Below are 57443 nucleotides of genomic sequence, written 5' to 3' on the forward strand. Positions count from 1 at the left end.
TATCAATCGAACAGATACCGATACTCGCCATATCCCTCGGCATCCAGATACTCAATCGGGATGAAGCGCAGCGACGCGGAATTGATGCAGTAGCGCAATCCGCCGCGATCTTGCGGGCCATCGGGGAAGACATGACCAAGGTGGCTGTCGCCGTGTTTGGAGCGTACTTCGATCCGGCGCATGCCGTGCGTGTTGTCTTCCTTGGCGACGATATGGTCGGTTTCGACCGGCTTTACAAAGCTTGGCCAGCCACAGCCGCTATCGAACTTCTCGCGTGAGGTAAAAAGCGGTTCGCCCGAGACGATATCAACATAAAGCCCGTCTTCCTTGTGATCCCAGAAATCATTGCGAAACGGCGGTTCGGTGCCGCTTTCCTGTGTCACATGATACTGTTCGGGCGACAATTCGCGGATGGCATCCGGGTTTTTTTGATATTTGCTCATATTTCGTCACTCCGCTTATCTGGTCTTCTGTCCGGCAATTTCTTGTCCCCAAAGATGGTCGGATTATCGTACTTGTCCAGTGGCTTCACATCGAAGTGACTTTGGATGTGGGCGTGATCACCCCTGACACCAAGGCTGGCGTTTGGTTTTGCCGTCATAGGGGCGGGCAAGGCCGTTTGCTATCAGCTCAAGATCAAGCGGACTGCCGTCAATCTTGACAGACGCCACCACACGCCCGCCATAACGGCCCCATTCCGGTTCGCAGAATTGCACGGATGTCGCGGCCTTCAGACGTTGGCGGGCATAGTCGCGGGCCTTATGCGCAAGTTGCTTTTCGCTTTCGCATTTGCCGCGCACTTCGGGCGTATCGACCCCGCGTACCCGCACCGACATATTGGCGATTTCTTCGGGCAGGCCGGGGATGGCGACATAGATTGTGTCGCCGTCATAGGCATAATTGCCGCGATATTCGCGCAGCGGCCAATCATAGCAGACGGCAACGGCCGGGAGGCTGATCTGCAGTATTACGGCGGCCGTGCATGCCATGAGGGCACGTTTGGAAAAGCGGGATGAGGGATGGTTCGACGTCATCATGGGGCTGTTTCTTAGAGTTTGAGACGGGCAAGGATCTGGGCCGCGCGCTGTTCGACCGGGCCTTTGCGAATTTCGACCAGCTCATAACCGCATTCGCGATAAGTCTGGCACAGCACGACATATGTTCTGACGGCTTCGGAGAAGCTTTGTGTTCGCGCCGCATCGTTTTTGTAGATTTCCGACCAGGGCGGCAGGACAAACGCGATCTTGTGGTAGCGATAGGTTCTGATGGCGCGCATTAGATCGGGGTTTTCGGAAAGGCCGCTTAGCCTGCGATGGGCGAGCGTGTCGGGCAGGCCGCGATCACAGAAAACCGTGCGCGGATGGTTTTGAATGCCTTCCTGCCAGGCGCGAATGGACCGGCGATACATCAGACCGGCATAGGCATCATTATCCGCCCATGGCAGGGCGGTACCGCCGCGTTCCATCTGTTCTTCGATGATGGCACGCGCCACCTCGGGGCTGGTGTCAAAGCCCCGGTCATCAAGATAATTGATCATTGTGGTTTTGCCCGTACCGGGGCCGCCGGTCAGGACAACAAGGTTGGACGTTATGGGTGTTTGCATTCGTGTTCGTGTCTCCGCAAGCACGCCGTTCTGGTCGGGCTTTGCGGCAAGGGGATGGCAATATTGTTGTTGGTTTTGGGTAGGGGCGCGATCCGCGCGAGTGGCGCTTTTTAACGGCTTCACCCGGCAAGTCAACGGCAAACGCGACGGATGTCTGAATGGCGTTAACTTGCCGGTTTTTCGATACGTGCGAGGATATGATCCGACACCAGTTGCGCCGATGGCGAAAGCCGATGGCCGCGCGCGGTAATCAGGCTATAGGGTTTGATTTCAATCGCGCCATCAAAGGGCAGTTCGGTAATCAGCCCGCCACTGGTCAGAAGGGTTGTGACTTCCTCGGCCATGGGGGCGATGGCGTTGGTGTCTGCAAGGGTTGCCAGCGTCACCAGAAGGGATGCCGAATTCAAACTGGAATGGGGCAGGGGCAGATGACGCGAAATAAATACATCCTCGATCGTGCGGCGCATCAGGTTGCCTGGCGGCGGTAAAATCCATTCGAACTGTGCCAGCCTTGCCAGTGTGATCGGCGTGTTGCCCTCCAACAGTGGATGGCCGGTGCGCACCATCAGGCGGATTCTCTCGCTTCGGATTTCGCGGATGTTAAAAAGGCGGGGATCCATATCCTCGGGCACGCGGCCAATGACAAAGTCATGGTCGCCAGCCAGCAGATCCTTGATCAGCAAATGCGACGGCCCGACCCCGACATGCGCTTCGAGCAACGAGTTCACGGCCTGAACGCTTCGGATCGCGGGTACCACCAGGTCAACTGCCGCAGCCGTCACCGCGCCCACAAAAACAGTGCCGCCGCCATGTTTGATATCCTCGATCTCGCGTTCGGCTTCGCGGATTTCAATCAACATGCTACGTGCACGCCGGGCAAGGGCGCGGCCGGCATTGGTCATCTCGATCCCGCGCGGGCTGCGCACGCATAATCTGGCCTCAAGGATGTTTTCCATCTCAGACAATAGTCTAGAGGCGGCTGGTTGCGATGTCTTGAGCATGTCAGCGGCCAGACTGATCTGACCGGTCTCTTCCATCGCGACAATCATGCGCAGGTGGCTAAGCTTAAGCCCCCTCTGAAATAGGTTTCCAGAGCGGAAAAGCAGGGATTTTGCCGAGCTGAGTGGTAGTGGATTGGATGTCTTGGCCATCTGGATGTCCTCTGGTATGGCGCGATTTTATTATATCATTTTTGATATGCAAGTTTCGAAATTGTTTATTTGATTGTTATGTAACCCGTCGGAATAATGGCGCCGTGTCCTTTGGGAAAGGGGATACAACATCAATTGAAAACAAAGACACGACGCATGCAGGCCACACATGCCTGTAAAAGTCGGGCTTAAAGAAAAATGGCTGGTATGCCGTGTCTTTTAGGGAGGATAGCTATGAAACGTCTCAGTGCCGTAATGGCAGGGGTCGCCTTTGGCGCGGCCGCAATGATGAGCCCGATGCTTTCGGGTGGTTACGCTCATGCCGCCGACAAAGGCTATGTCGGGATCGCAATGCCGACCAAATCTTCGTCGCGTTGGATTTCCGATGGTAATTCCATGGTCGAGCAGTTCGAAGCTGCGGGTTATGAAACCGACCTTCAATATGCCGAAGACGATATTCCGAACCAGCTGTCCCAGATCGAGAACATGATCGTTAAAGGCGTCGATGTTCTGGTGATCGCAGCGATTGACGGTACGACGCTTTCGAATGCGCTGGAAAACGCAGCCGCAGCAGGCATCAAGGTGTTTGCCTATGACCGCCTGATCGTCGAAAGCCCGAATGTCGATTACTATTCCACCTTTGATAACTTCAAGGTTGGCGTACAGCAGGCAACCTCGCTGGTTGATGGCCTTATTGCATCGGGTGAGCCGCCCTATAACGTCGAACTTTTTGGCGGGTCGCCGGACGATAACAACGCGTATTTCTTCTATAATGGCGCAATGTCGATCCTGCAGCCGCTGATCGACGAAGGAACTATCGTGATCAAATCCGGCCAGATGGGCATGGACACCGTTGGGACGCTTCGTTGGGATGGTGCGGTTGCACAGGCGCGTATGGATAACCTTCTCTCAGCACATTACACCGACGAAGAAGTTGATGGTGTCCTTTCGCCGTATGATGGTCTGTCGATTGGTATCCTGTCTTCGCTTAAGGGTGTCGGCTATGGCTCCGGCGACATGAAAATGCCGGTTGTGACTGGTCAGGATGCTGAGCTGCCGTCGGTCAAGTCGATCCTTGCTGACGAACAGTATTCCACCATCTTCAAGGACACCCGCGAACTGGCCCGTGTCACCGTTTCGATGGTTGACAGCGTTCTTGCAGGCGAAAAGCCGACCATTAACGACACCAGCACCTATAACAACGGTGTCAAAGTTGTTCCTTCCTATCTGCTTGAGCCGATCATGGTCGACAAATCCAATTGGGAAGAAATCCTGGTCGGGTCCGGCTATTACAGCAAAGACGACGTGCAGTAAGCACCACGGCGTATGCGGCCCCGGCGATATGCCGGGGCCGTGTTTCCGAACGGCTTTCGGGAAAACAAAGACCAAAGCAGATCAAGGCGCGGCTGGCTTGCCAGCGGCAGTGGGAGGACCGGATGGATACCATCCTGGAAATGAAGAACATCACCAAGACCTTTCCGGGTGTGAAGGCGCTGGATGATGTCAGCCTGAAAGTGGAACGTGGTGAAATCCATGCACTTTGTGGCGAAAACGGTGCCGGAAAATCCACGCTGATGAAGGTGTTAAGCGGGGTTTACCCGCATGGAACCTATGACGGTGACATCCTTTATGACGGCGGGGTACAGGAATTCAAGGATATCCGCGACAGCGAAGATCGCGGGATCATTATCATTCATCAGGAGCTGGCGCTTGTGCCGCTTCTCTCGATTGCCGAGAACATCTTTCTGGGCAACGAAGTCAGTGAAAACGGGGTTGTGAACTGGCCGGCGACCTTTGCGCGCACCGGTGAGTTGCTTCAAAAAGTCGGTTTGAAAGAAAACCCGGCGACGCTTGTCACCAATATCGGGGTTGGCAAACAGCAGCTTGTCGAGATTGCCAAGGCGCTTTCGAAAAAGGTGAAGCTTCTGATCCTTGATGAGCCGACAGCAAGTCTTCAGGAAAATGACAGTCAGAAACTGCTCGACCTGTTGCTGGAATTCAAGGCGCAGGGCATTACCTCGATCCTGATTTCACACAAGCTTAATGAGATCAACCGGGTTGCGGACCGCATCACCATCATTCGCGATGGTCAGGCGATTTCAACCCTGGATGCCCGTGGCGGCACGATTACCGAAGACGACATCGTAAAGGATATGGTCGGGCGCGATATGGCGCACCGCTATCCGGATCGTACGCCCAATATCGGTGCCGAAAAGCTGATGGAAGTCCGCAATTGGTCGGCCACCCACCCGCTGCATCCCGAACGCAAGGTCGTCGATAACGTCAATATCGACGTTGCCGCCGGCGAGGTTGTCGGCATTGCCGGGTTGATGGGCGCGGGGCGCACCGAACTTGCCATGAGCATCTTTGGTCAGTCCTATGGCACCGATATTTCCGGCGAGGTGTTGCTGCGCGGTCAGCCGATTGATGTGTCGACCGTGGAAAAGGCGATTGCATCGGGGCTGGCCTATGTCACCGAAGACCGCAAGGAAATGGGTCTGATCCTTGAAGAAAGTATCACGACCAACATCACGCTCGCCAATCTGGGCGGGGTTGCGGAAAACGGTGTTCTGAACGAAGGGGCAGAGCGATCTGTTGCCGAGGAATACCGCAGCAAAATCAATATTCGCACCCCCAATGTCGCGCAAAAGGTCATGAACCTTTCGGGTGGCAATCAGCAGAAAGTCGTTTTGTCGAAATGGCTGTTTGCCGCCCCCGAAGTTCTCATCCTTGATGAGCCGACGCGCGGCATCGATGTCGGGGCAAAATACGAGATTTATACGATTATCAACCAACTGGCAGCCGACGGTAAGGGGGTCATCATGATCTCGTCGGAAATGCCGGAGCTTCTGGGCATGTGCGATCGCATCTACGTCATGAACGAGGGCGAGATCAAAGGGCAGCTTGCGGCAAAGGACGCAAGCCAGGAAGCAATCATGCGCATGATCCTGAAGGCGTGAGGAACGGACAATGACGGATACTGATACCAAATCAATCGGCTACTATCTGCGCACCCATATCCGGGAATACGGCATGGTTGTTGCGCTGGTCGCCATTCTGGCCTTCTTCCAGGTCCTGACCGACGGCATCATGCTCAAGCCGGTCAACCTGACCAACCTGTTCCTGCAAAACAGCTATATCATCATCATGGCGGTTGGCATGCTGCTGGTGATTGTTGGCGGCAATATCGACCTGTCGGTTGGCTCTGTCGTTGGCTTTATCGGCGCTTTGGCCGCGGTGATGATTGTGAATTGGGATTTGCCGACAGCGCTTGTTATCCCGGTCTGCCTGATTGCCGGTGCGATCATTGGTGCGGCCCAAGGATACTGGGTGGCCTATTGGCGCATTCCATCCTTTATCGTGACGCTGGCCGGCATGCTGGTCTTTAAGGGCCTGACGCTCGCCCTTCTGGGCGGGGCGTCGGTCGGGCCGTTCCCGGATGGCTTCCAGGCGATGTCATCGGGCTTTATCCCGGACTTCTTTGGCGGCTTGATCGAGGGGCGCTTTAACCTGTTTTCCATGTCGCTGGGTGTGGCCCTGGCCGCGATCCTGCCGATCCTGGGTCTGCGCGCGCGCGCCAAACAGGCGAAGTTCGCCGCCGTCGAAGAACCGATGGCAGTGTTTGTGACCAAACATGCGGTGGCTGGTCTTGCGATCCTGTTTGTGACCTATCTGCTGTCGACCTATCGCGGCTTGCCAAACATCCTGGTGATCATGGCGCTTCTGATCGCGATCTTTACCTTTATCACCAACTCAACGACGCTGGGGCGCCGTATTTATGCGCTGGGCGGTAACGAGAAAGCCGCAAAGCTTTCGGGCATCAATACCAAACGCCTGACCTTCCTGACATTTGCCAATATGGGCATGCTGGCCGCCTTGGCCGGGCTGGTGTTTGCTGCGCGTTTGAATACGGCAACGCCCAAGGCCGGTCTTGCGTTCGAGCTTGATGTGATTGCCGCAGTCTTCATCGGTGGTGCATCGATGTCGGGCGGGGTTGGCAAGGTGATCGGTGCTGTGGTTGGTGCGCTCATCATGGGTGTCATGAATAACGGGATGTCGATTATCGGTGTCGGTATTGACTGGCAACAGGTGATCAAGGGCCTTGTGCTTTTGGCCGCCGTGATCTTCGACGTCTACAACAAAAACAAGGCGTAACAACATGTTGACGCGGAGCGACATGCACCGGGCTGAAAACATCCGGTTTGACCTTACCGGGTTTTCCGGGCTGGTTGCTGGTGCGTGTCGTTCAATGTCCTGTGTGTGGCTGTCCCAACCGCACATGACCGGATCCGTCACGATAATAAGTCAAAAAGGAAAACGGGCATGACGAAGTTCAAACCGGCACCCTGGCCGCGCACCCTGCGGTCACAAGAAGGTTGGTTCGGCGGAACCAGCAAGGACAATATCTATCACCGCAGCTGGATGAAGAACCAGGGTTTGCCATCGGATCTGTTTGACGGACGTCCGGTGATTGGCATTTGTAATACCTGGTCGGAACTGACGCCCTGCAATGCCCATCTGCGTGATCTGGCCGAACGGGTCAAACACGGCATTTACGAAGCCGGTGGCCTGCCGCTTGAATTCCCGGTGTTTTCGACCGGTGAAAGTACGCTCCGCCCGACCGCAATGATGTTCCGTAACCTTGCCTCGATGGATGTTGAGGAAATGCTGCGCGGGACACCGCTGGATGGCGTTGTCCTGATGGTGGGGTGCGATAAAACCACGCCATCACTTTTGATGGGGGCGGCCAGCGTTGATATCCCGGCCATCGTCGTCACCGGCGGTCCGATGCTTAATGGCAAGTGGCGCGGTGAGGATATCGGATCGGGTACCTCGCTCTGGCAATTGGCTGAGGCGCGCAAGGCTGGCAAGATCAGCACCGAAGATTTCCTTGAAGCCGAAATCGCCATGTCACGCTCGCCTGGATCATGCAACACCATGGGTACGGCATCGACCATGGCCAGCATGGCCGAGGCGCTTGGCATGGCGCTTTCGGGTAATGCCGCCATTCCCGCCGTTGACAGCCGCCGTCGTGTGATGGCGCATGTCACGGGGCGGCGTATCGTTCAGATGGTCAAGGATGACCTTAAGCCCTCTGACGTCATGACCAAGGAAGCGTTTGAAAACGCCATCCGTGTCAATGGTGCGATTGGTGGCTCGACCAATGCGGTGATCCACCTTCTGGCGATTGCCGGGCGTGTGGGCATCGACCTGTCGCTTGATGACTGGGACCGCTTGGGCAAGGACATTCCAACGATTGTGAACCTGCAGCCATCTGGTGACTACCTGATGGAGGAATTCTTCTATTCCGGTGGTTTGCCTGTGGTGATCAAGGCATTGGGCGAGGCGGGCAAGCTTCATAACGATGCCCTGACCGTGTCGGGCGACACCATGTGGGATCAGGTCAAGGATGTCCGGAACTGGAACGAAGACGTCATTCGCCCGTTCGAAAAGGCCCTGACCGCCAGTGGCGGCATCGCGGTGGTCAAAGGCAACTTGGCACCCAATGGGGCGGTCATCAAGCCGTCCGCAGCAACGCCGGAGCTGCTCACCCATCGTGGCCGGGCGGTGGTGTTTGAAGACATCGATGATTACAAGGCCAAGATCTATGACGATAACCTTGATATCGATGAAACCTGCATCATGGTTCTGAAGAACTGCGGTCCGAAAGGTTATCCGGGCATGGCAGAAGTCGGCAATATGGGCCTGCCGCCCAAGGTGCTGCGCAAGGGTATCACCGATATGGTCCGCATTTCAGATGCCCGCATGAGCGGCACGGCATACGGCACAGTCGTCCTGCATACCTCGCCCGAAGCCGCCGCAGGTGGCCCATTGGCGGTGGTGCAGAATGGCGACATGATCGAACTGGATGTGCCCAACCGTCGCCTGCATCTCGATATCAGCGACGCAGAACTTGCTCAGCGCCTGGCAGATTGGAAAACCACCGTTCCGGTCCCCACTAGCGGTTATGCCTCGCTCTATTACAAGTCGGTCATCGGAGCCGATCGCGGAGCCGACTTCGACTTCCTCGTCGGCCATCGCGGCAAGGAAATCCCGAAGGATAGCCACTAGGATCAAGGGCGAAATACTGAGAGCAAACAAAAACCGGCTGATGCAGATGTGCCAGCCGGTTTCTTCGTTCCTGAGGCTTTGGGATTATTCGGCAATCTGCCGGATCGCTGCTGGCATATCATGATAGGCGGTCACAACCGCATCCGCGCCAAGCGACTTGGCGCGCGTATCGTCGACTTCCATGGCAACGGCAATTGCGCGGATGCCGGCTGCGCGGGCGGCATTCACATCATTGGCGTGATCGCCGACCATGATGGCGGTGTCGGTTGATTTATCAAAGCCAAGCTGGTTCAGGACAAAGTCAAGGAAGCGACCATCGGGTTTCTTGACCTCAAAGCTATTGCCGCCGGCGATGACGCCAAACAGATCCGCGACCCCGAGATTGGTGAGGATGGCCTTGCAGGGGGCTTCGGGCTTGTTCGAAGCCAGTGCAATCGTCCAACCGTCTGCCTTTAGTTCGCGTAAGACGGTTTCGGCATTTTCAAACAGGCGGGTATAGGCGTAGTCGGTTTCGACGTAGCGGGTGTTGAAGTCGACATTGAGCTCATCAAGCATCGCATCAGTTGGTGTTTCTCCGCGCGCAGCGAAGGCGCGTTTGGTCAGCATCCAGGTGCCATCGCCCAGCATCGCCTCGATATCATGGCGCACCAGCGGTTCGTGCCCGTGGGCGGCCAGCAAATCATTCATCGCAAACAGGATGTCATCGACCCCGTCAATCAGGGTGCCATCAAGGTCGAACAGGATGAATTTGGCCATCGGGTGGAGCTCCTTGCACGGGCTTGATTGTTGTTATTACGGGCTTGGCATCCTTTATAGGAACTTAACCGATATCGTGCCATTAACAATCGGTAACATCTGCTAACAGCCGGTAACAAAACGTGATTCTTTATGGGGTTTTGCTTGAAAAGAATATGTTCTAAGACTTGCTGCGAATTGGATTATTTGCATCACACATCGTCGTGATGACACTTTCAAAGGGGATGCTGCGCAATCGCAGCCATCAGGGTAATAAATGTCGCTTGAGCTAAGTGTTGTTGTTTTGGCCGCCGGGATGGGCACACGCATGAAAAGTGCACTGCCCAAAGTCATGCACAAGGTCGCCGGCAAGCCGATGGTCAGTCATGTCATTGACACAGCAGCCCACCTGAATGCGACAAAAACCATGGTCGTTGTCGGTCCGGATATGCCCGATCTGATCAAGACCGTTTCCCCGCATCCGACTTTTGAGCAAACCGATCGCCTTGGCACAGCCCATGCCGTTTTGGCCGCGCGTGACGGCCTTTCGGGGCTTCGCGGCAATGTGTTGGTGCTGTATGCCGACAGTCCGCTTTTCACCTCTGAAACGCTGGCGCGCCTTGTTGCAGCACGCGAGGAAAATGATCATGCCGTTGCGGTTCTGGGCTTTCGCCCGGAAGACCCGACCGGATATGGACGCCTTGTGACTGATGCGCAGACAGGTGCCTTGAGCGCAATCGTCGAGGACAAGGAATGTGATGATGCGCAGCGTCAGATCAATTTCTGTAATTCCGGGGTGATGTGTTTCAGGGCCGAAGACATGATTGCAACCCTTGAGGCGATTGATAACGCCAATGCCAAGGATGAGTATTACCTGACCGATGCGGTGGCAGTGGCACAGAAAAATGGCCAAAGCTGTGTTGCGGTCGAGGTCGATGAGGCAGAGACACTTGGTGTCAATTCCCGTACCCAGCTTGCCGTTGCCGAGGCCATCGTTCAAAACCGCCTGCGCGAAGCAGCGATGGCAGAAGGCGCGACCCTGGTTGATCCGGCGTCAGTATTTTTGAGTGCCGATACCAAGCTTGGCCGTGATGTGATTGTTGAACCGAATGTGGTTTTCGGACCGGGTGTCACGGTGGGCGATAATGTCGTGATCAAGGCATTCAGCCATCTTGAAAGCTGTGTGGTTGGTGAGGGTGCCGATATTGGCCCCTACGCCCGTTTGCGCCCTGGGGCAGAAATCGGAGCCGGTGCGCGGGTTGGCAACTTTGTCGAGATCAAGAAAGCCGTCGTCGAGGACGGGGCCAAGGTCAATCATCTGAGCTATATCGGCGATGCACGTGTCGGGGCCAAGGCCAATATCGGCGCAGGCACGATCACGTGCAACTATGACGGTTTCCGCAAGCAGCATACCGATATCGGGGCTGGCGCCTTTATCGGCTCGAACTCATCGCTTGTTGCACCGGTGGAAATTGGCGATGGGGCGATTGTCGGGGCGGGCAGTACCGTGACCGGCAAGGTTGAGGCGGATGCCCTGACCCTGACAAGAGCCGAACGGATTGAGAAAAAGGGCTGGGCTGCCAAGTTTCGCGAAAAAATGCGCGAACTGACCGGCAAGAAATAGCCCGAACCAAAGATTATCAAATGGCCGCCCACATCCGGGTGGCTGGACGACACGCGAAGTAAAGCAGGAAGAAAACCAGCATGTGCGGCATTATCGGGATTATTGGCAAAGACAGCGTCAGCGATCGTATCCTAGAGGGCCTCAAGCGCCTTGAATATCGCGGTTATGACAGTGCCGGGATTGCAACCCTGGTCAATGGCCATATCGAACGTCGCCGCGCAGAAGGCAAGCTGATCAATCTTGCCAATCGCTTGGATGACGCGCCACTTGCAGGCGACGTTGGTATCGGCCACACTCGCTGGGCGACCCATGGTGTGCCGACCGAAAACAACGCCCATCCGCATACCGATGGCAAGGTTGCTGTCGTTCATAACGGCATCATCGAGAACTTCCAGGAAATCAAAGCGGAACTCTCTGCCAAGGGCCGTGAATTTGCCACCGAAACCGATACCGAGGTGGTGGTGCATCTGGTGTCCGATTTTCTGGATCAGGGCAAAAGCCCGCGTGACGCGGTGGCGGCCACCCTGCATCGCATTGAAGGTGCCTTCGCATTGGTTATTATGATTGCCGGTCAGCATGACGTCATCTTTGGCGCGCGTCGTGGCACGCCGCTGGCTGTTGGTCTGGGCGAGGGTGAGATGTATCTCGGCTCGGACGCCATGGCGCTGTCGCATCTGACCAACAAGCTGATTTACCTTGAAGAAGGCGACTGGGTCGAAATGACCCGCGATCATGTTCAGGTGCGCGACGAAAATGACGAGGATGTCACCCGTGAAACCAAGCTGTCAGCCGTTTCGGGTGCCATGATGGGCAAGGGGAACTACAATCACTTCATGCAGAAGGAAATCTTCGAGCAGCCTGCGGTGATTGGCGATACCCTGCATGCCTTCATCAACCCGGCGACCCAGACCATCAAACTGCCCGACATGCCGTTTTCCTTTGCCGATGCAACGCGCCTGACGATTGTGGCTTGCGGCACGTCCTATTACGCCGGTCTGGTGGCAAAGCACTGGGTGGAACGTTATGCTGGTCTTGGTGTTGACGTCGATGTGGCATCCGAATTCCGCTATCGCTGCCCGCCGCTGCCAGAAGGGGGTGTTGCCCTGTTTATTTCGCAGTCGGGCGAGACGCTTGATACCTTGGCAGCCCTTCGTTATGCGAAATCCAAGGGCCAGAAGATCGTTTCCATCGTCAACGTGCCCGAAAGCACGATTGCGCGTGAAAGTGACGTGGTACTTCTGACCTATGCTGGCCCTGAAATCGGGGTCGCTTCGACCAAGGCATTTACCACGCAGTTGACAGTTCTGGCCTGCCTTGCGGTGACCATCGGGCGTGACAACGGCACCCTTGCCAAGGATGAGGAAGCCGCAATCGTAACGGCCCTGACCGAGGTACCCAAACACGCCGCCGAGGTCCTGCATCATGACGATGCACTCAAGCAGCTGGCGCATGATGTCGCCGATGCGCGCGATGTGCTTTACCTTGGCCGTGGTCTTGGTTATCCGATCGCGATGGAAGGGGCGCTCAAGCTCAAGGAAATCTCCTATATCCATGCCGAAGGCTATGCAGCGGGCGAAATGAAGCACGGGCCGATTGCCCTGATTGACCAGTCGGTTCCGATCATCGTCATCGCACCGTCGGATGAGCTGTTTGAAAAAACCGCATCAAACATGCAGGAAGCGGCTGCACGTGGCGGACGCGTCATCTTCATCTCAGATGCGCCGGGGCTTGCCAAACTGGGCGATATCGCATCGGCCACGGTCGAGCTTCCCAAGGTTGCCGATTTTGTCGCACCGATCCTTTACACCATTCCGGTGCAGATGTTGGCTTATCACGTTGCTGTCCATAAGGGCACCGACGTCGACCAGCCGCGTAACCTTGCGAAATCAGTAACTGTCGAATAATCGTCGCGATTATTCAAAAGTATCAAAAAATGGCCGGATGCAATTGCATTCGGCTTTTTTGTTTGCGGATTACGGATCTTGGGCGTGAATAACGCGTCCAAATAAGACTTCTTTGCAATAAGTTAACCGAAGGTTCGACAGTATTGGTCGGGCAATGTAACCTTGATGCAGGCAGCGTTGTTCCACGCCATCAACTTTTCGATGAGAGCAGAATGAAAATTATCGTGACGGGCGGTGCAGGGTTTATCGGATCTGCTGTTTGTCGGCATATGACCGGGTTGAAGGGCTATGAGGTCCTCAATATCGACAAGCTGACATATGCTGGCGATCTGCGGACGCTGGCGTCGATTTCCGCGCAAGGCAACTACCATTTCGCCCATCAGGATATCTGCAACCGGGATGCAATTATCGAGCTGTTTGACACGTTTCAGCCCGATGCGGTGATGCATCTGGCCGCTGAAAGCCATGTTGACCGCTCTATCGACGGGCCGGGTGATTTTATTCAGACCAATGTGGTGGGCACGTTCACCTTGCTTGAGGTCGCGCGTGGCTATTTCGATAAGCTGCCAGCCGACAGGAAATCCAAGTTCCGCTTCCATCACATCTCGACAGATGAGGTTTACGGGTCGCTTGGCAGCGACGGGCTGTTTACCGAAGAAACGGCGTACGCGCCGACGTCACCTTATTCGGCAAGCAAGGCGAGCTCCGATCATTTGGTTCTGGCGTGGTATCATACCTACGGGCTACCGGTTGTGATCAGCAATTGCTCGAACAATTACGGCCCGTTCCAGTTCCCCGAAAAGCTTATTCCGCTGATGGTGCTCAATCTGATGCATGGCAAGCCGCTTCCTGTTTACGGCGAGGGGCTGAATACCCGTGATTGGCTGCATGTCGAAGACCATGCCGAGGCCTTGGTGAAAATCCTGACGGAAGGCCGATTGGGCGAGAAATACAATGTCGGGGGCTGTAACGAGCTTACCAATATCGATGTCGTCAAACGGATTTTCGATACGGTGCGTGACATCGTGCCGGACATCTCGTTTAAGAGCTTCGATGACGCGGTGACATATGTGAAAGACCGTCCGGGGCATGACTGGCGATATGCCATCGATCCAACCAAAATGCAGACCGAGTTGGACTGGAAACCAAAATACGATTTCGAGACCGGCCTGCGGCAGACCGTTGCGTGGTATGTGAATAATCGCGCTTGGTGGGAGCCGATCTTGAAAACCAAATATGCCGGTGAACGTCTGGGCAGTGCCAAGGGGCAAGCCGATGCCTAAGATCCTCGTGTTTGGGAAAAATGGTCAGCTCGCCAGTTGCCTTGCCATGTGCGGCGATGAATTTCCCAATGCCGAGCTGGTTTTCGCCGGCAGGGATGAATGTGATCTTGAGGATGTTCGCCAGATAGACCGGGTCATCAACCGCGTACAACCGGATATCGTGGTGAACGCCGCAGCATATACCGCAGTTGATCTGGCCGAGGAACAGGCGGATATCGCATTCAAGGTCAATCGCGATGCTGTGCGTGCGATGGCAGAGGCGCTTGCCAAACGCTCCGTGCCTCTGATCCATGTTTCAACCGATTATGTGTTCGATGGGCGGGCGTCAAAACCCTATACCGAGCAAGATCCGGTTTCGCCGTTGGGCGTGTATGGTACGAGCAAGTTTGCCGGTGAAGAGGCGGTCAGAGAGACACTGGAAAAGCACCTGATAATTCGCACATCTTGGGTTTTCAGTTCGTTCGGGAAAAACTTCGTCAAGACGATGCTCAATCTTATGGCGCAACGAGATGAACTTCGTGTCATCAATGACCAGACCGGATGCCCGACCAGCGCCCATGACCTGGCGCGGGCTATTCTCAAGCTTTGCGAAGAGGCGGTTGCGAGGGATTTTGACAAGTTCGGTACCTATCATCTGTCATCCGATCAGCCGCAAACATGGTTTGAATTTGCCAATCGCATCCACAAAGTGGCTGTGCAGGTTTGGGGGGCTGCTTGGAAAGGCAAGAACTGTCACATCACGCCTGTGCCGTCTTCGGAATATCCGACCGTTGCGACGCGTCCCGAATATTCCGTGATGTCGAGCCAGCGCTTTACCGAGACATTCGCGATACAGTTGCCAACCGTCGAAGAAAGCTTGAACGCGGTTATTGAGAATCTTCCAGGGGAGACGTCAGATGCGTAAGGGGATCATACTGGCAGGCGGTACCGGATCGCGTTTGCACCCATCGACACTGGTTGTCTCCAAGCAGCTGCAGCCTGTCTATGACAAGCCGATGATCTATTATCCGCTAACAACACTGATGCTGGCGGGGGTCAAGGACATTCTGATTATCAGCACACCGCGCGATGTGCCGCTGTTTAAAGACTTGCTAGGTGACGGCTCAAAGTGGGGGATTAATCTTGAATACGCGGTGCAGCCGGAGCCGCGCGGTCTTGCAGATGCATTTATTGTCGGCGCTGATTTTATCGGTAATGACCCCTGCTGTTTGATTTTGGGTGACAATATCTATTTTGGTCATAACCTGACCGATCTGTTGCGAAGCGCCATGGCCCAACCCGATGGCGCAACCGTATTTGCCTATTACGTTCAGGATCCCGAACGATACGGGGTGGTTGAGTTTGACCGGGATGGCGTGGCGCTCGATATCGAGGAAAAACCCGAACATCCCAAATCGAACTTTGCGGTCACCGGTTTGTATTTCTATGATTCAGACGTGGTCGAAATCGCCAAATCGATCAAGCCGTCAAAGCGCGGTGAGCTTGAGATTACCGATGTGAACAAAGCCTATCTCGCCCGCGGCACGCTTAAGGTCGAAAGAATGGGCCGTGGCTATGCCTGGCTTGATACCGGCACTCATGCCGCGATGCTCGATGCGGCGAATTTCGTTCGTGCCGTGGAAAGTCGTCAAAGCCTCAAGATCGCCTGCCCGGAAGAAATCGCCCTTCGAAAAGGCCTGATTTCGGTCGCGCAGTTTGAAAAGCTCTTGAGCGAATTTGGCGCAAGCTCCTATAGGGCATATCTGCAGACGGTTATACAAACTTATGACATATTGTGAGCCGGCTTAAAATACCGGGTTTTCGCAGTAGCTGGCAAAGCTCATTGCGGTTGCGTCTTTTTCGGAAATAGTGACTTCGGCTTCGCTAAACGGCCAGTCGATAGCCAGATCGGGGTCATTCCACTTGATCGCATTTTCGCTCTCTGGCGCATAGGGTGTTGATACCTTGTAGTTGACTTCGGTATCCGGCTCCAACGTAACGAAACCGTGCGCAAAGCCGGCAGGCACAAACATCTGGTTCCATTTGTCCGCGCTTATCTCTGCAGACACCCATTTTCCAAAGGTGCTAGAGCCAGTGCGAATGTCGACGGCTATATCAAGAATTCGACCTTTTATGACTCTGATTAGCTTGTCTTGAGCAAACGGAGGGCATTGAAAGTGCAGACCCCGGAGGACGCCGGTGTTTCGTGATAGTGAGTGGTTGTCCTGTACAAATGGCATTTCAATACCGTTTTTGGAGAAGTCTGCCATGTTGTAGGTCTCAGAGAAAAAACCGCGATCATCACCAAATTTTTTCGGGTAAATCAACTTAACGTCAGGGATTTCCATGTCTTTAAATTGCATCTGTGCAACCTTATAAAGAGTGAAAGAATTAATATAGCGTACGGATACCAGATGAAACGGTTAATTGCATTTGCGCATTTCGACAAAGACTCTGTTGTCGACGATTATGTCTTGAGGTTGCTAGAAGGCATCAAGCCTCATGCAGATCGTATTGTTTTTGTCTCAGACAGTAAGTTGTCCGAATTTGAGAAAGAGAAGGTTTCAAAATATGCTGAGTGCCTTTTTGCTGAAAACCATGGAATGTACGATTTCGGAAGCTGGAAAATCGCTCTGACTGGAATCTGGGACCAAGTGGCTGATTACGACGAAGTGATCGTGATGAATGATTCTTGCTTTGGTCCAATCAGTGATTTCAACATGGTCTTTAAAAGTATGGACCGAAAAACATGTGATTTCTGGGGGATAACCGGCACGTATCTGCGAAAAAAAAAGCACTTTAGTATAAATAGCTACTTCATCGCATTTCGAAAAGTCATCTTAAATGACCCTGTTTTCCTCCGGTTTTGGCAAGGTGTAGAGAGGCAAGAATCAAAAGATGCCGTGGTTGATAAGTATGAATTTGGTATTTCAGATCTGTTACATGATCACGGCTACCATTCTGATACCTATTGTGGTTGGTTTTTTTCCGACATAACGATCTCAACGGCTTTCTTTCCTGTAGTCTGGAAAAAAAAGCACTGTCCTCTTGTTAAGGTCAAACTGTTTCGGCTGAACCCAAATATGGCACCGAAACTTGATAAATGGCTTGATACACTTAACAACGTATACCCTAGGTTTTTGGTCGATAACCTTATCAGACGCTATCTTGGGACGTCTTCTCCTGCTCATTACAGCTATAGTTATCCGACCTTTAAGACGTATTGGCTGCATGATCGCTTTGTTGCTACTAAAGCGCATTATACGAAGTCAAAAAAATGGTGGCGTTTCTATGTGAAACTACTTGGGATTCCAGTGTTCATGATGGTTTTGCCATCGGGTATAAAAGCCGTTCCGAAGCGATCCTCAGAGTGATTTGCCCATCCAACTCATGTACTATAATGACGCAACACTTACATTCCCTGAAGACGACGAACTTTAGTCAAAACTTCGTGGCCTGATGAAACGCTCAGACATTTCAGTATCTTTAGCGTCAACTTATGACGCTTGAATTTTCTGATTTACTGCTTTGATACTCTGTAAAGAGCGCTGATCTTTGTCTCCGACGGGCCGGGACTTGCCAAACTGGGCGATATGGCTTCTGGCACGGTGGAATAGGTTTCTTGCCATATCACATCAAAAAACCGGATACGTTTGTGTCCTGATTTTCTTGTAGATGGGAAGCAAAACTAGTCTAAGAAGCACCACCTAAATCGTAGCGCCGCGTCCAAACGGATCATGTTTGACCATATACTCAGAAAACCGTTTCATGAACGGTTCGTATTCTGCGCCGAGGAAATGATATAGCGGGTCGATCACGATCGTGTTTTTGCGTTCAGGAATGACGGATTCATTGAAATCGCCGTTTTCGATCGCAGCGAGAACGTTGGTATCGGCTGCAAGAAACTGAGAAATCATACCCTTGTTGTAGTGATTTATCAGGTCACTCATATGCCGGTGGCCGCTCTTGGGGAGGCCGCTTCGCGCCAGATAGTCTTCTTGCCAGGCAATGCCCATCAGAAAGCCGACTGAGTTGTGGGATTGATCTTCTGATCCCGGTTTCACCCAAAGACTTTGGGATACCTCGAACAAGGGCTTCTCTGATCTAATGTGCGCTCGGGTGTAATGGCTGGCGGCCAAAGGTGTTCTGAAAACTTCGCCGTCTATGTTCCCCTTGTTGAAAGCAACATAGCTGCGGCGTGAAAGAAGCTTGACCAGCGTGATGCGGCATCCGAGCTTGGCATAGACATCAACCAGAATTTTGGCGGTTTGTTGCGTCATCTCGTTATTGGCGGTCATCCCAAGCCGTTTCGGGCAGGCATCTGTTGGTTCTGCTGCCTGAACTGTCCGAGACATCCCAACAGACAAAAGTAGCGCCAACATTAGGGTTTTGCATAAGCATTTTCCGAGCATTTGACCGACTTCTGTATCTGGAACTGTTATTTTAGAAGGATTGCATGTGGGGCCTTTCCTGTCACTGCGCAATAGGCCAGCATTGAGAACCAGATGTCTTTGACTTCTTACATCTTGCCGTTTTGCTCAAAAGGTTGGTGCTTGGAAAGATAGTTGGAAAGACGCTCCATGAACGGACTGAATTCCGCCCCGAGGAAGTGGTAAAGCGATCCCACCTTAAGCGTTTCGATCTGGATTGGTTCTTTCCCGGGGGCAAAGGCGCCTTCACGGATGGCGAGACGAATGGTTTCGTCTTCGGCAAGGAAGCGATCAAAGGTTCCAAGATTGTAGTGCGATATGACGTCATCCAAATCGCGATGGCCGCTTGTCGGTTGGGTTGGGTCTTCGGACAAATACTGTTCCTGCCACGCCAGACCGATCACAAATCCGACGGGACCGTCAGAGTGCAATTTGCTGCCAGGGGCTGCCCATAAACTGTTGGAAATCTGAAGCAACGGAACGTATGATTGCACGAAGGATCGCGAATAGCGTTTGGTCGCCAGGGGAAAGCGGAACATTTCCCCGTCAACCTGTCCTTCATTAAAGGCGATAAAGCCCCGGCGCCCCGGCAGGTTTACGACCTGAACCGGGCAGCCCAGCTGCTCATAAATATCAACCATCACTTTGGTGACCTCGCCAGCCAGCCGGTCATTGCTGACGCTGCTCAGCTGTTTGGGGCAGTCATTTGCGTCCTGCGCATGTCCGATGGCAGGCACCAAAAGTACCAACACGAACAGGATCAAGGATATTCGTGGTCCGGGCGTCATTGTCTGCTGCACTACTTTCAGGAGCCAAATCAGATGCTTGTCCCAAAATAGATTGGGACGCAGAGACCTTTGCTCAAGGGTAGAGCAAACGCTTTTTGTCATCTGTTTTTAAATTGGTGATCGGAACTTTGGTCGCGGGCCTGCGTTGAGCAAATTCATGACGGCTTTTGAATTGTTGCCTTTCCCGATCTGGCCTGATCTTGCCACGGGCCTGTGCTGAACCGGCTTTGGTTGTGCCGGGCAGGGTTGGTCCCCACATATCAGAAAGTCTGCAAGCCAGAAGCCAAAATCCCGAAGCCATCCCGTCCATAACGGTGATTTATCTGTCTGGCTCATAAGTACTATTAAAAGAATGCCGTAGCGCGATTAATTTTTTTGGGCAGACTGGAAGCAATCAAAAACACGTCCAAAAACCCGGACGCACATCAGACAGGCCCGAGAGATCGACGGGCGAATGGCACGCCAAAAATCCGGTCCCGTCGCAGAACCGAACTTGGAGAGAGCGCCATGAAACTGACAATCAACAATGAGACCTATGATGTCGACGCAGAGGGCGACACACCGCTGCTATGGGTCATTCGTGATAACCTTGGCATGACCGGCACCAAGTTTGGCTGCGGGCTCGCACAGTGCGGTGCATGCTCTGTGATGGTCGATGGTGTCGTGACCCGTTCCTGTGTCACACCGATTGATGCTGTCGAAGGACAGGAAATTACCACCATTGAGGCCATCGAAAGTGATCCGGTCGGCAAGCGTGTGGTCGAAAAATGGGTCGAACATCAGGTTCCCCAGTGCGGCTACTGCCAGTCCGGTCAGGTGATGGCGGCAACCGCGTTGCTCAAAGAAGTCGAAAACCCGACCGAAGATGACGTTGCTGCGGCGATGGTCAATCTGTGCCGTTGCGGCACCTACAATGCAATCCACGCCGCGGTCAAAGACCTTGCGGAAGGAGATGCGTCATGAAACAGCTGAAACCTTCTGCATCAGAGCAAGAACAATTCCCGACAGGCGAACCGGTCAATATTTCACGCCGTCGCTTCCTGCTTGGTGCCGCCGGCGCGACAACCGGCGCACTTGTTCTTGGTTTCGGTCTGCCCGTGGGTAAGGCCCGCGCCCAAAGTGGTGGCGAGGTGACACCGGGCACCCGTGTGCCGGCCTTCCTTGAAATCCGTCCTGACAATACGGTGCGCTTGCAAAGCCCGTTCGTTGAAGGCGGGCAGGGCATCTTTACCGCCATGGCACAGATTGTTGGCGAAGAACTGGATGCCGATCCCAAAAGCTTTGTTGTCGAAAGTGCGCCGGCCGGTCCCGACTATCTGGTGATCAATAACCAGATGCGTATCACCGGCGGCAGTATGTCGGTGCGTACGAGCTATTCGACCATGCGCAAACTGGGTGCGTCTGCGCGCCAGATGTTGTTGCAGGCGGCGTCCAACCGCATGGGCGTTCCGGTCGCACAGCTGACGACCGAACCGGGGTATGTCCTAAACAGCAATACCGGCAACAAGATCCCATATGGTGATCTGGCCGAAGACGCGCTTGATCTTGCCGTCCCCGATCCCGAGGGCATCGAGCTTCGCGATCCGTCGACTTTCCGCTGGATCGGGAAACCGATGGATCGTCTTGATATCCATGACAAGGCAACGGGCAAGGCCGTCTTTGCCATCGACTGCAAGGTTGATGGCATGGTTCATGCCGCTGTTCAGCACGCACCGCGTTTTGGCCTTGGGGTTGGCAATATCGTCAACGAAGCTGAAGTCAGCGCGATGAAAGGCGTGATGTCGATCCATCGCCTAGCCGGTGCTGTCGCGGTCGTTGCGGAACGTTGGTGGAATGCCAAGGTCGCGGCAGAGGCGCTTCAGGTTGAGTGGGTCACACGCGATGCGGATGGTTCGAAAATCCGCCATATGCCCGAAGATTTCTCGACCGCGGCGTTTTCCGAACGTCTGGCCAATGAAACCGGTGCTGGCAAGGCTGGCGAAGAAGAAGGTGATGTCAGTTCGGCATTGTCGAATGCGACCACCACGGTTGAGGCAACCTATCGCAGCCAATTCGTCCATCATGGGCAGCTTGAGCCGCCATCGACCCTTGCACGGTTTAACGATGACGGAACCCTTGATATCTGGATGCCAAACCAGGCACCGGAACAGTTTCAGTCGCAGATTGCCGGCATTACCGGCCTTGATGCATCCCAGATCAATATCCATTCGCCGATGCTGGGTGGGTTCTTTGGGCGTCACTTCCTGTATCCGGAAGCCAACCCGTATCCCCAGGCCATTCAATTGGCCAAGGAAGTCGGGCGTCCGGTCAAGCTGATCTGGACGCGTGAGGAAGAATTCCTGCGCGATCCGCTGCGTCCGATGGCAGCCGTGAAATTCCGCGGTGGTCTGGATGCGGATGGCATGCCGGTTGGTCTGGAAGCCATCAGTGCGACCGAAGGCCCGACCGAGGGCATTTATGGTCACAATCCGGATTCCATGGATCCGACCGCGCTTGAAGGTCTGACCGGCAAGAAATACGCCATTGCCAACCGCCGGATTGCGCAGGTTTATGTCGAAACGCCGGCGATGCTGGCTTATTGGCGCTCGGTTGGCCATTCAATGAATGATTTCTTCTATGAAACGTTCCTTGATGAAATGGCCGATCAGGGCGGGCAGGATCCTTATGAACTGCGCCTAGCTCTGCTTAAGGACAATGAACGTCTGTCCAACTTGCTTAAGGCGGTTGGCGATTTGTCCGGTGGCTGGAAACGCGGTCCGTTCACCGCAGCAGATGGCAGCCAGCGCGCACGTGGTGTCGGTATGGCATCGCCGTTTGGCAGTGAGTCTGCTGCCATTGCCGAGGTTTCCATGCAAAACGGACAGGTCGTTGTCCATGATGTCTGGGAAGCAATTGATCCGGGCAGCATCGTCAACCCGGCAATCATCGAGGCACAGGTTAATTCCGCAACCGCACTTGGTTTGTCGGAAATTCTGATGGAAGAAGCCATTTACGAGAATGGCGAACCGACCGCGCGGAACTATGATCTGTATCCGATCCTGCGGCCTGATCAGATGCCCAACGTCCATGTTCGTATCGTCGAAAGCGGTGCGCCGATGGGTGGTATTGGCGAGCCGGGGCTTCCGCCGGTTCTGCCGGCAGTTGCCAACGCGGTTTCGACCCTTACGGGGCAGCGCGTGCGGGACATGCCGCTGAGCAACCTGCGCTTTGAAAGCTAGGCCCCTTAACGCAGATACAGCGGCGGTCACAGATTTTCTGTGATCGCCCAACGCCCGCATCGTGCTGATCTGCGTTTGGATTTCGCGTTAAAACCAAACCAAACAAAAACGGGGATTCCGTTGAAAAAGTTGTTTCTGACTGTCTTGGGCGTCGTTGTTGTTGGCGCGGCCGGCACTGCCTGGATCGCGACACATACGCCGTCTTCGCCCTTTGATGATGTAACCGCCTCTGCGCCATCAGAAGACCTGATCGCGCGTGGCGAATATGTTGCCCGCCTTGGGGACTGTGTTGCCTGCCATACCACCCCGGACGGCAAGGCCTTTGCCGGCGGGCTTGAAATGGGCACGCCGCTTGGCTCGATCTTTACCACCAATATTACCCCGGATCCGGAAACCGGTATTGGCAATTACAGCCTTGCCGATTTTGATCGCGCACTGCGCCATGGCGTGGCGGCGGATGGTCATCGTCTGTATCCGGCAATGCCATACCCGTCCTATGAAAAGATGCCCGATGAGGACATCGAGGCGCTTTATGCCTATTTCATGGAAGGTGTCGAACCGGTCAAACAGGCTAACAAGCCGACCGAAATCGAAGAACCGCTCAATATGCGCTGGCCGCTTGCCCTTTGGAATGTTGCATTCACCGAGGGTGAGGTCTATCAGGCCAAGGCATCCGAAGACGATATGTGGAACCGGGGTGCCTATCTGGTGCAGGGACCGGGGCATTGTGGCAGTTGCCATACCCCGCGTGGTCCGGCGATGAACGAAGTCGCGCTTGATGAAAGCAGCCCGGAATATCTGTCTGGTGCATTGCTCGATGGTTGGTACGCGCCAAGCCTGCGTAATGATCCCAATATCGGTCTTGGCCGTTGGAGCGAAGAAGACATTTACGCCTATCTCAAGGATGGCCGTAATGAACATGGCGTCGTGTTCGGATCGATGGTTGAGGCGTTCAACAACTCGACCCAGTTCATGACCGATGATGATCTGATGTCGATTGCCCATTATCTGAAATCGTTGCCGGCGGATCCGGATTATGACGGACCGGTCTGGGCATATGATGAAGCAACCGCAGATGATCTGTCACGCGATGTTGCCGACAAGGTGCCCGGTGCGCGGACCTATGCGACGAACTGCGCGTTTTGTCATGGTCGTGATGGTCTGGGGCAGAATGAATGGATCCCGCCGCTTGCCGGTGTGTCGTCCATGCTCGCCCCCGAGGCGGAGTCTGCGATCAATGTGACGCTGAACGGGTCACCGCGTGTCATCGCGAATGGTGTGCCGGACACTTACCGTATGCCGCCCTATCGTGAGCACCTTTCGGATGCCCAGATGGCCGAGGTGCTGACTTATGTGCGATCAAGCTGGGGCAACCATGGTGATGCTGTCAGTGCGGAAGAAGTGGCTGCCCTTCGTAGCCATACCGACCCGGCCAGCATCGATGTGATCATCTTGCAGATGCGCTGATTGGATATGCCATGCAAAACGCGATCAGCATCATTGTCATGAAGGAAGCCTGATATGAGCCATCAACTCTCTGAGATGCTGGATGTCTGGTGGGACGGTCGTGATCAGACGGAATGGGTTCTGGGTACCGTGTACCGGACCGAAGGTTCCGCCTATCGCAAGGCCGGGGCGATGATGCTGATCGACGGGCATGGCAGCCAACATGGATTGCTGAGCGGCGGCTGTTTGGAAGCAGACATCATCCGCAATGCCCGCCGGGCGATGGTCACGGACAAGGTCGTCATGCTTGAATATGACGGCAACGACGAAGACGACGTGTTCTTCAAGCTGGGTGTCGGCTGTGGGGGCAAGGTATACATCATGCTGCAGCCCCTTACTGCCACGAATGACCTTGGCCTTGGCGATTTGCGCCATGCCCTGAAAGACCGCGAGAGCGGTTATTTCCATCAGAAAATCGGTGCGGCCGAAGCCCGGTTTGACCTTGATCCACGGGTTTTGCCCGGCCAACAGGTCGCCACGATCAAGCCCGATGAGCGTGGCGATGACTGGTTGGTCACACCCATTCGGCCAGAGCCGCATATCCTGATTGTCGGGGGTGGTCTGGATGCCCGTCCGGTTGCCAATATCGCCCGTGAAATGGGCTGGCAGGTCAGCCTTGCCGATCCGCGTCCGGCAAATGCCCGTGCGGACCATTTCCCGAATGTCAGCGCGATTGTGCGCGATATCGCGTCACTGGGCACCTATGCCGATCAGCACCGTGTGGATGCCGCCATCCTTATGGCGCACAGCGTATCGATTGATGGCGATGCCCTGCAGGCACTGGGTACCTCAAACATCCGGCATGTTTCGGCATTGGGGCCGCGTCACCGCTTTGCCAATGTGCTTGATCATGCCGGGCTCAAGGAACACGAATTGCCATTCCCGGTTTCCAGTCCTGCCGGGCTTGATATTGGGGGGCAACTTCCCGAAAGCATTGCTTTGTCGATCCTTTCGGGGATCCATCGGGTTCTTTACAGGGAAAGCAACCTGCATATGGCGAAGGTCGCAGAATGACAAAACTTGCAGGGCTTATTCTGGCTGCCGGGGCCAGCGAGCGGTTCGGCGGGCGCAAGCAACTGGCAGAGATCGCAGGAAAGTCGCTTTTGCGTCATACGGTTGATCTGATTGCAGGAACCTGCGAAAGCGCGCCTTTTGTTGTTCTGGGCGCATATCACGAAGATATCGTCGGCGAGGTCACGGGCCGTGGGCATGTGGTTCGCAATCCGGACTGGGCGCGCGGCATGGGCAATTCGATTGCCGCTGGCATCCGGGCAGTGATGGAGCAGGCGGCTTATTGCGACGGTGTTCTGATTGCGGTTTGTGATCAGGTCCGACTGCATGCAGAAGATTATCAGAAACTGATTGATGCCTTTGACGGCACGGCGATCGTCGCAACACAGTACCCCCATGGCTTGGGCGTGCCGGCCATTTTTCCCAGAAACTGCTGGGAAGAACTCTCAGAACTTGATGGCCCCAAGGGGGCAAAGGAAATGATCAATCGCGAAGGCCAAAATGTCCAAGCGGTGGATTTGCCCGGCGCCCTGATTGATGTCGACACCAAGGACGACCTTGCCGCAGCAGTCGCAATCGCCTGATCGCGCTGATCACTGATCCTGTGCTGTATGAAACGGGTCGGTCTTGGCGACAAGTTCGGAGAACTTCTTCATGAATGGTGCGTATTCCACGCCGAGATAGTGATAGAGCGGCAGGACGGAAATCGTTTCCTCGATCACCGGTGCCGGGGTGTCGCCCAGAATGCCTTTTGCGATCATGTCGTCAATATTTGTATCTGCCGCGAGGAAGCGCGTTACGCGGCCATTTGCATAGGCGTCATGCAGTTCGGTGTTAAACATCATCGGCTTGTTCGGGATACCGGTCTTGGCGGTTTTAGTTTTGGCGAACTTTTCTTGCCAGATCACACCCAGCGTAAAGGCAATCGGCGTTTGCGGATCATGGTCATTCGGATTGCGCCACAGCCGGTTTGATTTCTCGCGCAGGGGCACTGATGAACGGACAAAGGCGCGTGAGTAATTTTTTTCCGCCGGAATGGCACGCAGCAACTCCCCATCCACCAGACCTTCGTTGAAATGTAGCGGGCCACGGCGCCCGGGTAGTTTGACCGCCTGAAGCGGGCAGCCCAGATCGGCATATATTTTTTGCAGGATCACAATCGCCTTTTGCGACATCGGTTCGTTTTCGATATAGGCAATTTTTTCAGGGCACTTGTAGTCCGCCTCATCGGCCAAGGCGCTTGAGCTGATCGCAGGCACGAGGGTGACAAAGGCAAGTGCAAAGCGCGACACATACCGCACTGCTTGATGGCGGCTTTTCATGAAATGCCCAAAAGTCGGGATCGGCGGAGTTTTACGGCACGACATCGTTGCAATCCGGTGATACTTGCGCGGTCATTGGTGTGGGTTGAGCTGCGCTTTCTGTTTGCACCTTAACGGTGAACACGATTCTTTCCTAGGGAATTGAAATCCAGGATGTCGGCGTTTGGGCGGGATGGTCCGGGGTTGCGTTGGGGGCTTTAAAATGTTCTGATCGCGCCGCCTTGAAAACACGGTAAATTTTTGCTGCGCCGCACAGGCGCCAAAGGGCAAAAATCGTGACATTTCCGCGTCTTTTTTGATCTCCCTATTGACTTTGGACAGGCACTCCAATAAATGCTGTTAGCACTCGCCGGGGGTGAGTGCTAATACGGGCTCATCCCGGTTAGTCTTAGTTATTAACGAGCCTTAGCTTAAACACGGAGTTGTCTAAAATGAAGTTCCGTCCGCTGCATGATCGCGTCCTGGTACGTCGTGTCGAATCCGACACCAAGACTGCCGGTGGCATCATTATTCCGGATACCGCCAAAGAAAAACCGCAGGAAGGCGAAGTCGTCGCTGTTGGTTCTGGCGTTCGCAAAGACGATGGCTCGGTTGCAGCCCTCGACGTCAAAGCAGGTGACAAAGTCCTGTTTGGCAAATGGTCGGGCACCGAAGTCAAGGTTGATGGCGAAGAGCTGTTGATCATGAAAGAATCCGACATCATGGGCATCATGGAATAAGCCAGCCCTTTGGGTGACTTAAGTCCACGTTCATCCGTCTCATAGAGAGGAAAGAATATTATGGCTGCTAAAGACGTAAAATTTTCCACCGATGCACGCGCTAAAATGCTGCGTGGCGTCGATATCCTGGCAGATGCTGTCAAGGTAACGCTTGGCCCGAAAGGCCGTAACGTTGTTATCGAAAAATCCTTCGGCGCACCGCGTGTGACCAAGGACGGTGTTTCGGTCGCCAAAGAAATCGAACTGACCGACAAGTTCGAAAACATGGGCGCGCAGATGGTTCGCGAAGTCGCGTCGAAAACCGCCGATCTGGCAGGTGACGGCACCACGACCGCAACCGTTCTGGCACAGGCAATCGTTCGTGAAGGCAACAAGTCCGTTGCTGCCGGCATGAACCCTATGGACCTGAAGCGCGGTATCGACCTCGCAACTTCCAAAGTCATCGAATCGATTTCGAGCCGTGCACGTAAAGTTGCCGGTCGTGACGAGATCGCACAGGTTGGTAACATCTCCGCTAACGGTGACCGTGAAGTCGGCGACATGATCGCTGAAGCCATGGAAAAAGTTGGCAACGAAGGTGTTATCACCGTTGAGGAAGCCAAAGGCCTGCACACCGAACTCGACGTTGTCGAAGGCATGCAGTTCGACCGTGGTTACCTGTCCCCGTACTTCGTAACCAACCCGGAGAAAATGGTCGCAGAAATGGATGCTCCGTACATCCTTCTGTTCGACAAGAAAATCTCCTCGCTTCAGCCGATCCTTCCGCTGCTTGAGTCGGTCGTTCAGTCCGGCAAGCCGCTTCTGATCATTGCTGAAGACATCGAAGGCGAAGCACTGGCAACGCTCGTTGTCAACAAGCTGCGCGGTGGCCTGAAAATCGCTGCTGTTAAAGCACCAGGCTTCGGCGACCGTCGTAAAGCCATGCTCGAAGACATCGCGATCCTTACCGGTGGTCAGGTTGTCTCCGAAGATCTCGGCATCAAGCTGGAAAACGTTACCGTCGACATGCTCGGTACCGCGAAATCGGTTACCATCACCAAAGAAGAAACCACCATCGTTGATGGTGCTGGTGAGAAAGCACAGATCGAAGCACGCGTTGGCCAGATCCGTGCCCAGATCGAAGAAACCTCCTCTGACTACGATCGTGAAAAACTGCAGGAACGTCTCGCGAAACTCGCAGGCGGCGTTGCAGTGATCAAAATCGGTGGCGCTTCGGAAATCGAAGTGAAAGAACGTAAAGACCGCGTTGACGATGCCCTGCACGCGACCCGCGCTGCTGTTGAAGAAGGCATTGTAGCTGGTGGTGGTACGGCTCTGCTGTACTCCGTCAAGGCACTTGAAGGTCTCGAAGGTGAAAACCACGACCAGACCATCGGTGTTGACATCGTTCGCCGTGCCCTGCAGGCACCGGTTCGCCAGATCGCAACCAATGCTGGCGTAGACGGCGCGGTTGTTGCTGGCAAACTGCTTGAGCAGGACGACGTAGAGTTCGGTTACGACGCTCAGAAGGGCGAGTACACCAACCTCGTCAAAGCTGGCATCATCGACCCGGCCAAAGTTGTTCGTACTGCCCTGCAGGACGCAGCATCGGTCGCAGGTCTGCTGATCACCACCGAATGCATGATCGCTGAGAAGCCGGACGATAGCCCGGCTGCTGGCGGCGCGCCTGACATGGGCGGCATGGGTGGTATGGGTGGCATGGGTGGCATGGGCTTCTAAGCCTCACCCAACCGACCAAGCACTACGAGACGGGCTCCGCAATTGCGGAGCCCTTTTTGTTTTTGGGTGTTCGGCTTGCCGAAAGTGCGAAGGGTAAGCGCCTATTCAAGGCAGCTTTGATTGCGACCGTTTTCCTTGGCCTGATAGAGCGCATGGTCGGCACGCACAAGCACGTCCTCGGGGCTCTCGCCGCGCTGATAGCAGGCGATACCCGCACTAACGGTTACCAAGATATCCGTATCGTCGACCGTGGTGGGGGATATTTCGATCCGTTCACGGATGCGTTCGGCGACAAAACGGGCAGCTTCCCCGTCCGTATCGGGCAGCAGGACAACAAATTCCTCACCGCCAAGGCGGAAGAACAGTTTTTCCTCTTCAAACCGCAATGTGTTGGATGCTGTGCTGGTGACATGCTGAAGCACAATGTCACCGGTATTATGGCCATAGGTATCGTTCACATGCTTGAAGTGATCGATATCGATCATCACCAGCGCATATGGCGTGCCGGTGCGGCTGCTTTTGGCATGAATGCGTGCGATACGGTCTTCGAAGGCTGCACGGTTTAACAGACCGGTCAACGGATCGTGGAATGCCTCGAATTCAAGGTTCAGGTTATGCAGCTTCTGATGATGAATGTTCTTGAGCAGGCCGATGACCCGGACCGGGTTGTTGAACCTGTCTCGTTCCGTCACAGACCCCACATGGCTGAACCATTCCCAACGATCGGTGTCACCGATCTGGATGCGCGCATCGACCTCAAAGGAGGGGGTATGCCCGGCAAGATGGGCATTAAGCGCCAGGTTGAACGCATGACGGTCGTCTGAATGGATGCGCTGGCGCAGGTCTTCGACATTGAGCTTGTCATCGTCATTTTCGATATCAAGCAGGCGATAGAAGCTGTCAGAGAAATAGCCGCGCTTTTCGGGAATGTTCCAGTCCAAGAGACCCTGACCCGCCGTGTCGAGGGCAAATTGCAGGCGCTGATCGAGTGCCTGTCTTTTCTGCTCGCTTGTGCGTTTGGCTTGGCGGTCGAGTTTGATCCGCAACAGAAACACAGCCGCGACACCAACAATGACAATCGAGGCAATGATCGCGTTTTGCCGGGTCGAATAATAGGTTTCAAAGAACCGGTCGGTCGATATCTGCAGATAGACCGTCAGCGGCAGGCCGGGCAGGTTGCTGTGAGACAGGACAAGCTTGTCTTCAATCCGTGCCATATCGGCATGGAGCGCCTCCTGGTTATGATAGCTGTACCAGTAGCTGGTTTCGTCCTGAACACTCAGCCAATCGATAACGGTGTTGGCCAGCGCATACTGGTTGGTTAGGATATTTTCGCTATTGGCACCGGCAACGCGAATTCTTGCCTCGGTCAGGAATTTCTCAAGCGGGGTGTTTTCGTAGGGGCTTCCAACCGAAACCAGAACAATAACCACGCCGGCAAAGCTGCCATCGTCACGCCAGACGCCGCGTTCCGTGGCGATTTCACCGGTTTTCAGGCCAAGGTCTCCGGATCGCAGAAAGGCCGGTTCAATCCAGGCATCGCGATGACGGCTCAATATCGCATCGGTTTTTAACATCCGCCGGGAAATGTTCTGAAACACAAAGCTGTCGGATATTTCGCCATGTTCATTGATGTGAATGAAGCCACTGATGTCAGCGTCATCCTGAACAATGGCCGTCATTTGTTTGACAAGCGGCGCGGGCATGGTTTCGGTTTCTGACACTCTGCGGGTTGCAAGCAGGGCAACGCCATCTGCCTTTGTCAGAATGCTCGACAGATTGTCGGCATAGGTCGAAATGCCAAATGCAGCGGTATCAAGCGCCTTTTGAGACGCGATGCGATGTTCTGTCACCGTCTGATGGGCAAGCATGAACAGAACCCCCACCAGCAACCCGATCGACAGGAAGATGCTGAGGAATTCTTCGCCAAGCACCTGGCGCCAGTCATGGTGTTTGCGACGCGCGACGCCCACAGTCAGTCATCCCCGTGTTGCGTAAGAATATCAAAGGTCTGCTCGGAGATGCCGATCTTTTCGGCCATCTCGCGTTGGTGCCCGGCCAGTGCCCGACGTACGCCATCGCGTTCAGCATCGCTTGGTGCTGTGACGACGACACCATTGTCACGCAGCACGTTCATTGATTTTTCCTGATGGCGCACAGCAAGATCGCGCCCCGCCGAAATCATCACGTCCCAGACATTGGTGATGACGCGTCGTTGATCGTCGCCGAGGCGTTTCCAGATGTCACCCGAGATGATCGGGACATAAAACGGATAGTAGGAATGGCTGAGGAACGCATGCCGGATGCCGTATTCCCACAGGGATGCGCTGACAACGGTACTACTTGTTGTCAAAAGGCCGTCAATTTCACCACGATCAAGTGCCTCCGGGACATTGGGCCAGGGGATCAGCACCGGTTCAGCACCCAGGGCTGCAAGACGCAGCGCGTTGGCTTCGCCGCCGGCATAGCGAATGCGAAGTCCCTTGAGGTCTTCAAAGCTGCCAATGCGTTTGTTGCGGGTGAAAATGTGGGCCGGGCCAAGGTCAAGCCATTTGCCAATCACCTTGACGTTCAGCTGTGCTTGCAGGGAATGATCAAGGGCCTGACCAACCGGACCGTCAACCAGTTTCCGGACGTCTTTAGCGCCAAGCCCCATAAAGCTCGGCAGCAGCAGCGCGTTCAGGTCGCTGCTATATTGCCCCAGATGCCAGACGCCGGGGGCGGCAATGGCGACACGGGCGCTGGAAACGGCTTCGGCGACATCGCGGTCACTAAATGCCTGGGCGGAATGAATGACTTCGAAATGATGTCCCGGAATTTCGGCGTTAAGTGCCTCGGCATAGTTCAGCAAAAAGATCGTCTGAAAATGCGACGTCGTGTTTTCCGTCGAAATCTGGATATCCGCAGCCTTGGTCGGCGTGCCCCAAAACAGCAGGGCCGCCAGGACTGTTAAAATCATTCCGGGCATTTTGTGGTAACTCGCCATACGGCGCCAGACCGGGGAGGTCGGGCAGATTTAGAATTATTCTTTCTTGGGGCGAAACTACCTTTGGTGTCAGTGAGGTGCCTTGACGCAAGTCAAAGCACCTATCCTTTTGTCTAGTTTTGCGGTTGGAGGGCCTTAACCCGTTTAACCGAAAAGCTTTTTCAGGTGACGCGGCTGGCACCGCAAGTATTGCGGGGCAGCTTTGACCTCTGCGCCAAGGGTTGCCGCGGCATGCCATGGCCAGCGCGGATCATACAGAATACCACGCGCCAGTGCGATGGCGTCGGCCTGCCCGGTAAAGGTGATGGCCTCGGCCTGTTCGGCCTCGGTGATCAGGCCAACCGCGATGGTCGGCATCGACACCTCCGACTTGATGCGCGCGGCAAAAGGCACCTGATAATTCGGGCCGAGCGGGATTTTCTGGTCGATATGCAGGCCGCCAGAAGACACGTGGATAAAGTCACATCCGCGTTCTTCAAGCAATTTGGCAAGCGCCACGCTTTGGTCCAGATCCCAGCCATCTTCAACCCAGTCGGTTGCGGAAATCCGGATGCCGACCGGATAGTCATCCCCGACGGCCGCCCGGATGGCGTCGTAAACTTCCAGTGCCAGGCGGGTGCGGTTTTCAAACGATCCGCCATACTCATCGTCGCGCTTGTTGGCATGGGGCGACATGAATTGATGCAACAGATAGCCGTGCGCACCATGAATTTCGATGGCGTCAAAGCCAAGACGAACAGAGCGTTTCGCACTTTCACCAAAGGCCGCAACGATTTCGGCAATCCCTGCCTTGGTGAGGCTTTCGGGAACCGGATCGCCTTCCTTGAACGGGATGGCGGATGGGGCCACGACCTGCCAGCCATTTTCATGATCCGGGGACAGGGCATGGGCGCCAAGCCACGGCTTTTCGCACGATGCCTTGCGCCCGGCATGGGCCAATTGGACGGCAACCGGCATGTCGGAATGGCTGCGGACCGCCGAAAGCGTGCCGGCAAGGGCTGCTTCGGTTTCGTCATCCCACAGGCCAACATCGCCATAGGTAATCCGGCCTGCGGGCTCAACAGCGGTTGCTTCGATGATCAGAAGCCCGGCACCGGATTGCGCCAGGTTGCCCAGATGCATGTCATGCCACGGGGCTGTTTTGCCATCCACTGCGGAATACTGACACATCGGGGCGATGACAATGCGGTTGTCGAGTTCAAGCGACCCCAGTTTCAGGGGCGTAAAGAGTGTGCTCATGACATTCGTCCTTTATTCGGGGGGTGCGGCTGTGCGCATGACAATGACATGAAGCTATCGCGCGGGGGCATCCTTCGCCAGTGCGAAACCAAATTATTTCAGTGATTGGAAGGGCTTGGTGGCGGCTTGAGAAAAATTGACGAAAAAATTCAAAAAAATGCTTGGTGATACTTGCGGAATTTTTCACCCGATCTATCTCAAGGTTGGAACGGGGCATGGTGCCCCGATACGCGTCAAGGTTGCAGCCTGGTCTGGACTGATGGCGCAAGATTACTCGTCTGTAATGGAGGGTACTATAATGACTGGTCTTCAGACTCTTAATGGATCCCGTCGTCTGTCTTCGGCACCGACCTATGGTGATCCTTTCACCCTACTTTCCCGTGATGTCGACCGCATGATCGGTTCGATCTTTGGCGACCGTACTGCTGCTTCGGCCAAGGCACCAGCAGAAGGCCCAGATGCAGCCAAGGCTGTGCTGAACCCGAAGATCGATATCTATGACGGTGATGATCACTTTGAACTTTCCGCCGAACTTCCCGGCGTGGATCAGGATGATGTCGATGTCGAAGTGCTCGACGGTGTTCTGACCATCACCGGTGAAAAGAAATTCAGCCGTGAAAGCACCGATGGTGCGCATGTTGTTGAACGCAGCTATGGCAGCTTCAAGCGGTCCTTCCGTCTGAATGATACCATTGATGCCGATAACATTTCCGCATCCTTCAAGAACGGTGTTCTGGTGCTCACTCTCCCGAAGGTAGCAGAACAGAAGCCTGAACCGCGCAAGATTGCGGTTTCCAGCTAAGGATTGTCTCACCTCCCGAAAGAAGATTATCCCCTGATAGACTGACGGGCGGTTTTACCGCCCGTCTTTTTTTGTTTCTGTCAGCGATGTGGCGGGTTTGGTGCTATCGCCCGGTATACCCGCTGCACTGATCAAGGGGCATGTCAAACAGGCCGGTTTCATCAAACCGGTCAAGTGCCGCAGTCCAAGGGGCCAAGTCGATCTTCTGGGCTTTGAGCCAATCGGCATTGTAATAGGTATCGCAATAGCGATCCCCGCCATCACACAGCAAGGTCACGACCGACCCGGTCTGCCCGGCGGTTTTCATTTCCGAGATCAGAGACAGGGTCGCAATCAGGTTGGTGCCGGTCGAACCGCCGCAGCGCCGCCCAAGATGCTTTTCAAGATAATAAAGGGCTGCAAAGCTTGCCGCGTCGGGGATGCGATACATGCGATCAACAACGGTCGGGTTGAAGCTGGGCTCGACGCGGGGGCGGCCAATGCCTTCGACGCGTGACCCCTTGCTGTTGGTGACCGAACAGTCGCCGGTTTCATAGCCATCATAGAAAACCGAGTTTTCCGGATCGGCAACACACAGCTCGCAGCCCTGACCAAGGCTTCGGCCATAACGGATATAGCGCCCGACTGTCGATGACGTGCCCCCGGTCCCGGCACCGACCACGACCCAGCGCGGGATCGGATGAGTTTCGCGTTTGAGCTGGTCAAAGATGCTTTCGGCAATGTTGTTGTTGCCGCGCCAGTCAGTCGCGCGTTCAGCATAGGTGAACTGGTCCATGTAATGGCCGCCCAGTTCACGCGCCAGACGTTGGGATTCGTCATAAATCTGGCCGCCATGATCCACAAGGTGGCTTTCGCCGCCATAAAAGGCGATCTGATCGATTTTCTGCTGCGATGTCGATTTCGGCATCACCGCGATAAAGCGCAATCCCAGAAGTTTGGCAAAATAGGCTTCCGACACAGCGGTCGAGCCACTGGAGGCCTCGATGATCGGGGTGTCCTTGGTGATCCAGCCATTACAAAGCCCATACAAAAACAGCGAGCGCGCCAGACGGTGTTTCAGACTGCCTGACGGATGGGTCGACTCATCTTTCAGATACAGCCCGATATCGCCAAGCTTTGGCAGATCAAGGCGGATCAGATGGGTGTCGGCAGACCGGTTGAAATCGGCTTCGATCGTGCTGATGGCATCGGCCACCCATTGGCGGTCATAGGGCATGAAACATCCTGACTCTGGTTGGATCACTCTGTGGGCATGGTCGGGGCAGGGCGCTGACCCGACCCGGAATTGCGATCTGTTTAGGTTAAAATAATACAAAAAACGACAGTAAAATTGTGTCGATACATTCAGGGCAGCTTGGGTCGGGCCGGTTTGCTTACGTCGATTTTCAACAGATTGGGCTTGCTAACACTTTTTTCAAAGCTAACCTTTACTATACAAGGTTCTCGATTCTTCGATTTGACTGGATGGCTCGCAAATCATGGCTGACGACGATAAGGATCCGTTTAGCGTACGCATGGGTGCCTCGGACATCGGGGCGGCTTATGATGTGCCCGTGCGCGTATCAACGGTGATTGGCAAAAGCCAGATTCAGGTTGCGCAATTGATGCGCCTGACCCGTGGTGCCGTGCTTGAACTGGATCGCCGTGTCGGTGAGCCGGTCGATATCTATGTCAATAACCGGCTGGTCGCCCGTGGTGAACTGGTCGTGGTGGATGAGAACCTTGGTGTGACCATCACCGAAGTCGTCAAAAGCGGTATGGTCATCGAGACCCACCACTAATCTCTCAAAACTTGAAGATCACGAAGCGTTTGCCAGCCTAAAGCAGGCTTTCGGCAGCTAAGCGTTTATCGACGCGTGCGATTTCTTCGGGGCGCAGGCGCGGTTCAAGTGCGGCAATGGCCGCATGTGGATCAAGCGGTTCTTCCTCGCCCGCACCTGTCGGAAAGGTAATGGTGCCGCTTGCTGCACGCCGCAGCCAGTAATAGGCATCGGCGTAATTCTGTTTCACGCCCCAGCCGCGTTCAAGCAAGGCGCCATACATGAACTGCCCGGCATGCATGTTTTCCTTTGCGGCAATTTCAAAGTGATGGGCTGCCTCGACGAAGTTCTGGCGGACGCCACGACCATGAAAATACTGCGTGCCGATCATATAGGCCGCATTGCCATTATGCGGATCGATCTCAAGCGCGCGCATGAAATATTTCGTGGCGCGGAAATGATCATAGGGCAGGCCATAGCCATTGAAATGCAGCAGCCCAAGGTAATAGACCGCCCCACCATGATTGGCCCCTGCGGCCTTGGTGAACCAGTCGGCGGCCATGCCATATTCCGGTTTGCCGAGATCACCGCGAAAATACATCAGACCCAAAGCATACTGGGCATAGGGATCGTCTTCCTTGGCCGCCAGTCGCCAATATGATTGCGCGCGCAGAAAGTCACCGGCCTGATAGGCATAATACCCGGTCTGGTATTCCTTGCTCATGCCAACGGCGTGGCTGTTTGTTGGCAGCAGCACACAGGCAAGCAGGGCAAGGATGAGGAGGGGGCGTCGGCCGGAATGGCGGGCCGAAGGAGGACGCGTCACGTTACGGAACCATCAGGAATTTGATTTAAAGAGCGGCACGACCTTGCGGGCGCGTTTTTCGATGGCTTCAAGCACATTGATGATGTCTGAGCTTTGTTTGATGCGTTCACCACTGTGCAGGGCGACGAACTGTCCGGCGTTTTTATGTTCGCTGCCCAATTTGATGACCGTGAAAAGCGGGGTTTCGTGGGTGGAGCGGAAAATGGAAAACATCGCCATCCCGTCCAGGTGGTCAATGGCATAATCCTTCCAGGCACCGCTGGCAACCTGTCTTGAATAGGTGTTCATGAGTCTCATCAGTTCAGTCCGGTCAAAATGCACAAAGCTCTTGGCTTTGCGGTACTTTGCCAAATCGAACAATGTTCCCATGGGTTACTCCGCCAGCGTGTGTCCATGGTTATCGTTTGGCCCCAAGGCGTGATGACAACCATGTGACACGGTAGCGCGGATTGACCGATGCCTCAAGTTTCAATGGATGAAATGCACAGCAAAGAATAAGCGTGCTTACAGGCTGCGCGACCGGGTCGGGGGCCAGTCAACGGTCTGTGCCCCGGTGTTATAGGGATCGGGCGTGCGATAGCAACTGACTGCCGCGAGCGAACGATAACAGTAAAGCGGGGTTTCCGGGACCGGATCCTTTTTGCAATAGGATTTGCCATCAATCTTGCGGATGGTCGAGCAATCCTGACCGGTCGAAAGCGACACGGCGTGGTCAATCAGGGTCTTGTCGGAATTCACAATGCTGATCACGTCAAAGGCCAGATACCACTCACCACCGGTGAAAATGCTGGTGCCGACAATGTCAGACATCGTCGTACTGCAACCCGAAACGGTCGATCCCATGACGGCAGCAAACAGCCCGGCAAGAATACGCTGTCGGATAATGCGCCGTTTTGAGGCCTTTGTATGTGCAATCTCGCGACGTTTCATTGTGGTCTCCGTCCGCGCACCGGGCAATTATGACCGATGACAAGTTCAAATCTGTTCCCTTGCCAGATGTATAAGCAAGCCCTGTGCCGAACCGAAGGTAAGCCGTGCATAAAAGGCCATATGGCATTCTATCGCCGCGTTTCCAGCCGGTTTTGGCACTATCAATGCCCGCCAGGGTGTTTGTGATGCTGCCCGGCAAAGCTCTCAAAGCGGTTTAAAAACGTCGATCTCAAAGCGCATTTCTGCAACTGGCAGGCAATTCTTTCCCGCCCTGATGTCACTGCCCGAATTGGGTCATATCTGGCTGATAGCAACGACATTTGTGATGTTGTCTGCCCGCTTATGTCAGGGACGGGTGAAAATAATCATAGGAAAGACCCGATTGGTGTCGAGCAGACTTGACCCTGTACCCGCTGGCGCGTTAAATCCTTGCCAGAATTTTTTCAGATAAGCGGGCAGGTTGCCCGCTTTATTGTGACCGGATTGGAGCCGTTTTCGTGGTTGATATTTTCCAGGAAGTCGAAGAAGACCTGAAGCGTGAACGCAGCGAAGAGCTGTGGCGCAAATACGGGAAATACGTGATCGGCGTTGCCGCGGCCATCGTTCTGGGTGTTGCAGGTCGTGAAGGCTGGAAAACCTACGAAACCAGCACCAGCATCGAAAACGGTACCCGTCTTGCCAATGCTGTCGAGCTGGCACAGGACAGCGCAACCGATCAGGACGCCGCACTGGCTGCCCTTGATGCGATCATTGCTGATGGCAATGCCGACTTTGTCGCCCTTGGCCATTTCCAGAAGGCGGCTGTTTATCTGCGCGCTGATGCGGTTCCGTCAGCGGTGAACGAACTCGAAGCCGTTGCCGGTAATTCCGACATTGATCAGGTTTACCGTGATCTTGCCGTGGTTCAGATCGCAATGAACAGCGCGAGTGCCAGTAATGCGCAGGACTTGATTGCGCGTCTGGAGCCGATCGCGGTGCCGGAAAATGCCTGGTACTACTCGGCACGTGAAATGATCGCGCTCCTGCATATCGCCGGTGGCGAGGTCGAAGCCGCCAAGCCGCTTCTGACCGAGATCGCAGACGATAACAGTGCGCCGCAAGGCATGCGCGCAAGGGCAAGTGAAATTCTCAAGGCTGTTGGTGCCTGACATCACCCGGACAGCAATGGAGCGTGATAGCGCTTCATATGACGTGAGTTCATTCAGGGGAAACGGTTTTGACCACACGCGGTATTAAGTCACTTCTGTGCGTAATCGGCATGACAGGCCTTTTGGCAGGGTGTTCAAGCTGGCTTGGCGAGGCAGAAGACCCGCCGCTTCCGGGCGAGCGTATTTCCGTTCTTGCCCTGCAAAGCACGGTTCAGCCCGATGTGGCGCTTAGCGATCAGCGCGTGATCCTGCCCGAACCCGAACCGATGGTCGACTGGCCGCAAAATGGCGGCTATCCGAGCCACGCCCTTCATCACGTTGGTCTTGATAACGAAGTTCTTGAACAGGACTGGTCGATTGATATCGGCGAAGGGTCGATGGATGACAACCTTCTGCTCAATCAGGCGATTGTCGCGCGCGGTGTGATCTTTACCATTGATGCGGCGGCCGAAGTTCGCGCCTATGCTGCAACCTCGGGCAAGGAAATCTGGTCGCTTGAACTGGCCCCTGAGGACGAAGAAGACAGCACCCTTCTGGGCGGTGGCCTGGCCTATGAAGCCGGTGTCATCTATGCCACCACGGGCTTTGCCGAAATCATCGCCATTGATGCGCCGAGTGCCACGGTTCTGTGGCGCCAGCAGGTCAGCGCACCGATGCGCTCCGCACCGACTGTGCGCGGTGGCCGTGTCTTTGCCATTACCATTGATAACCAGACTGTTGCGCTGAACGCGCGCACGGGTGAAAACCTTTGGAACCATCGTGGTGCTGCCGAAGGTGCCTCCTTTATCGGTGGTGCCAGCCCAGCGGTTGATCAGGGTGTGGTCATTTCGGCCTATTCGACGGGCGAGCTTTATGCCCTTCGCGTGGAAAACGGTCAGGTGATCTGGTCGGATGCGCTCGCGGCTGCTGGTCGTACCGATGCGGTGTCGGCAATTGCCGATATTCGTGGCTTGCCGGTGATTGATAATGATCTGGTGATTGCCACAAGTAACTCCGGCCTGACCACGGCGATTGACCTGCGTACCGGTTATCGCGTTTGGGAATTGGAGGCCGGTGGCATTCAGTCGCCATGGGTGGCCGGCGAATACGTATACCTGCTAACCAATACAAATGACTTGATTACCTTGCGTCGGAAGACCGGACAGGTTAAATGGGTCACCGTTCTGCCCCGTTATACCGATCCCGAGGATCAGGAAGGCCCGATTGTCTGGACAGGGCCGGTTCTGGCCGGTGACAGGTTGATCGTTGGTAACGAGCAGGGCGAAGTAATGACTGTTTCCCCTTATAGTGGTGATATCCTCGGTCAGGATGAAGTATCCGGCCCGATCACTTTGCCGCCATCTGTTGCCGGAGACAGCCTTTACTTCCTGACTGCGGATGCCGATCTAATCGCATATCGCTGATCGGTCAGGAACGAACACAGTTTTCGCAAGGTTTCCTTGCAGGTTTTTGCGATGCGCCGTGGGCCCGAATGCCCGCGGCGCATAACGCCTTTTATAACGAGAGTCTGAAAATCAGATGTCGCTGAAAGTTGCCATTATCGGTCGCCCCAATGTCGGGAAGTCGACCCTGTTTAACCGTCTGGTCGGCAAAAAGCTGGCACTTGTGGACGATCAGCCCGGCGTGACCCGTGACCGCCGTTACGGCAAGGCGCGCCTTGGCGATATGTCGTTTGACATTATCGACACCGCCGGTCTGGAAGAAGCGTTTGATAATTCCGTCGAAGGCATGATGCGCCAGCAAAGTGAAATGGCGTTCGAGGAATGCGATGTTGCGCTGTTCCTGATTGATGCCCGTGCCGGTCTGACGCCGCTTGATAACCACTTTGCCGATTGGCTGCGCAAACGCCACAAGCCGGTTTATGTCATTGCCAACAAACATGAAGGCAAGGACCAGGATCCCGGCCTTTATGAGGCATATGGTCTTGGCCTTGGCGATGTTGCGCCGATCTCGGCCGAGCATGGCTTGGGCATCGAGTTGCTCTATGACATGCTGGAGCCGCACTGGAAAGAATGGAAAGACCGCGAACGCGTCGCCAAACAGCATGCCCGTGAGGCCGAAGAAGAAGCCGCCATCGAAGATGATTTCGACGATGAAGACGGTTTTGCCGAGGACGAAGGCGAAGTCTTCCCGTCCTATGAAATCGAATTCAGCGAAGATGACGAAGACGAAGACGGCGAACTGATCGACGAAGGTCCGCGTGACAATTCGAAAATCCAGCTCGCCATCGTTGGGCGTCCGAATGCCGGTAAATCCACGCTTCTCAACCAGCTTTTGGGTGAAAACCGTGTGATGACCGGCCCGCAGGCGGGACTGACCCGTGATTCCATTGCGGTTGACTGGTCTTATGACGGGCGTCCGATCCGTTTGGTCGATACCGCCGGTATGCGCCGCAAGAAGAAGATCGATGACCGCGTTGAAAAGCTTTCGGTTGCCGATACGCTGCGCGTGATCCGCTATGCGCAGGTCGTGGTTCTGATGATCGATGCGACCAATACGCTTGATAAGCAGGACCTGACGATTGCGCGCATGGTACTTGAAGAAGGCCGCGCGCTGATCATTGCGGTTAACAAGTGGGATGCGATCAAGGACAAGGCAGGCGTCATGCAGGAACTGCGTGACAAGCTTGATGTGTCCTTTGCGCAGGCCAAGGGCATTCCGGTCCTGACCTTCTCGGCACTGACCGGGCGGGGCACCGATCGCCTGATGCCGACCGTGCTCGATATCCATGATATCTGGAGCCGGCGTATCTCCACATCGCAGCTCAACCGTTGGCTTGAAGCGACCACCGAGCGCCATCTGCCGCCGGTCATTTCCGGGCGTCGTATTCGCCTGCGCTATATGACCCAGGCGAAATCGCGCCCGCCAAGCTTCTTTATCAACTGCTCCAAGGCGGCTGAACTGCCCGAAAGCTATACGCGCTATCTGATCAATGGTTTGCGCGAAGATTTCGACATGCCGGGCGTTCCGATCCGCATCTATCTGCGCAGCAGCGACAACCCCTTCGCCAACAAGAAAAAGAAACGCTAGTTTCGAACTTCTTGCCAAACAGAACAAAGCCGCCCTTGGAAACGATGGGCGGCTTTTTCGTGCGGTGACTGCGCTTGGCGGGATTTACTTGATCGCGGCAGACGGGCCGTTATCAATGATTTCCTTGATATGCTCAGGCAGGTCGTCTTCGGTGAAGCCTTCCTGAATTTCGCCGTTTTGCACGAAGGCGAAAATATCGGCGATGTCCTGACCGGAAAAATCGATCTGATAGCCCAGATCGGCCTGCTGGAGGGCCAGCATCTGATGCGCGCCGCGCCACATGCGTGCAAAGAACTCAAACGGCTCCCGCGCAATATTCATGTTCGAGGCATCAAGGCTGGTCGCGGTGTTGCTGCCGACATTGTTGACCGAATGACAAATCACACAGCCTCGCTCCGCAAACAGGGTTTTGCCGCGTTCTGCGTCCATTTCCGGCAGGATTACCTTCGAAGCGCTGTTTTCTGATGCTGTGGCGTCTGTGAAGGGTGCGGTGCCGCCAAGGGCCACCAGCATGGCAACGACGCCTAGCGGGCGGATAAATCTGGAAAGACTGGCCGAATTCATAAAATGCCGTGCTCCGATGCCGGTGGCGGGTTGATATTTGACCCATGCTATCGGTCAAACACCAGTTATGGCAATGCCTTGATCTGCTTTTTGTGTCCGATTTGGCAGTTGGCTGGTCGTGCATGAAAAAAGGGCCCGCGTGGGGCCCTTGGATTTTGTGGTGTTCTGTTCGCGATCAGGACGCGTTGACCACTTCACCATGTTTGGTGCAGGACGCTTCTGCCAGATCGACGAAAACATCGGTGATGCTTTCGGGTGTCGGAAGCGTTTCGGGATCTTCGCCCGGATAGGCTTCGGCGCGCATTTTGGTGCGGATACGGCCCGGATTGACGAGGTTCACCTTGACCTTGGTCTCTTCGAGTTCCTGCGCATAGGACAGAACAAGGCTTTCAAGTGCCGCCTTGGTCGAGGCATAGACCCCCCAGAAGGCGCGTCCTTTGGAGGAAGCGTTCGAGGTCACAAAGATCGCCCGACCGGCATCCGAGAGCTGCAGGAGCTTGTCTGTGGTGCGGATCAGGTGGAAGTTTGCCGTGACGTTGGTGGCATAGGTGTTCTGGAAGACCTGTGCATCAATATGGCCCACCGGGGCGATTTCGCCCAGAAGGCCTGCATTACCCACCACGATGTCAAGCTTGCCAAACCGCTCATAGATCGTCGGACCCAGAATGTCGATCTTGTCAAACATGGTGAGATCCAGCGGCAGCAGGGTGATCTTGCCGCCAGCATCAGTGACGTCGTCGCTCAGTTCTTCGAGCGCGCCGACATTACGGCCAACGGCAATCACATGCGCGCCTTCGGCGGCAAAGCGTTTGGCAACTGCACATCCGATGCCATGCGATGCCCCGGTGATCAGGGCGACGCGACCTTCAAGCCGCTTGTTGTCGGTCATGCGGACTGCCTTTCCACCAGCTGAGTGAGCTTGCGGTCCTTGTTTTCGGCATTGTGATCGGTGAGCTTGATCGGGTAGTCGCCGGTAAAGCAGGCATCACAGAATGCCGGATCGTCATTGTCGCGGCCCGGAAGGCCGGTCGCACGATAGAGACCATCAATGGTGACAAAGGCCAGGCTGTCGACGCCAATGATCTTCGCCATGCTTTCAATGTCGTGATTGGCCGCCATCAGCTTGTCTTTGGATGGGGTATCAACACCATAGAAGCAGGGGTTCATGGTCGGCGGGCTGGTGATCCGCATATGCACCTCTGCTGCACCAGCCTGACGGACCAGATCAACGATCTTGGTCGAAGTGGTGCCACGCACGATCGAGTCATCAACCAGAATAACGCGCTTGCCCTTGAGCTTGCCCGGGTTGGCGTTGTGTTTCAGCTTCACGCCAAGGTGGCGGATCTGGTCGGTCGGCTCAATAAAGGTACGCCCGACATAATGGTTGCGGATGATGCCCAGTTCGAAGGGAATTCCACTTTCTTCGGCGTAACCAAGCGCGGACGGCACGCCGGAATCCGGGATCGGCACGACAACGTCGGCATCAACAGCGGATTCAATCGCCAGTTCGCGACCGATATTCTTGCGCACGTCATAGACGCTCGTGCCTTCGACGATGCTGTCGGGGCGGGCGAAATAGACATGCTCGAAAATGCAGAAACGCGATTTTTGCGGCTTGAACGGCTTGATCGAACGCAGGCCATCATCAGTGATCTCAACGATCTCGCCCGGTTCGACGTCGCGGATGAATTCTGCGCCAACGATATCAAGGCCAACCGTTTCCGATGACAGGATATAGGCGTCATTAAGCTTGCCCAGAACCAGCGGACGGACACCCAGCGGGTCACGCACACCAATCAGTTTCTTCTGGGTCATGACGACCAGCGAATAGGCACCTTCAACCTGACGCACTGCATCGATCAGGCGATCGACGATCTTTTCATAAAGGCTGGTTGCGATCAGGTGAATGAAGGTTTCGGTATCCGAGGTCGATTGAAAAATCGAGCCACGCTTGACCAGACGTTCCCGCACGGCAAGCGAGTTGGTCAGGTTGCCGTTATGAGCAATCGCCAGACCCCCGAATTCGAAATCGGCAAATAGCGGCTGCACGTTGCGAAGGCCCTTGCCGCCCGCTGTCGAGTAGCGAACATGGCCAACCGCACGGTGACCGGGCAGGCTTTTGATGACATCCTCGGATCCGAAGATATCGCCAACCTGGCCGGATGCCCGGTGTGCCGGAAAATCTTCGCCGTCATAGGACACAATGCCCGCGGCTTCCTGTCCACGATGTTGCAGGGCATGCAGGCCAAGGGCCGTCAGCGCCGTCGCATCGGGGGAGCCAAATACGCCAAAGACGCCACATTCTTCACGTAGCTTATCGTCGTCAAATGGATTGGTGGTCAGCATGAGTGGGTTCCGCTCTCTCGCCGGTGGCGCACGGAATTCGTCACATTTACGAAACCCACACGCCTCACTCGTTGGTGGTCGCCTCGATCAGACGATCCAAATCATCGCGCGAGGGCCTTGTATACCCGTTTAGGGGCGCGGGTCCAGTCCCTTTTGGCTCCGGGCCAAGAAGTTGGCGATAGGTTCTTTCGTTCTCATCGGCCTCACGCTGAGCGCGCTCAAGCTCTTGGGCGGTGGTATCGAAAATTTCGTCAGGTGCCATGCGCATAATGAGGAAGGCACCTTCTTCGAGAACCGGGCGGGTGCGGGCATCGCGGACCCAGTCGGGTTGCGAATCTGCCGGCAGCAACCAGGACAGGGCCAGAAAACCGATACAAACGATCAACGCCCCGCGCACAAGCCCGAAAACAAAGCCAAGCGTGCTATCAAGGCTATCAAGCCCGGAATTCTGCACCGCCCGGCCAATCCGCCCGCTGATGAACGAGAAAATCAAAAACGAAATCAGAAACAGACCAACACCGGTTGCCAGATCGGCAATCAGTTCGGACGGGATCAGTTCACGGACATAGGGGCGCGTGACCGGATAGCCATAAAGCGCAAAAAGCCCGGCCCCGACCCAGCCCATCATCGAAAGGGTCTCGTGGATAAAACCGCGGAAAAAGGCAAAGATCCCCGAGATCAGCAAAATGCCGACAACAATCAGGTCAAACACATCACGTGCGCCAAGATCGGGAAGGGCGGAGAAATCCATCTATTCGTAAACCTTGTTCGTCAGTCCGGGTGGAGGGCGAGATCGCGTTAAAGGCGCTTAATACATGCCTTCGCGCGGACGCACCTTGTCGCGCACATCGTCGCCGAAGAGGTTTACCAAATCCTGAAGATGGCCGATTTCGGTCTGATTGAGGCCCTTGATCGAAAGCTTCTTCTTGCCCTGCGTGCCGTTCTTGGGGGTATAGGCATTGCCAAAACCAAGTTTGGTGGCTTCTTTCAACCGCGATTCGAGTTGCCCGACCGGGCGGACCTCGCCTGACAGGCCGATTTCACCGACAATCACGGTCTCGTTCGGAACTGGGGCATCGGCAACGGCCGAAATCAGGGCCGCGGCAACCGCCATGTCGGCCGCCGGTTCGCCAACCCGCAAGCCACCGGCAACGTTCAGATACACATCAAACTGACTAAGCGGCAGGCCACAACGGGCATCCAGCACGGCCAAAATCATGTTCATGCGCGCAGAGTCCCAACCGACAACCGCACGACGCGGGGTGGCAAGTGCGGATTGCGCAACAAGCGCCTGAATTTCAACCAGCATCGGGCGCGTGCCTTCAAGCCCGGCAAAGACGGCTGTGCCACTGACGGGCGAGTCACGGTCTGCCAGGAACAGGGCGGATGGGTTGGGCACTTCGACAAGGCCGCCATCGCCCATTTCAAACACGCCGATTTCATCGGTCGCGCCAAAACGGTTTTTAACCGCACGCAGGATACGGAACTGATGGCCGCGTTCGCCTTCGAAATACAGAACCGTGTCGACCATGTGTTCAAGCACGCGCGGACCGGCAATCTGGCCTTCCTTGGTGACGTGACCAACCAGCAGGACGGCAAAGCCCTTGCGCTTGGCAAGCCGGATCAATTCCAGTGCACAGGCGCGGACCTGCGATACGGTGCCGGGCGCGCTATCAAGCGTGTCGGCATACATGGTCTGGATGGAGTCAATCACCACCACGTCATGATTGCTGGCTTCAAGGGTGGTGATGATATCGCGCAGGCTGGTGGCGGCGGCAAAATCGACCTTGGATTTTTCAAGCCCCAGACGACTTGCGCGCATGCGGACCTGATCAACCGCTTCCTCGCCCGAGATATAGGCGCATTTATGTTTGGCGGCCATCGCACCGACGGCCTGCAAAAGGATGGTTGATTTACCAATCCCCGGATCGCCACCGACCAGGAGGGCCGACCCCGGCACAAGACCACCACCACAGGCGCGATCAAGTTCGGCAATACCACTGATCAGGCGTTTGGGGCTGGCGCTTTCACCCTCAAGGGCGACGAAATCGATGGTCTTGCCCTTCGCCCCGCCGGCAATGCCGCCGGTGGCCTTGGGGCCGCTTTCAACGCGCTCTTCCTCGATGCTGTTCCATTCGCCGCAGGCATCACAGCGCCCGGTCCATTTGCGGTATTCGGCACCACAGTTTTGGCAGATGAAACGGCTTTGGGTTTTGGCCACAGAATGCTCCGCAGATCAGGGAAGTGTTAGTAAATATTCGTGTTGGTCAGGCAGACCGAATTCAGAGATGCTTGAGATCAAGTTCAAGCGGACCTTCGATATCACCGGCAACGAATTGTTGCAAATAGGGGTTATCGGAACCGTCAATATCGGCAACCGGACCATCCCAGATGATCTTGCCCTGATAGAGCATGGCGACGCGATCGGCGATCTTGCGCGCACTGGCCATGTCATGGGTGATGGTCATGGCACTGGCACCTAGTTCACGGGTACATTTGACGATCAGATCATTGATGACATCGCCCATGATCGGGTCAATGCCGGTGGTCGGTTCATCAAAGAACAGGATTTCCGGTTCGGTCGCGATAGCACGTGCCAGACCGACACGTTTTTGCATGCCGCCCGAAAGCGATGCCGGGGACATATTGGCGATATCCGCCCCCAACCCGACATCTTCAAGCCGTGCAATCGCAAGATCACGCGCCTTGGACGCCTTCATGCCCTGACCTTCGATCAGGCCAAAGGCGACGTTTTCCCATACGGTGAGCGAGTCAAAAAGCGCAGCCCCCTGAAACAGCATGCCGGTCTTTGCCAGCATCGCTTCGCGTTCTGCCCGAGAGGCGGTTGTCATTTCAACGCCATCGACCTTGATGGATCCTTGATCCGGTGTCAGAAGACCCAGCACGCATTTCAGGGTGACGGACTTGCCGGTGCCCGATCCGCCAATAATGGCGACCGATTCACCGGGGGCGACATCAAGGTCGACACCCTGAAGCACCTTTTTCGGGCCAAAGCCCTTGTGGACGTTTCGAAGCGATATCTTGGCTGTGCTGGTCATGATCCTGTCACCGGCCCTTATCGCGTGAAGAACAGTTCGGTGACGATATAGTTCGAAATCAGGATCAGGATGGAGCTTGATACAACCGCATTGGTCGTTGCCTGACCCACGCCTTGCGCACCGCCACGGGAATGATAGCCGTGATAGCAGCCCATCAGGGTGATGATAAAGCCAAACACCGCGGCCTTCACAAGGCCCGACACCACATCAAGCTGTTCAAGATACTGGAAGGTATTGCGGATATAGGAGCCGTCATTAAAGCCAAGCTTGTTCACGCCCACCAGATAACCGCCCATAACCCCGATGATATCGCCGATCAGAACCAGAACGGGCAGGGTGATCAGGCCGGCCACCACACGCGGCACGACCAGATATTTGAACGGATTGGTCGACAGGGTCACCAGTGCATCGATCTGCTCGGTCACGCGCATGGTGCCGATTTCAGCGGCAATCGCCGCACCAACACGGCCCGCCACCATCAGACCCGCCAGAACCGGACCCAATTCACGGGTCATGGAAATGACAACCACGGTCGCAACCGCACTTTCGGCTGAAAAACGCGAGAACCCGGAATATGATTGCAGCGCCAGAACCATCCCGGCAAACAGGGTGGTCATGGCCACCACCGGCAGCGAGAAATAACCGATTTCACGCATCTGTTTGAGAATCAGGCGGAAATAGATCGTTGGTGTGACCATGTGGCCAATCGTGCGACCCGCAAAGACCGTGACGCGACCGACAAGGGCCAAAAAGGTCAGAAACATATGGCCAACCGGCGCAAAGATCGGCATCTGTACTTCGAAGTCCCCTGTTATCGGCCGGTTATTTTATTGGGCCGGTTATGTTTTTTCAGTTCTCTGTATAGACCCGCCGGTAGCGATGTCCAAGCGAAGTTAGAATTTCATAACCGATTGTACCAGCAGCAGATGCAACGTCGTCAACCGTCATCTTCTCATCAAGAAGCGGAACCATGTCCCCGGTCTTGAGAGGCTTGCCCGGAAGGTCGGTGACATCGACCGTGATCGCATCCATCGAAACACGCCCGACATAGGGAACTTCGTAACCGTTGATGATCAGCTTGCCGGTGTTTGACAGCGAGCGCAGCCAGCCATCCGCATAACCAACCGCAAGGGTGGCGATTTTGGTTTTACGCTTGGCCGTCCAGGTGCCGCCATATCCGACCGCCTGGTTTTCATCGATCTCGCGAACCTGCAGGACTTTAACCTTAAGGTTCACGACAGAGCGCATCGGGTTGGTGGCTTCCGAGGTCGGATTGCCGCCCCAAAGCGCGATGCCCGGGCGGCAGAATTCCAGATGGTAGTCGTCATTGCGGAAAATCGCCGACGAGTTACAGAAACCACGCGGGGCCGGCGGCAGACGGCGGTACCATTTCATGAACAGGTCATACTGTTCCTTGGTTACCGGATTTTCCGCCTCGTCGGCTGCGACCGGGTGGGTCATGTAACCGGCTTTTTCAAACCCGTAGAGCAGCGATGAATAACGATCAACCAGCTCGCTGACTTCTTTGGGCGTCAGGCCAAGGCGGCTCATGCCGGTATCAAGATGGATAAAGGCCGGGGCCGGACGTTCATATTCACGGCACAGGTTTGACCAACGTTCGATCTGCTCAAGATCATTCAGAACCGGGATAACGTCATTTTCAATAAAGAACGCCTCGTCACCGGGCAGAACACCGTTCAGAACTGCAATCCGTCCGCCGCCCCGCAAGAGCGGGAACAGTTCGGCTGCTTCGTTGGCATGTGCCACGAAGAACAGGCAGCAGCCCTGCTTTTTGAGGACCGGGACGATTGTCTGGGCACCAAGACCATAGGCATTCGCCTTTACCACGGCTGCACAGGTGCGCCCGGTATAGCGTTTGGTCAGGGTGTGATAGTTGTCGGCAACTGCTTTCAGATTGATCTGCAGTTCCGCGCACTCGGCAGCACGGCCGACGGCGGGAAGAACGGTCATTCGTAATACCCCGTGGAATCCGTTGATGGAAAGGCCTGGGCCTTATTCCTGTTCAAACTCTTCTTCTGTGTGATCAAGATCGCCAAACTTGGTGTAGTTCCCGTCAAAGAACAGGCGCACGTTGCCCACCGGGCCGTGACGCTGTTTGGCAACAATAACCTCTGCGGTGTTGTAGACGTGGTTCAAACGGTCCTGCCATTGCGAATAGCGCTCACCGAACTTGTCGGTGGCCTCTTCCGGGCGCTGGGCCGGTTCGGCACGTTCGAGATAATATTGTTCGCGATAAATAAACATCACGACGTCGGCATCCTGCTCGATCGAGCCGGATTCACGAAGGTCGGAAAGCTGCGGACGTTTGTCTTCGCGTTGTTCGACCGCACGTGAAAGCTGCGACAGGGCCAGAACCGGAACTTCAAGCTCCTTGGCAATGGCCTTGAGCATTCGGGTAATCTCGGAGACTTCTTGCACGCGGCCGTCACCGCGGAAGTTGGTCGGCGGTGCCAGAAGCTGCAGGTAATCGACGACGATCATCGCAAGGCCGTGCTGGCGCTTAAGCCGACGGCAACGGGTGCGAAGGGTCGAGACCGGAAGGGCCGGTGTATCATCGATATACAGCGGAACGGTGTTAAGTTCCTGGGTGGCGTGCATCAGGCGCTCAAAGTCCTGCTCGGTCAGATCGCCGCGGCGCATGTTATCGCCAGATACTTCTGCCGCCTGCGAAAGAAGTCGCCCGGCAAGCTGCTCGGCGGCCATCTCAAGCGAGAAGACGGCAACGGCTCCGGTACGTGTTTCATCGCGGGTATCTTCGCCCGCGGCACGGTTTTGATGCGATGCGATGGCGGCATTAAAGGCCACGTTCATCGCAAGTGCCGTTTTACCCATTGACGGACGACCTGCAAGGATCAGCAAGTCAGACGGGTGCAAACCGCCCAGCTTGCGGTCAATGTCGCGCAAACCGGTGGTGACACCAACAACCCGCCCGGCGTTCTTATAGGCGTGATCGATATTTTCATACGCCTTGGCAAGAGCCGGGCCAAAGGCTACGAAGCCGGACTCTGCCGAACCGGCGGTCGCCAGCGAGAACAGTTTCTGTTCGGCTTTTTCGATCTGGTTGGTGGCGTCGGTATCAAGTTCATACTGATAGGCTTCATTGACGACTTCCTCGCCAAGCTCGATCAGTTCGCGCCGAAGATACAGGTCATAAACCAACTGGCCATAGTCACCGGCATTGATGACCGAGACGAGGTTGTTGGACAGTTCTGCGAGATATTGCGCACCGCCGATTTCGGCAAGATGTTCGTCCTGCTTGAAATAGGCTTTCAGCGTAACCGGGTTGGCCAGTTGGCCGCGTTCGATCAGCTTGCCGCACGCTTCAAAGATGCGTCCGTGACGCCCATCTGCGAAATGTTCGGGGCGCAGGATATCGGACACGCGCTCATAGGCGGCGTTGTTATTGAGTACCGCGCCAAGAAGGGCTGCCTCCGCCTCGAAATTGTGCGGCGCCATGCGTTCGAGCACCATATCGGTGTCGTCACCATGGTCCGGTTCAAGCGGGGCAAACAGGGCATCTAAATTGGGATCTGTCATGGGCCGAAAAGGTAGCAGGCATCAGCATGACCGCAAAGGGTTAATCGCGTGTGCTCATAGCCGGTATTCCGCCAGCGCAGGGGTCGGGGTGTGCGCAGACCTCTGAAATGGCTTGGAGAATTTTCAGGCGGTCGTTGAACTACTCAAAAGAAAACGGCGCATCCTCGCGGATGCGCCGTTTTTGAATGTCGTCGAAGACCCTCGCAATTAAGCGTTGGTTTCTTCTTCGTCTTCTGCAGCAGCTTCGATAGCTTCTGCAACGTCTTCCGGAACTTCTTCTTCGAAGAGTTCTTCAGCGGCTTCCAGAGCTTCCTCTTCTTCCGCTTCCATTTCCTCGATGGTGCCCAGAACAGCAGAGCCCTTACGGAGCTGTTCTGCGGCATCTTCTTCGGAACGTGCAACGTTGGCAGTTACTTCAACGATAACTTCCGGGTGCAGGTTGATGCGAACCTGGTGCAGACCAAGGGTCTTGATCGGCTGATCAAGAACGACCTGGGTACGGGCAACAGTGAAGCCTGCTTCGGTTACTGCGTTTGCGATATCGCGGGCAGTGACCGAACCGTAAAGCTGGCCAACATCGGATGCCTGACGAACGATGGTGACTGCGAGTTCACCCATCTTCTCGGAAACAGCTTCTGCTTCCTTACGGCGTTCCAGGTTGTCAGCTTCGAGCTGTGCTTTCTGTGCTTCGAACACAGAGATGTTTGCTTTGGTTGCACGAAGGGCCATGCCCTGCGGCAGCAAGCGGTTGCGGGCGTGGCCCGGCTTGACAGTGACTACGTCACCCATCTGACCGAGTTTTTCTACCCGCTGGAGCAGAATAACTTCCATCACCGATCCTCCTCATTGCTACGGGTCATCGGTTCTTTCCCCCGCAGCCTGATTAAATGCTCAACAATTCCAAGTCCGGTGATCGCAATAAACGACCAAGTGGACAGAACCGCGACGATGTAAAACACCGTCAGAATTACACGTTTTTGCGGCCATCGGGCTGCCTGCCCATGCACCAGCGCCAATCCCTGAAACAGGAACGGCACTGCCAGTACCACCGCGACGTTGCGCGCCACATAAGCCAGCGAACCATCGGCAAAGCCGACCGTAAACCCGGCCAGGGCAAACGCAAACAGTGACCAGCCAGGCAAGGCAAAGGTTGCCATACTTGGTGTCGGACGCAGGTTTTTGCCTGCACGCACCAAAATTGCCTGTGCGATTGCCGCATTGGCGAACAGCATCAAAAGCCAGCTCACCGCTGCAATCGCCGGGAAGTACGTCTGGAACATACCAATCAGACCCTGAACATCGGATGTCATAGGGACACCCATTTCCGAGTACATCTGGCTCAGGAACTTCGCGATGAAGTCCTGAATGTCCACACCTTCCGCCGTCAGTGTTCCGGTAACGAAAATCATTACCGTCGCGACCATGACGGCCATGGCGCTTACAACAATTCCGGAAGGCAGAAAGGCAAGATTGCCATTTTCGTCTTTCCGGATGACCAGCGCCATGCGGGTCAACAACATCGCCGGTCCGGCAAACACGACCATAAAGACCGTGAAGGGCAGTAATCCCCCCATAAGGATGAGGGCAATACATGCGGCAAATGCCGCAACCAGCAGGCGTTTGGGCCCTTGCCACAATCCCGTAAGGAAAAGCGGCAGATGCCCGAAGTATGAGAGCAAAAGAGCAAACGGATTTCCTGATAGAACCAGCAGGAACAGAACGGCACTGCCAAGTCCGGTCCCGATCGCTATGAGGGTATCACGTTGCATCATCTACTCCCGGCCCGAGACCTCAAAAGGGTCTCTTGCCGACTGCCTCAGACCTGGTCTGCGTAAGGCAGCAGCGCCAGGAAGCGTGCACGTTTGATGGCTTTCGCCAGTTCGCGCTGCTTCTTGGCCGAAACCGCAGTGATACGGCTCGGAACGATTTTGCCGCGTTCGGAAACGAAACGCTGCAGCAGTTTGACATCTTTGTAGTCAATCTTCGGCGCATCCGCACCCGAGAACGGGCAGGTTTTGCGACGACGGAAAAACAGACGACGTCCAGCCATGATATTATCTCCTCGCTATCTGTTAGCCGTTCTGACGGGGACCACCACGGCGATTACCGCCACGGCCGCCGCGCTCGTCGCGGTTGCGCAGAATTGCTGACTGTTCTTCTTCGAACTCGTCAACTTTGACAGTCATCTGGCGCAGAACGTCTTCGTTCAGGCGCATCTGACGCTCGTATTCCGCGATCGCGTCTTTGTCAGCTTCGATCTGGAAGAGGGTATAGTGGCCTTTGCGGTTCTTTTTGACACGGTATGCCAGGGAACGCAGACCCCAATATTCGGTTTTGGCGATTTTGCCGCCGAGACCTTCGATGGTCTGGGTCAGCTTTTCGTTCAGGCTTTCGACCTGTGCGGTCGAGAAGTCCTGACGTGCGATAAACACGCTTTCGTACTTGCTCATAATACTCCTATTACTCCTTTTGGCTTATCTCTTCCTGACATGACCTCGTGCCATGCAGGCATAGCCGGGCGATCCCGGCAAGGAGCCGTGAGACGGCGGAATATACACTTTTCACCCATGAGTGCAACGCCAAATGCAGCTTTTTGCCGTTTACGGGATGGACGGATCAATTCTCCATGATCCGCAGGAAACTGCTGGTTTCTGACTCCTTCATGGCATTGGGTCAGCGTTGCGGTTTTGTGATAACCGTCATGCGTGGATTTGGGAAGGGGGCTTTTGAGCCGCTCCGCACGCGTTCTTGGGGGGCTGGGCCCCGGAAATGGCGGCGGTCGGTCTGTGCGCGGCCTGACCCCGCGACAGGGTGGCAAACCGGGGCGTTTTGTGCGCTGCGCAACAGGCAATCCTTCGTAAATGGTGCAAAATATGCCATAAACGCGCTGACGCGATATTAAGCCCCAAACAGCATGCCTGTATTTATAAAGTGCATCATTAAGGGCTTGGAAACATGAAACGGATCACGCCCGGCGGGTTTCAGTTCTTGACAGTGCGCTAACGCACGTTATCAAGGGTGGCTCAATTTCAAGGGGCCGGATTTCGGCACAGCCTTCGTAGAAGCTGACAAGGGTTTAGTTATATAATGACACGCGCACTCGTTTTCCCCGGCCAGGGGTCGCAAGCGGTAGGTATGGGCAAGGAACTGGCAGATGCATTTCCGGTTGCCCGCGAAGTTTTCCAGGAAGTTGATGACGCGCTTTCCCAAAAGCTGAGCGCACTGATGTTCGAAGGACCGGAAAACGAACTGACCCTGACGGAGAATGCGCAGCCGGCTCTGATGGCGGTCAGCCTTGCCGTGACCCGCGTTCTTGAAAACGAAGGTGGTTTCACCCTGACCGACAAATGCGATCTGGTCGCGGGCCACTCGCTTGGTGAATATTCAGCCCTTGCGGCGGCGGGCACTTTTGCCATTGCCGATGCGGCGCGTCTGTTGAAAATCCGTGGTCAGGCAATGCAGGCTGCTGTTCCGGTCGGCGTCGGTGCGATGGCAGCTCTTCTTGGGCTTGATTATGTCGATGCCGTTGCCGTTGCCGAAGAAGCCGCCCAGGGCGAAGTTTGCACCGCGGCCAATGACAATGCCAGCGGGCAGGTCGTTGTTTCCGGTCACAAGGCCGCTGTTGAACGCGCGATTGAAATCGCCAAGGAAAAGGGTGCCAAGCGCGCCGTCCTGCTGCCGGTATCGGCACCGTTCCATTGCGCCCTGATGCAGCCCGCCGCCGATCGCATGGCAGAAGCACTGGCCGCTGTAACCATGAATGCGCCGGGCAAACCGGTCGTTGCCAACGTGACGGCTGAAAAAACAGACGATCCGGAAACCATTCGTAAACTCCTTGTAGAGCAGGTTTGCGGCACCGTGCGCTGGCGTGAGACGGTTCTTTATATGAAAGAGCAGGGCATCACCGATCTGGTCGAGATCGGCGCAGGCAAGGTTTTGACCGGTATGGTACGCCGCATTGACCGCGAACTGAGTGGTACGGCTGTCAACGGTCCGGCAGATATCGAAGCATTCCTTGGGTCTCTTTAAGAGCACCCGGAAAACAAACGAACCCAAAGGGAACGAAAATCTATGTTTGATCTTGCAGGGAAAACAGCACTCGTAACTGGTGCGACCGGCGGTATCGGTGGCGAAATCGCCAAGGTTCTGGCCGACGCTGGTGCGAAGGTTGCTCTGTCGGGGACCCGTCAGGAACGCCTCGAAGCGGTTGCTGCCGACATTGGCAGTAACGCAGTTGTTGTTCCGGCCAACCTTTCGGATTCAGAGTCGGTCGACAGCCTGATCAAAAATGCTGAAGAAGCCCTTGGCGGTCAGCTGGATATTCTGGTCAACAATGCGGGCATCACTCGTGACCAGCTTGCCATGCGTCTGAAAGACGAAGACTGGCAGGCGGTTCTAGATGTCAACCTGACCTCGGCCTTCAAACTTGCGCGCAACTCGCTGCGCGGCATGATGAAACGCCGTCATGGTCGCATCATCAATATCACCTCGATCGTCGGTGTGACCGGTAACCCGGGTCAGACCAACTATGCCGCAGCCAAAGCCGGCATGATCGGCTGGTCGAAATCGCTGGCACAGGAAGTTGCTGCACGCGGGATCACGGTAAATTGTGTGGCACCTGGTTTTATCACCACGGCGATGACTGAAGAACTCGGAGATGCCCAGAAAGAGAAGCTTTTGGGCGGTATCCCGGCAGGTCGCATGGGCGACAGCAAAGAGATCGCAGCAGCGGTTCTGTATCTTGCGAGTGACGAAGCTGCTTATGTCACAGGACAGACCTTGCATGTGAATGGCGGAATGGCGATGATTTAACCCGTTGCGGGTTGCCTTCTTTTCTGTTTAAAAGAGGCCGCTATACCAAATATTGAAACTGGCGATTGTTTGTTGTCGGTTTCCGGTTCCCGGGAACTCCTTCAATAGGGGGATGGAACGGGCACCACGTTTACACTACTGACAGAAAACCTATTGAAGGATTTGAGCTATGAGTGATGTCGCAGATCGCGTGAAGAAGATCGTTGTCGAGCACCTCGGTGTTGAAGAAGACAAGGTCACTGAAAACGCAAGCTTCATCGACGATCTGGGCGCAGACAGCCTGGACACCGTTGAGCTGGTTATGGCGTTTGAAGAAGAGTTCGGTTGTGAAATCCCGGACGACGCGGCTGAAAAAATTCTGACCGTTAAAGACGCGATCGACTTCATCGAAAAGGCGGACAGCTAAGTTTGCTGTCAGACATGGGCGCCAGAGGGCATCCTCAGGCGCCCTTTTCGTCTTTGCTGGATTCATAAAATAAAGGCGTAATGCGGGATGAGACGCGTAGTTGTTACCGGTATTGGTGCTGTTACTCCGCTTGCAAGCGGTGCACAGAATACTTGGCAGAAACTGCTGAACAGCCAATCCGGGATCAAAGGCATCGATACGTTTGACGTGTCGGATATCCCTGCCAAGATCGCAGGCCTTGTGCCGCGCGGTGAGGGTGACGGACTTTTCAACGCTGAAAATCATGTCTCGATCAAAGACATGAAAAAAATGGACGATTTCATCGTCTACGGGATTGCTGCTGCCGATCAGGCACTTGAGGATTCTGGCTGGAAGCCGGAAACCGAAGAAGATCAGGAATCCACCGGCGTTCTGATCGGTTCGGGTATCGGTGGTCTGCCCAAGATTTCCGAAGCAACCGATCTGGTCAATAACGGCAAGACCCGCCGCGTCAGTCCGTTCTTCATTCCGTCCTGCCTGATCAACCTGGTCTCTGGTCAGGTTTCGATCAAACATGGTCTTAAAGGTCCGAACCACGCGGTTGTGACCGCATGTTCGACCGGTGCACACGCCGTTGGCGACGCATCCCGCATGATCATGCTCGGTGATGCCGATGTCATGGTTGCCGGTGGTGCCGAAGCTGCTGTCTGCCGTCTTGGCATGGCGGGCTTTGCTGCTGCACGTGCGCTTTCGACCGGTTACAACGACACGCCGACCGAAGCATCCCGTCCGTGGGATGAAGGCCGTGACGGTTTCGTCATGGGCGAAGGTGCCGGTTGTGTCGTTCTTGAAGAATACGAACACGCCAAGGCGCGTGGTGCGAAGATCTACGCCGAAGTTGCCGGTTACGGCATGTCGGGTGATGCCTATCACA

Annotated in this window: 55 protein-coding genes (1 of these 55 only partly in view); 26 read left to right on the forward strand and 29 right to left on the reverse strand. The window is 55.2% G+C overall.

The window, feature by feature from the left end; translation table 11 throughout:
- Positions 1-2: 2 nt before the first annotated feature.
- The 4 genes from msrB to ACXAF0_RS08690 all read right to left on the reverse strand — a co-directional run bounded on the left by msrB (position 3) and on the right by ACXAF0_RS08690 (position 2754).
- Positions 3-443, reverse strand: a complete 441-nt coding sequence (gene msrB, locus ACXAF0_RS08675; RefSeq protein WP_475345481.1) for a peptide-methionine (R)-S-oxide reductase MsrB — start codon at positions 441-443, stop codon at positions 3-5.
- 117 nt (positions 444-560) lie between these two features.
- The gene (locus ACXAF0_RS08680) at positions 561-1037 is read right to left on the reverse strand and encodes a thermonuclease family protein (protein WP_475345482.1); all 477 of its coding nucleotides are present in this window, start codon (positions 1035-1037) and stop codon (positions 561-563) included.
- An 11-nt stretch (positions 1038-1048) separates the two neighbouring features.
- Complete coding sequence (locus tag ACXAF0_RS08685; protein WP_475345483.1) at positions 1049-1603, reverse strand: AAA family ATPase; 555 nt, start codon at positions 1601-1603, stop codon at positions 1049-1051.
- A gap of 164 nt (positions 1604-1767) precedes the next feature.
- Complete coding sequence (locus ACXAF0_RS08690; protein ID WP_475345484.1) at positions 1768-2754, reverse strand: LysR family transcriptional regulator; 987 nt, start codon at positions 2752-2754, stop codon at positions 1768-1770.
- A gap of 234 nt (positions 2755-2988) precedes the next feature.
- On the opposite strand from ACXAF0_RS08690, the gene chvE reads away from it, so the two are divergent.
- The 4 genes from chvE (at position 2989) to araD (ending at position 8826) form a co-directional block, all read left to right on the forward strand.
- Positions 2989-4068, forward strand: coding sequence for a multiple monosaccharide ABC transporter substrate-binding protein (gene chvE, locus ACXAF0_RS08695; RefSeq protein ID WP_475345485.1), 1080 nt, complete (start codon positions 2989-2991; stop codon positions 4066-4068).
- Between the two features lie 122 nt (positions 4069-4190).
- Positions 4191-5714, forward strand: a complete 1524-nt coding sequence (gene mmsA, locus ACXAF0_RS08700) for a multiple monosaccharide ABC transporter ATP-binding protein (RefSeq protein ID WP_475345486.1) — start codon at positions 4191-4193, stop codon at positions 5712-5714.
- A 10-nt stretch (positions 5715-5724) separates the two neighbouring features.
- The gene (gene mmsB, locus ACXAF0_RS08705; RefSeq protein WP_475345487.1) at positions 5725-6909 is read left to right on the forward strand and encodes a multiple monosaccharide ABC transporter permease; all 1185 of its coding nucleotides are present in this window, start codon (positions 5725-5727) and stop codon (positions 6907-6909) included.
- A 168-nt stretch (positions 6910-7077) separates the two neighbouring features.
- Complete coding sequence (gene araD / locus ACXAF0_RS08710) at positions 7078-8826, forward strand: L-arabinonate dehydratase (protein ID WP_475345488.1); 1749 nt, start codon at positions 7078-7080, stop codon at positions 8824-8826.
- A gap of 84 nt (positions 8827-8910) precedes the next feature.
- Here the strand turns inward: araD and ACXAF0_RS08715 are convergent, their stop codons facing one another.
- Positions 8911-9582, reverse strand: coding sequence for an HAD-IA family hydrolase (locus tag ACXAF0_RS08715; RefSeq protein ID WP_475345489.1), 672 nt, complete (start codon positions 9580-9582; stop codon positions 8911-8913).
- 256 nt (positions 9583-9838) lie between these two features.
- On the opposite strand from ACXAF0_RS08715, the gene glmU reads away from it, so the two are divergent.
- The 5 genes from glmU (at position 9839) to rfbA (ending at position 16150) form a co-directional block, all read left to right on the forward strand.
- Complete coding sequence (gene glmU, locus ACXAF0_RS08720) at positions 9839-11185, forward strand: bifunctional UDP-N-acetylglucosamine diphosphorylase/glucosamine-1-phosphate N-acetyltransferase GlmU (RefSeq protein WP_475345490.1); 1347 nt, start codon at positions 9839-9841, stop codon at positions 11183-11185.
- An 80-nt stretch (positions 11186-11265) separates the two neighbouring features.
- Positions 11266-13089 (forward strand): glutamine--fructose-6-phosphate transaminase (isomerizing), encoded by a 1824-nt coding sequence (glmS, locus tag ACXAF0_RS08725; RefSeq protein ID WP_475345491.1) that lies wholly within the window; start codon positions 11266-11268, stop codon positions 13087-13089.
- Positions 13090-13301: 212 nt separating this feature from the next.
- On the forward strand, positions 13302-14372 hold the full coding sequence (gene rfbB / locus ACXAF0_RS08730; RefSeq protein WP_475345492.1) for a dTDP-glucose 4,6-dehydratase: 1071 nt from the start codon (positions 13302-13304) through the stop codon (positions 14370-14372).
- Positions 14365-15276, forward strand: coding sequence for a dTDP-4-dehydrorhamnose reductase (gene rfbD, locus ACXAF0_RS08735; protein ID WP_475345493.1), 912 nt, complete (start codon positions 14365-14367; stop codon positions 15274-15276). The genes rfbB and rfbD overlap by 8 nt, the downstream gene beginning before the upstream one ends.
- On the forward strand, positions 15269-16150 hold the full coding sequence (gene rfbA, locus ACXAF0_RS08740; RefSeq protein WP_475345494.1) for a glucose-1-phosphate thymidylyltransferase RfbA: 882 nt from the start codon (positions 15269-15271) through the stop codon (positions 16148-16150). Before rfbD ends, rfbA begins: the two co-directional genes overlap by 8 nt.
- Before the next feature lie 6 nt (positions 16151-16156).
- Here the strand turns inward: rfbA and rfbC are convergent, their stop codons facing one another.
- Complete coding sequence (gene rfbC, locus ACXAF0_RS08745) at positions 16157-16714, reverse strand: dTDP-4-dehydrorhamnose 3,5-epimerase (RefSeq protein WP_475345495.1); 558 nt, start codon at positions 16712-16714, stop codon at positions 16157-16159.
- A 51-nt stretch (positions 16715-16765) separates the two neighbouring features.
- On the opposite strand from rfbC, the gene ACXAF0_RS08750 reads away from it, so the two are divergent.
- On the forward strand, positions 16766-17725 hold the full coding sequence (locus tag ACXAF0_RS08750; protein WP_475345496.1) for a rhamnan synthesis F family protein: 960 nt from the start codon (positions 16766-16768) through the stop codon (positions 17723-17725).
- Between the two features lie 333 nt (positions 17726-18058).
- Here the strand turns inward: ACXAF0_RS08750 and ACXAF0_RS08755 are convergent, their stop codons facing one another.
- Together ACXAF0_RS08755 and ACXAF0_RS08760 are read right to left on the reverse strand one after the other, a co-directional pair.
- Positions 18059-18733 carry a hypothetical protein gene (locus tag ACXAF0_RS08755; RefSeq protein ID WP_475345497.1) on the reverse strand — a complete coding sequence of 225 codons (675 nt, stop codon included), beginning with the start codon at positions 18731-18733 and terminating at the stop codon, positions 18059-18061.
- Positions 18734-18870: 137 nt separating this feature from the next.
- Positions 18871-19518, reverse strand: coding sequence for a hypothetical protein (locus tag ACXAF0_RS08760; RefSeq protein ID WP_475345498.1), 648 nt, complete (start codon positions 19516-19518; stop codon positions 18871-18873).
- A 558-nt stretch (positions 19519-20076) separates the two neighbouring features.
- Between ACXAF0_RS08760 and ACXAF0_RS08765 the strand changes: the two genes are divergently transcribed.
- From ACXAF0_RS08765 to ACXAF0_RS08785, 5 genes are all read left to right on the forward strand, one after another.
- The gene (locus ACXAF0_RS08765; RefSeq protein WP_475345499.1) at positions 20077-20532 is read left to right on the forward strand and encodes a (2Fe-2S)-binding protein; all 456 of its coding nucleotides are present in this window, start codon (positions 20077-20079) and stop codon (positions 20530-20532) included.
- Positions 20529-22787 carry a xanthine dehydrogenase family protein molybdopterin-binding subunit gene (locus ACXAF0_RS08770; protein WP_475345500.1) on the forward strand — a complete coding sequence of 753 codons (2259 nt, stop codon included), beginning with the start codon at positions 20529-20531 and terminating at the stop codon, positions 22785-22787. The genes ACXAF0_RS08765 and ACXAF0_RS08770 overlap by 4 nt, the downstream gene beginning before the upstream one ends.
- Positions 22788-22907: 120 nt before the next feature.
- Complete coding sequence (locus tag ACXAF0_RS08775; RefSeq protein WP_475345501.1) at positions 22908-24254, forward strand: c-type cytochrome; 1347 nt, start codon at positions 22908-22910, stop codon at positions 24252-24254.
- A 54-nt stretch (positions 24255-24308) separates the two neighbouring features.
- Entirely contained in the window at positions 24309-25307 is a 999-nt protein-coding gene (locus tag ACXAF0_RS08780) for an XdhC family protein (protein ID WP_475345502.1), read from the forward strand.
- Positions 25304-25888 carry a nucleotidyltransferase family protein gene (locus ACXAF0_RS08785; RefSeq protein WP_475345503.1) on the forward strand — a complete coding sequence of 195 codons (585 nt, stop codon included), beginning with the start codon at positions 25304-25306 and terminating at the stop codon, positions 25886-25888. Before ACXAF0_RS08780 ends, ACXAF0_RS08785 begins: the two co-directional genes overlap by 4 nt.
- 9 nt (positions 25889-25897) lie before the next feature.
- Here ACXAF0_RS08785 and ACXAF0_RS08790 read toward each other — a convergent pair whose 3' ends face one another.
- On the reverse strand, positions 25898-26671 hold the full coding sequence (locus ACXAF0_RS08790; protein WP_475345504.1) for a hypothetical protein: 774 nt from the start codon (positions 26669-26671) through the stop codon (positions 25898-25900).
- Between the two features lie 386 nt (positions 26672-27057).
- Between ACXAF0_RS08790 and groES the strand changes: the two genes are divergently transcribed.
- Both groES and groL read left to right on the forward strand, forming a co-directional pair.
- Positions 27058-27345: a co-chaperone GroES gene (gene groES, locus ACXAF0_RS08795; protein WP_044827408.1), complete on the forward strand. Its 288-nt coding sequence runs from the start codon at positions 27058-27060 to the stop codon at positions 27343-27345.
- A 60-nt stretch (positions 27346-27405) separates the two neighbouring features.
- Positions 27406-29064: a chaperonin GroEL gene (gene groL, locus ACXAF0_RS08800; protein WP_475345505.1), complete on the forward strand. Its 1659-nt coding sequence runs from the start codon at positions 27406-27408 to the stop codon at positions 29062-29064.
- Positions 29065-29165: 101 nt separating this feature from the next.
- On the opposite strand, the gene ACXAF0_RS08805 is transcribed toward groL, so the two are convergent.
- The 3 genes from ACXAF0_RS08805 to ACXAF0_RS08815 all read right to left on the reverse strand — a co-directional run bounded on the left by ACXAF0_RS08805 (position 29166) and on the right by ACXAF0_RS08815 (position 33289).
- Positions 29166-31037 (reverse strand): GGDEF domain-containing protein, encoded by a 1872-nt coding sequence (locus tag ACXAF0_RS08805; RefSeq protein ID WP_475345506.1) that lies wholly within the window; start codon positions 31035-31037, stop codon positions 29166-29168.
- A 2-nt stretch (positions 31038-31039) separates the two neighbouring features.
- A complete protein-coding gene (dctP, locus tag ACXAF0_RS08810) occupies positions 31040-32023 on the reverse strand; it encodes a TRAP transporter substrate-binding protein DctP (RefSeq protein ID WP_475345507.1) in 984 nt (327 codons plus the stop codon).
- A gap of 171 nt (positions 32024-32194) precedes the next feature.
- On the reverse strand, positions 32195-33289 hold the full coding sequence (locus ACXAF0_RS08815; RefSeq protein ID WP_475345508.1) for an NADH:flavin oxidoreductase/NADH oxidase: 1095 nt from the start codon (positions 33287-33289) through the stop codon (positions 32195-32197).
- A gap of 298 nt (positions 33290-33587) precedes the next feature.
- On the opposite strand from ACXAF0_RS08815, the gene ACXAF0_RS08820 reads away from it, so the two are divergent.
- Entirely contained in the window at positions 33588-34091 is a 504-nt protein-coding gene (locus ACXAF0_RS08820) for an Hsp20/alpha crystallin family protein (RefSeq protein ID WP_475345509.1), read from the forward strand.
- A gap of 103 nt (positions 34092-34194) precedes the next feature.
- Here ACXAF0_RS08820 and ACXAF0_RS08825 read toward each other — a convergent pair whose 3' ends face one another.
- Positions 34195-35307, reverse strand: coding sequence for a PLP-dependent cysteine synthase family protein (locus ACXAF0_RS08825; RefSeq protein ID WP_475345510.1), 1113 nt, complete (start codon positions 35305-35307; stop codon positions 34195-34197).
- Positions 35308-35569: 262 nt separating this feature from the next.
- Here ACXAF0_RS08825 and fliN point away from each other — a divergent pair, with 262 nt between their 5' ends.
- Entirely contained in the window at positions 35570-35872 is a 303-nt protein-coding gene (gene fliN / locus ACXAF0_RS08830) for a flagellar motor switch protein FliN (RefSeq protein ID WP_040823589.1), read from the forward strand.
- A gap of 37 nt (positions 35873-35909) precedes the next feature.
- Here fliN and ACXAF0_RS08835 read toward each other — a convergent pair whose 3' ends face one another.
- From ACXAF0_RS08835 to ACXAF0_RS08845, 3 genes are all read right to left on the reverse strand, one after another.
- Positions 35910-36677 carry a tetratricopeptide repeat protein gene (locus ACXAF0_RS08835; RefSeq protein ID WP_475345511.1) on the reverse strand — a complete coding sequence of 256 codons (768 nt, stop codon included), beginning with the start codon at positions 36675-36677 and terminating at the stop codon, positions 35910-35912.
- A gap of 12 nt (positions 36678-36689) precedes the next feature.
- Positions 36690-36974: a DUF2794 domain-containing protein gene (locus ACXAF0_RS08840; RefSeq protein WP_475345512.1), complete on the reverse strand. Its 285-nt coding sequence runs from the start codon at positions 36972-36974 to the stop codon at positions 36690-36692.
- Between the two features lie 207 nt (positions 36975-37181).
- Positions 37182-37607, reverse strand: a complete 426-nt coding sequence (locus ACXAF0_RS08845; RefSeq protein WP_475345513.1) for a hypothetical protein — start codon at positions 37605-37607, stop codon at positions 37182-37184.
- Between the two features lie 497 nt (positions 37608-38104).
- On the opposite strand from ACXAF0_RS08845, the gene ACXAF0_RS08850 reads away from it, so the two are divergent.
- The 3 genes from ACXAF0_RS08850 to der all read left to right on the forward strand — a co-directional run bounded on the left by ACXAF0_RS08850 (position 38105) and on the right by der (position 41785).
- On the forward strand, positions 38105-38755 hold the full coding sequence (locus ACXAF0_RS08850; RefSeq protein ID WP_475345514.1) for a tetratricopeptide repeat protein: 651 nt from the start codon (positions 38105-38107) through the stop codon (positions 38753-38755).
- 68 nt (positions 38756-38823) lie between these two features.
- Positions 38824-40158 carry a PQQ-binding-like beta-propeller repeat protein gene (locus ACXAF0_RS08855; protein WP_475345515.1) on the forward strand — a complete coding sequence of 445 codons (1335 nt, stop codon included), beginning with the start codon at positions 38824-38826 and terminating at the stop codon, positions 40156-40158.
- Positions 40159-40273: 115 nt separating this feature from the next.
- Positions 40274-41785, forward strand: coding sequence for a ribosome biogenesis GTPase Der (gene der / locus ACXAF0_RS08860; protein WP_475345516.1), 1512 nt, complete (start codon positions 40274-40276; stop codon positions 41783-41785).
- 84 nt (positions 41786-41869) lie between these two features.
- Here the strand turns inward: der and ACXAF0_RS08865 are convergent, their stop codons facing one another.
- The 13 genes from ACXAF0_RS08865 to rpsF form a co-directional block, all read right to left on the reverse strand.
- Positions 41870-42349: a c-type cytochrome gene (locus ACXAF0_RS08865; protein ID WP_475345517.1), complete on the reverse strand. Its 480-nt coding sequence runs from the start codon at positions 42347-42349 to the stop codon at positions 41870-41872.
- A gap of 175 nt (positions 42350-42524) precedes the next feature.
- Positions 42525-43238 carry an SDR family NAD(P)-dependent oxidoreductase gene (locus ACXAF0_RS08870; protein ID WP_475345518.1) on the reverse strand — a complete coding sequence of 238 codons (714 nt, stop codon included), beginning with the start codon at positions 43236-43238 and terminating at the stop codon, positions 42525-42527.
- The gene (gene purF / locus ACXAF0_RS08875) at positions 43235-44695 is read right to left on the reverse strand and encodes an amidophosphoribosyltransferase (protein ID WP_475345519.1); all 1461 of its coding nucleotides are present in this window, start codon (positions 44693-44695) and stop codon (positions 43235-43237) included. Before purF ends, ACXAF0_RS08870 begins: the two co-directional genes overlap by 4 nt.
- Before the next feature lie 64 nt (positions 44696-44759).
- Positions 44760-45446, reverse strand: a complete 687-nt coding sequence (locus tag ACXAF0_RS08880; RefSeq protein ID WP_475345520.1) for a CvpA family protein — start codon at positions 45444-45446, stop codon at positions 44760-44762.
- Positions 45447-45503: 57 nt separating this feature from the next.
- Complete coding sequence (gene radA, locus ACXAF0_RS08885) at positions 45504-46916, reverse strand: DNA repair protein RadA (RefSeq protein ID WP_475345521.1); 1413 nt, start codon at positions 46914-46916, stop codon at positions 45504-45506.
- Between the two features lie 61 nt (positions 46917-46977).
- On the reverse strand, positions 46978-47754 hold the full coding sequence (locus ACXAF0_RS08890) for an ABC transporter ATP-binding protein (protein ID WP_475345522.1): 777 nt from the start codon (positions 47752-47754) through the stop codon (positions 46978-46980).
- Between the two features lie 17 nt (positions 47755-47771).
- Complete coding sequence (locus ACXAF0_RS08895) at positions 47772-48545, reverse strand: MlaE family ABC transporter permease (protein WP_475345523.1); 774 nt, start codon at positions 48543-48545, stop codon at positions 47772-47774.
- A gap of 58 nt (positions 48546-48603) precedes the next feature.
- Complete coding sequence (alr, locus tag ACXAF0_RS08900; protein ID WP_475345524.1) at positions 48604-49725, reverse strand: alanine racemase; 1122 nt, start codon at positions 49723-49725, stop codon at positions 48604-48606.
- A gap of 42 nt (positions 49726-49767) precedes the next feature.
- A complete protein-coding gene (locus tag ACXAF0_RS08905; RefSeq protein WP_475345525.1) occupies positions 49768-51312 on the reverse strand; it encodes a replicative DNA helicase in 1545 nt (514 codons plus the stop codon).
- A gap of 207 nt (positions 51313-51519) precedes the next feature.
- Positions 51520-52143, reverse strand: a complete 624-nt coding sequence (gene rplI, locus ACXAF0_RS08910; protein ID WP_475345526.1) for a 50S ribosomal protein L9 — start codon at positions 52141-52143, stop codon at positions 51520-51522.
- Positions 52143-53081 carry a DUF2232 domain-containing protein gene (locus tag ACXAF0_RS08915; RefSeq protein ID WP_475345527.1) on the reverse strand — a complete coding sequence of 313 codons (939 nt, stop codon included), beginning with the start codon at positions 53079-53081 and terminating at the stop codon, positions 52143-52145. Before ACXAF0_RS08915 ends, rplI begins: the two co-directional genes overlap by 1 nt.
- A gap of 47 nt (positions 53082-53128) precedes the next feature.
- Positions 53129-53362, reverse strand: a complete 234-nt coding sequence (gene rpsR / locus ACXAF0_RS08920) for a 30S ribosomal protein S18 (protein ID WP_033067602.1) — start codon at positions 53360-53362, stop codon at positions 53129-53131.
- 22 nt (positions 53363-53384) lie between these two features.
- Positions 53385-53762 carry a 30S ribosomal protein S6 gene (gene rpsF / locus ACXAF0_RS08925; protein ID WP_008890544.1) on the reverse strand — a complete coding sequence of 126 codons (378 nt, stop codon included), beginning with the start codon at positions 53760-53762 and terminating at the stop codon, positions 53385-53387.
- Positions 53763-54399: 637 nt separating this feature from the next.
- Here rpsF and fabD point away from each other — a divergent pair.
- From fabD to fabF, 4 genes are all read left to right on the forward strand, one after another.
- Positions 54400-55341, forward strand: a complete 942-nt coding sequence (fabD, locus tag ACXAF0_RS08930; RefSeq protein WP_475345528.1) for an ACP S-malonyltransferase — start codon at positions 54400-54402, stop codon at positions 55339-55341.
- Positions 55342-55383: 42 nt separating this feature from the next.
- Positions 55384-56124, forward strand: a complete 741-nt coding sequence (gene fabG / locus ACXAF0_RS08935; protein ID WP_475345529.1) for a 3-oxoacyl-[acyl-carrier-protein] reductase — start codon at positions 55384-55386, stop codon at positions 56122-56124.
- 169 nt (positions 56125-56293) lie between these two features.
- The gene (locus ACXAF0_RS08940) at positions 56294-56530 is read left to right on the forward strand and encodes an acyl carrier protein (protein WP_008890547.1); all 237 of its coding nucleotides are present in this window, start codon (positions 56294-56296) and stop codon (positions 56528-56530) included.
- A gap of 87 nt (positions 56531-56617) precedes the next feature.
- A protein-coding gene (fabF, locus tag ACXAF0_RS08945) for a beta-ketoacyl-ACP synthase II (protein WP_475345530.1) crosses the window boundary here: on the forward strand, positions 56618-57443 show its 5' portion. It continues 434 nt past the right edge of the window; the window shows 826 of its 1260 coding nt (coding positions 1-826); the start codon lies at positions 56618-56620; its stop codon lies off the right edge, out of view.

It is taken from the genome of Thalassospira sp. ABD4_177 (genome assembly GCF_056160125.1).

Bases quoted from the DNA above. Each gene is read 5' to 3' on its own strand.
- ACXAF0_RS08750 (WP_475345496.1), top strand. From the start codon at position 16,766: ATGAAACGGTTAATTGCATTTGCGCATTTCGACAAAGACTCTGTTGTC.
- ACXAF0_RS08785 (WP_475345503.1), top strand. From the start codon at position 25,304: ATGACAAAACTTGCAGGGCTTATTCTGGCTGCCGGGGCCAGCGAGCGG.
- fliN (WP_040823589.1), top strand. From the start codon at position 35,570: ATGGCTGACGACGATAAGGATCCGTTTAGCGTACGCATGGGTGCCTCG.
- ACXAF0_RS08820 (WP_475345509.1), top strand. From the start codon at position 33,588: ATGACTGGTCTTCAGACTCTTAATGGATCCCGTCGTCTGTCTTCGGCA.
- rfbD (WP_475345493.1), top strand. From the start codon at position 14,365: ATGCCTAAGATCCTCGTGTTTGGGAAAAATGGTCAGCTCGCCAGTTGC.
- ACXAF0_RS08840 (WP_475345512.1), bottom strand. From the start codon at position 36,974: ATGAGACTCATGAACACCTATTCAAGACAGGTTGCCAGCGGTGCCTGG.
- dctP (WP_475345507.1), bottom strand. From the start codon at position 32,023: ATGATTTTAACAGTCCTGGCGGCCCTGCTGTTTTGGGGCACGCCGACC.
- groL (WP_475345505.1), top strand. From the start codon at position 27,406: ATGGCTGCTAAAGACGTAAAATTTTCCACCGATGCACGCGCTAAAATG.
- alr (WP_475345524.1), bottom strand. From the start codon at position 49,725: ATGACCGTTCTTCCCGCCGTCGGCCGTGCTGCCGAGTGCGCGGAACTG.
- ACXAF0_RS08845 (WP_475345513.1), bottom strand. From the start codon at position 37,607: ATGAAACGTCGCGAGATTGCACATACAAAGGCCTCAAAACGGCGCATT.
- msrB (WP_475345481.1), bottom strand. From the start codon at position 443: ATGAGCAAATATCAAAAAAACCCGGATGCCATCCGCGAATTGTCGCCC.
- rfbA (WP_475345494.1), top strand. From the start codon at position 15,269: ATGCGTAAGGGGATCATACTGGCAGGCGGTACCGGATCGCGTTTGCAC.
- mmsA (WP_475345486.1), top strand. From the start codon at position 4,191: ATGGATACCATCCTGGAAATGAAGAACATCACCAAGACCTTTCCGGGT.
- ACXAF0_RS08680 (WP_475345482.1), bottom strand. From the start codon at position 1,037: ATGATGACGTCGAACCATCCCTCATCCCGCTTTTCCAAACGTGCCCTC.
- ACXAF0_RS08815 (WP_475345508.1), bottom strand. From the start codon at position 33,289: ATGAGCACACTCTTTACGCCCCTGAAACTGGGGTCGCTTGAACTCGAC.
- der (WP_475345516.1), top strand. From the start codon at position 40,274: ATGTCGCTGAAAGTTGCCATTATCGGTCGCCCCAATGTCGGGAAGTCG.
- fabG (WP_475345529.1), top strand. From the start codon at position 55,384: ATGTTTGATCTTGCAGGGAAAACAGCACTCGTAACTGGTGCGACCGGC.
- ACXAF0_RS08770 (WP_475345500.1), top strand. From the start codon at position 20,529: ATGAAACAGCTGAAACCTTCTGCATCAGAGCAAGAACAATTCCCGACA.
- fabD (WP_475345528.1), top strand. From the start codon at position 54,400: ATGACACGCGCACTCGTTTTCCCCGGCCAGGGGTCGCAAGCGGTAGGT.
- chvE (WP_475345485.1), top strand. From the start codon at position 2,989: ATGAAACGTCTCAGTGCCGTAATGGCAGGGGTCGCCTTTGGCGCGGCC.
- ACXAF0_RS08685 (WP_475345483.1), bottom strand. From the start codon at position 1,603: ATGCAAACACCCATAACGTCCAACCTTGTTGTCCTGACCGGCGGCCCC.
- ACXAF0_RS08690 (WP_475345484.1), bottom strand. From the start codon at position 2,754: ATGGCCAAGACATCCAATCCACTACCACTCAGCTCGGCAAAATCCCTG.
- glmU (WP_475345490.1), top strand. From the start codon at position 9,839: ATGTCGCTTGAGCTAAGTGTTGTTGTTTTGGCCGCCGGGATGGGCACA.
- ACXAF0_RS08790 (WP_475345504.1), bottom strand. From the start codon at position 26,671: ATGTCGTGCCGTAAAACTCCGCCGATCCCGACTTTTGGGCATTTCATG.
- ACXAF0_RS08765 (WP_475345499.1), top strand. From the start codon at position 20,077: ATGAAACTGACAATCAACAATGAGACCTATGATGTCGACGCAGAGGGC.
- ACXAF0_RS08715 (WP_475345489.1), bottom strand. From the start codon at position 9,582: ATGGCCAAATTCATCCTGTTCGACCTTGATGGCACCCTGATTGACGGG.
- ACXAF0_RS08940 (WP_008890547.1), top strand. From the start codon at position 56,294: ATGAGTGATGTCGCAGATCGCGTGAAGAAGATCGTTGTCGAGCACCTC.
- ACXAF0_RS08895 (WP_475345523.1), bottom strand. From the start codon at position 48,545: ATGCCGATCTTTGCGCCGGTTGGCCATATGTTTCTGACCTTTTTGGCC.
- purF (WP_475345519.1), bottom strand. From the start codon at position 44,695: ATGCTGACCACCAATCCATTTGACGACGATAAGCTACGTGAAGAATGT.
- groES (WP_044827408.1), top strand. From the start codon at position 27,058: ATGAAGTTCCGTCCGCTGCATGATCGCGTCCTGGTACGTCGTGTCGAA.
- ACXAF0_RS08915 (WP_475345527.1), bottom strand. From the start codon at position 53,081: ATGCAACGTGATACCCTCATAGCGATCGGGACCGGACTTGGCAGTGCC.
- ACXAF0_RS08905 (WP_475345525.1), bottom strand. From the start codon at position 51,312: ATGACAGATCCCAATTTAGATGCCCTGTTTGCCCCGCTTGAACCGGAC.
- ACXAF0_RS08880 (WP_475345520.1), bottom strand. From the start codon at position 45,446: ATGGATTTCTCCGCCCTTCCCGATCTTGGCGCACGTGATGTGTTTGAC.
- rpsF (WP_008890544.1), bottom strand. From the start codon at position 53,762: ATGAGCAAGTACGAAAGCGTGTTTATCGCACGTCAGGACTTCTCGACC.
- rfbC (WP_475345495.1), bottom strand. From the start codon at position 16,714: ATGCAATTTAAAGACATGGAAATCCCTGACGTTAAGTTGATTTACCCG.
- ACXAF0_RS08780 (WP_475345502.1), top strand. From the start codon at position 24,309: ATGAGCCATCAACTCTCTGAGATGCTGGATGTCTGGTGGGACGGTCGT.
- rplI (WP_475345526.1), bottom strand. From the start codon at position 52,143: ATGGAAGTTATTCTGCTCCAGCGGGTAGAAAAACTCGGTCAGATGGGT.
- ACXAF0_RS08865 (WP_475345517.1), bottom strand. From the start codon at position 42,349: ATGAATTCGGCCAGTCTTTCCAGATTTATCCGCCCGCTAGGCGTCGTT.
- mmsB (WP_475345487.1), top strand. From the start codon at position 5,725: ATGACGGATACTGATACCAAATCAATCGGCTACTATCTGCGCACCCAT.
- araD (WP_475345488.1), top strand. From the start codon at position 7,078: ATGACGAAGTTCAAACCGGCACCCTGGCCGCGCACCCTGCGGTCACAA.
- ACXAF0_RS08870 (WP_475345518.1), bottom strand. From the start codon at position 43,238: ATGACCGACAACAAGCGGCTTGAAGGTCGCGTCGCCCTGATCACCGGG.
- ACXAF0_RS08755 (WP_475345497.1), bottom strand. From the start codon at position 18,733: ATGTTGGCGCTACTTTTGTCTGTTGGGATGTCTCGGACAGTTCAGGCA.
- rfbB (WP_475345492.1), top strand. From the start codon at position 13,302: ATGAAAATTATCGTGACGGGCGGTGCAGGGTTTATCGGATCTGCTGTT.
- ACXAF0_RS08825 (WP_475345510.1), bottom strand. From the start codon at position 35,307: ATGCCCTATGACCGCCAATGGGTGGCCGATGCCATCAGCACGATCGAA.
- ACXAF0_RS08890 (WP_475345522.1), bottom strand. From the start codon at position 47,754: ATGACCAGCACAGCCAAGATATCGCTTCGAAACGTCCACAAGGGCTTT.
- glmS (WP_475345491.1), top strand. From the start codon at position 11,266: ATGTGCGGCATTATCGGGATTATTGGCAAAGACAGCGTCAGCGATCGT.
- rpsR (WP_033067602.1), bottom strand. From the start codon at position 53,362: ATGGCTGGACGTCGTCTGTTTTTCCGTCGTCGCAAAACCTGCCCGTTC.